Below are 56,213 nucleotides of genomic sequence, written 5' to 3'. Positions count from 1 at the left end.
CAGCAGTGGGTACAGCTCGCGGCTCAAGGCATCAATGCACTACTGAAGCAACATGGCATAGCAGCAGACGAAGTCCGCGCTATTGGCAGTCATGGCCAAACCGTGCGCCACGAGCCCACGCGCGGCTTTAGCATCCAGATTGGCAACCCTGCCTTGCTCGTCGAACTGACCGGCATCAGCGTCGTCAGTGACTTCCGCCGTAGGGATGTTGCCGCCGGAGGCCAAGGCGCGCCTCTGGTCCCAGCGTTCCACGACGCACTGTTCGCGCACGCAAACAGCACCCGTGCCATTCTCAATATTGGCGGTTTCAGCAACCTCAGCCTGCTGGAGCAGGAGCGCCCCGTACACGGCTTTGACTGCGGGCCAGGCAATGTACTGCTTGATGCCTGGATCAAACGCCATCAAGGCCTGACATACGACCAAGATGGTCAATGGGCCGCCAGCGGATCGGTGCAAATGCCGCTCCTGCAGGTTTTGCTGAGCGACGCCTACTTCCAAACCCAAGGGCCGAAAAGCACAGGCCGCGAGCTGTTCAACCTTGCCTGGCTGGACCAACATCTGCAGAAGCAGCCCGCGCTAGCAGCAGATGACGTGCAAGCTACCCTGCTGGAATTGACCGCCATCAGCATTACCGACGCACTCAAGGGCGCCCAGAAAAACACTGAGATGCTGCTGGTCTGCGGCGGCGGTGCACACAACCGCACGCTGATGCGTCGACTTGCGCAGCTGCTGCCCAACAGCCAAGTGAGCAGCACCGATGAGCATGGCGTACCCGCTGACTGGGTAGAAGCTATGGCGTTTGCCTGGCTGGCGCACTGTTGCCTGGAGGGCATACCTGCTAACCGGCCGAGCGTCACAGGCGCACAAGGGCTGCGCGTGCTCGGGGCGATCTATCCAGCCTGATAACCGCGCCAGCATCTGCTACGCGCAGAAACGAAAACGCCGTACACAAAGCACGGCGTTGACTTGAACAGCCTAGAACCTAGATCGAAAACGAAGAACCGCAGCCGCAAGTAGTAGTGGCGTTCGGATTGTTGATCACAAACCGCGAGCCTTCCAGGCCCTCCTGATAGTCGACCTCGGCACCAGCCAAGTACTGGAAACTCATCGAGTCGACCACAAGACTCACGCCTTCGCGCTCAACGATGGTGTCATCATCAGCGACGTCTTCATCGAAGGTGAAACCATACTGGAAGCCAGAACAACCGCCACCGGTTACAAACACACGCAACTTCAGGCGTGGGTTGCCTTCTTCATCGACCAGGTTCTTCACCTTATTCGCCGCGCCCTGCGTAAATTGCATAGCACTAGGGGTGAAGGTTTCGACGCTCATGCTGATTAACTCCCGGCGCTAAGCGCCAAACTGCAGTTTGATGGGCATTATCCGCTTACCCTACAAATGCGGTCAACTATTGCGCTTCATCCAGAGACGCTGGCAACTCCAATGGTCTCGCGTCGTCCTGCAACCGACAAAGACGCCCATCGATTTGCGCCCCCATGGCCATTTCCATTAAGGCGTAGTACAGATTGCCGCGCACCCGAGCGCGCACGCCAAGTTCAAGGCGACCACTGGCGTGTACATCACCCTCGACTTCACCATCAATCACTATATGGGGTGCACGTATCTCGCCTTCAACCCGGCCCTGCACGCTGACACGCACCATACCTTCGCTGGCAACCAGGTTACCGATAACCTTTCCATCAACCTGAACAGCCCCTTGAAAGCGCAAATCGCCATGCAACTCAGCCCCGACCGCAATCAGGCTGGTCTTGCCCGCGAAACGCTGCACATCAGCGCGCGCTTTGTCTTTACTCCACATACAGAACCATCACTCCTCTTTGTTCCATTCAAATGTGCGCAACAAGGGCTTCTCGCCCTGTACCTCAGCACGCACTTTAATCTCGCGCGGGACAAACCCCTCAGGCAGCTTCAGCTCAGCGAATCGGCCGGCCTCAGGGATTGCCTGAAAGTGCTTAAAGGAAAAGGCAAACGCTTGCTCAGGCAACGCATCCGGCAAGCCAGTCGTCAGCGCGGCTAACTCGAGCGTTACGGCCTGCCCACCTTGTTGACCAACGATTGAGACCTGCAACTGGCCTTCCAGCGGCGCCTCACCTTTACCCACGCGGCTAAGGAGTATCTTGTAGCGGAAATACTCAGGCCTGTCCGTGGCCTGCAACTCAAAGGTCTTAATGCGTAGACCTTCGCGACGACTGGCCGGGGCCAGCACGCCTTTGTAGGACGCCAGGTCCTGCTGTTGCTTGTAGATCTGCTCTTCCAAGAGCTTGATCGTCAAACGACTCTGTTCGTTGGCCTGCTGACTGAGCATTTCTGTGCTGCTCAGTACCGCCACACGCTGGCGTAGCTCTTCGACCTCACGGGCTAACGACTCATCCGGAGCCTGTTTGGCCGACTGCACCGCACCCGCTATGGACTGCTGCCACAAACTGCCAGCATAAAAAGCCAGCGCAATACACAGCAGCACCAGCACACTCAGCAGGCACTGCCGTCGAGCACGCCCAGGATCGCTTGGCCGAACCTCCCACCCCGTCATCAGGGCAGCAGGGCGGCGTGGGACAGGCCCAGGCGCTCATCAAGACCGAAAATAATATTCATGTTCTGCACCGCTTGGCCCGACGCCCCCTTGACCAGGTTATCAATGACCGACAGCACCACCACCAGATCACCATCCTGCGGGCGGTGCACGGCGATACGGCAGACGTTGGCGCCCCGCACGCTGCGGGTTTCCGGGTGGCTGCCGGCGGGCATCACATCCACAAAGGGCTCGTTTGCATAGCGCTTCTCGAACAGCGCTTGGAGGTCAACGGAACGGTCAACCACGGTGGCATAAAGCGTGGCGTGAATGCCGCGAATCATCGGCGTCAGGTGTGGCACGAAGGTCAAACCGACCGCCTGACCCGCCGCTCGTTGAAGGCCCTGACGAATTTCCGGCAAGTGCCGATGCCCCTTGACCCCATAGGCCTTCATGCTTTCGCCCGCCTCGCTAAACAGCGAGCCGACACTGGCACCGCGCCCGGCACCACTCACCCCAGACTTACAGTCGGCGATAATTTGCGAGGTATCGGCCAGGCCGGCCTCAAGCAACGGGATCAGCGCCAGCTGTGCAGCCGTGGGGTAGCAGCCCGGCACCGCGATTAAGCGCGCCTGTTTGATTGCCTCACGATTGACCTCAGGCAAGCCGTAGACTGCCTCTGGGAGCAGGTCTGGTGCGCCGTGTGGCTGGCCGTACCATTTCGCCCATTCATCGGCGTCCTGCAAGCGGAAGTCAGCCGACAGGTCGATCACCTTGGTTCCCGCCGCCAGCAGCTCGCCCGCCAGCGCATGAGCGACACCGTGCGGCGTGGCGAAAAACACCACATCGCAAGCCCCCAACGTGGCGGCATCCGGCACGCTAAACGCCAGGCTGTCGTAATGACCGCGCAGGTTCGGGTACATCTCGTCGACACGCATGCCGGCCTCGGAGCGCGAGGTAATCACCTCGACCTGTGCTTGCGGGTGCTGCGCCAACAAACGCAACAATTCGACTCCGGTATAACCCGTGCCGCCGACGATTCCGACCTTGATCATCATTTGCCCCTTTGCCTTACCAGCAGTGGAAAGCTGCCGATGATACGGGCGCTTCGGCCGGGGGCCAACCGCCAGTGATGACGCAGGCGCTCATGACCACTACTATCGAGGCACTTTTCAGCACGAGTTCAAACAATGCTCTATCTATGGCTCAAGACCCTGCACATCATTGCCATGGTCTGTTGGTTCGCCGGCTTGTTCTACCTACCACGCCTATTCGTTTACCACGCCATGAGCACCGACGAGGTCAGCCGCGAGCGCTTTTGCATCATGGAGCGCAAGCTCTACCGCGGGATTATGTGGCCATCGCTGATCCTCACCGTCGGCCTCGGCCTGTGGCTGATCAGCCTTAATCCCAGCTACTACTTCAGCCAGGGCTGGATGCACGCCAAGCTGAGCCTGGTTGCCCTACTGGTGGTTTACCAATTTATGTGCGGCGCCCAACTCAAGGCGTTTGCTCGCAATGAAAACCAGCGCGGCCATGTGTTCTACCGCTGGTTCAATGAAGCACCCGTGCTGGCCTTACTGGGCATCGTCATTCTGGTTGTGGTTCGCCCTTTCTAATCACTGCAACAAGAGGATTTCTGCATGTCGCTTCCGGCCCTGCTCGAACAACGCCTGCGCCTTCCCGTCGTCGCAGCGCCGATGTTTCTGGTCTCTAATCCGCAACTGGTTCTGGCCTGTTGCAACAACGGTATTGTCGGCAGCTTTCCGGCGCTGAACCAGCGCGAGAGCAGCGGTTTCAAAGACTGGCTAGAGGAAATCGAAGCAGGTCTGGACGTTAAAGCGGCACCCTATGCGGTCAACTTGATCGTGCATGGCAGTAACCCACGCCTACAGGCAGACTTGGCGATCTGCGTCGAGCAGCGCGTACCCATCGTGATCACCAGCCTCGGCGCGGTAAAAGAAGTGGTGGATGCGGTGCACAGCTACGGCGGCCTGGTGTTCCATGACGTGACCACACGCCGGCATGCCGAGAAAGCCGCCGAAGCCGGCGTCGATGGTTTGATCGCGGTGGCCGCCGGCGCCGGTGGGCATGCCGGGACCTGGAGCCCGTTCGCACTGATCGCCGAAATTCGCCAGTTCTTCGACAAAACTCTGCTGCTGGCCGGCTGCCTTAATCAGGGCCACGAAGTGCTGGCGGCCCAATTGCTTGGCGCCGACCTCGCCTACCTCGGCACACGCTTGATCGCCACCCAGGAAAACGCCGCCTCCGACGCCTATAAGCAGATGATCCTCGACGCCAAAGCCGCCGACATCATTCACACCCCGGCCGTTTCCGGAGTACCCGCGAGCTTTATGCGCCAAAGCCTGGAACTGGCCGGCTACGATCTCAAGCAGCTGCAGAGCAAAGGCGAAATCAACTATGGCGAGAAGCTCAAGCCCATGGATGAAGAAGCCAAGGCTTGGAAAACCGTGTGGTCGGCCGGCCAGGGCGTTGGCAACATCAGCGATCTGCCCAGTGTCGAGCAATTGATCAGCCGCCTCGACCGCGAATACCGCGAGGCACTCAAGCACAGCCTGCAACTGCAACAGCGCTGGCCACGATAACGCTCTTAAGTCAGCCAACTGACCCTCAAGGCGCGCGCGAATCCGCACAAGTAACCTACGCCGCCATGCGAGGCCCAGCATGGCGACATGGGGCGTAAACAAACACACATTTACGTGCAAAGTGGCTTGTTCACTGGCCTGCGCGGCAGATAGTCTGACACGCGAATCCACTCAGGCACCGACAAGGACGCCGACATGACCCAAGCCCGCTTCAAGATTGTGTTCAACGGCGAGTTGATGCCTGACATAAGCATGGAAACCGCCAAGGAGAATCTCGCACGGTTGTTCAAGAGCGACCACACCCGAATCAACTCGCTGTTTAAAGGCGGCACAGTCGAGATCAAACGTGATCTCAGCGAAAACGAGGCCGACCAGTACCTCAAAGCCCTGCAGGGTGCCGGGGCAAAGGTACGCAAAGAGCCGGACTTGGCTGCCAGCCTGAGCCTAGTGGACACCGACGACCACCGCGGGCAAGGCAGTGAACCTGCCAGCGACGCCCAGATGATTTGTCCCAAATGCGCTCATCCACAAGCCAAAGGCATCGAGTGCTCAGCCTGCGGCATCGTTATCGAGAAATTCATGGCTCGCCAGGCCCAGCTCGCGGAAAACACACCGCAAGTGACCAGCACAGTCGCCACTCCTTACGCCACACCCAAGGCAGCACTGGGCGAAACGCTGCCAGCGTTCGGCGAGCTGAATACCTTTACCACCGACGGGCGAATCGGCCGCTTACGTTACCTAGCATGGACGATGGTGCTGATGCTGGCGTGCCTGCCGTTGTTCGGTATCGCGGCCGGGTTCTTTGCTGTCTCGGAGATCCTCGGCGGTCTCTTGATGGTCGTGGTGGGGATCGCGGTAGCGGTAGTCGGTATCATGTTCGGCGTGCAGCGCCTGCATGACATCGGCTGGACTGGCTGGCTGCTGCTGGTCACCCTGGTGCCCGTGATCGGCGGAGTGTTTTCTCTGCTGATGTTTGTTATTCCCGGCAGCACCGAAGCCAACCGCTTCGGCCCACCGCCACCGCCGAACAGCACCGCCGTTAAAGTGTTGGCCGGCTTGTGGCTGGCTGCGATAGCGCTGGGTATTATTCTGGCGATTGCGCTGCCTTCGCTGGCTTTTTTGACCGGCGCCAACCTTTAACCCATCACCACCTTAGCCAGTGCATGGAGCCGCAAGGCTCCTTCACGGAGAACCTATGAGCCGTTACGCGCTTATCACTGGAGCCTCCAGTGGCATTGGCCTGGCACTTGCCGAAGCCCTGGCCCGGAGAGGGCGTAATCTGATTCTGGTAGCACGCCAGCGTGATGCCCTGGAAAGTATCGCCAGCGAGCTGACCCAGCGTTTCTCAGTGGAGGTGCTGTTTCGTACCTGCGATTTGAGCAAACCACTGCGCGTCAGCGGCTTGTTGCATGAACTGGAAGAAAACCAACTGCATATCGACCTGCTGGTGAATAACGCCGGCATTGGCACGTGTGGCGTCTATGTCGCCCAGGACTGGGCGCGCGAGCAGGCGTTGATCGAGCTGAACGTCCTCGCCCTCGCCCGCCTCTGTCACGCCATTGGCACCGTCATGGCCGGCCAAGGCAGCGGGCAAATTCTCAACGTGGCTTCGGTGGCCGGCTTTCAACCGGGCCCGGGCATGAGCAACTACTACGCAAGCAAAGCCTATGTGCTGCACTTCTCTGAAGGCCTGCGCGAGGAACTCAAGCCCTACGGCGTCAAGGTTTCCGTGCTGTGTCCGGGCCCGACCCGCAGCGCGTTTTTCCGCAACGCGAGCGTGGATGCCACAGCCTTACAGAGCGGCACGTTGATGATGAGCGCCGAAGAAGTCGCACTCATCACCGTCAGGGCGCTGGATAAAAATCGCGCGATCATCATCCCTGGCTGGCGCAACCGCTTGCTCGCCCTCAGCTCACGCCTGGGGCCACGCTGGCTGGTTAGGCGGATCAGTGCACGCTTGAATCGTCAGTTCGGCAAACCGCTCTAATCTCCTACCCCGCACTCACCGTGCGCCCATCCGCCCAGGCGCGAAGGGCTGCAAGATCCTCGGCCATGACCACTGAAAGCGGCGCGGTGGTCTGAATGCTTTGCAGCAACACCGCTTGGGCAACCGGCTGCTGCTGCGCTTGCGCGGCATACAGGGCACTCACTACTGCCTGTTCAATCTCTGCACCGGAAAACCCTTCAGAAATCGCCGCCAGCTCAGCCAAATCAAAGCTCGCCGGATCCAACTCGCGGCGCAGCAGATGAATACGGAAGATTTCGCCACGCACGGGCGCATCCGGCAGGTCGACAAAGAACAGCTCATCAAACCGCCCCTTGCGCAGCAACTCTGGCGGCAATCGCGAGATAACGTTGGCGGTGGCCACCATAAATACCGGCGCCTTGCGCTCGGCCATCCAGGTCAGGAGAGTACCAAGCACACGCTGGCTGACGCCGCCATCGTGGTCACCGCTGGCCAAACCCTTTTCAATCTCGTCGATCCACAGCACACACGGCGACATCTGTTCGGCCAGCTTCAAGGCTTCGCGCAGGTTACGTTCGGTCTCACCGAAGAACTTGTTGTATAGGCAGGCAAAGTCCAGGCGCAACAAAGGCAAGCCCCAGAGACCGGCGATCGCCTTGGCGGCCAGGCTTTTGCCGCCGCCCTGCACACCGACCAGCAGCACGCCCTTCGGCAGATCAACGCCTTTACCCTCAAGGAAGATGCTCTGCCGCTCACCCAGCCAGCGTTTGAGGTTGCCAAGCCCGCCCACCTCGGCGAAACGTGCCGTGTCGTACTCGAAACTCAACACACCATCGAGGTCAAGCAACTGGAACTTGGTCTTATTCAGCTCCGGCAAATCTTCCTGGGTAATCGCACCGTCATCACAGATCACATTACGCGCCAGCGCACGGGCCTCGGCATGGCTGAGGCCACGCAGGTTCTTCACCACCTGCTGCAAGGTGCGGTTATCGGTGCGCACGCGGGCATTGCGATTGCGGGCGCTCCAGCCAGTGGCTTCGTCGCGCACGATGGCCAGTAACTCTTCTTCAGACGGCAGCGACAGGCTGAAGCGCGAGGCGTAACGCTGCACCTCCGGCGGCAACCGGCAAGCGTGGGACACCAGCACCAGCGTCGGCTTGCTGGGCAGCTCGCTCATGGCGATTTCCTTGAGCAGTCGCACCAGCTTGGGGTTGTCGTCGAGAAACGGATGCAGGTCACACATCACATACAGCGTCGGTTGCGGATCCGCCTTGATCAGGCGCAGCGCAGCTTCCGGCTCCGTGGTGGCGCTGTCGACGGGCTCTTGAACAGAAAAACCCAGGCGCTGCAGCCCCTCGGTCACCGACCACACCTGCAAACCGAGGCCGCGGCGAACCGCCAGACTGGTCAGGGTTTCCAGAACCCGTACCTCGTCCCAGGACTCAATCAGCACCAGCTTGGTTTTGGAATCCAGCACCAGCCCCAGGTCGTGAATATCGTTTTTCACCCGCACTCCTTGTCCACTAAACTCGGGCCTCTTTTTAGCGGCCAGGAGACCGTCCATGGACTGTCTGTTCTGCAAGATCGTCGCTGGTGAAATACCGGCGCGCAAGCTTTATGAAGATGATCAGGTGATTGCCTTCCACGATATTGGCCCACAAGCGCCGGTGCATTTCCTGGTCATCCCGAAAAAACATATCCGCACCCTCAATGACCTGAACGAAGCCGATACCGCATTGGCGGGGCACATCCTCATCACGGCCCAGCGCCTAGCCAAAGAGCAAGGCTGCGATGACGGCTTCCGAGTGGTGATGAACTGCAACGAGCTGGGTGGCCAAACCGTCTATCACATTCATATGCACGTACTGGGTCAACGGCAGCTGGCATGGCCGCCGGGTTGAAGCGCCAGTACCTGGCGACGCTGATGCTGCTCGGCCTGTTGAGCAGTGCTCCGGCGCAAGCGCAAACACCAGGCCATGTATTCAGCGACCCTCTAGGCGAAAACAAGCAGGGGCCGTCACTGATTGTGCTGCCGGCCGGGCATTACGTGCTGGGCGATCACAGCGGTCGCGGTAATCATAATGAACGGCCACTGACGCCCATTGAAATCAACCGCCCGTTTGCTATGGGTCGCTACGAGGTCAGCTTTGCCGACTGGCAGCAGTACGCCGCGGCCACCGCCACGCTGATGCCGGATAACGAAGGCTGGGGCTTATCGGCACAGCGGCCGGTGATCAACGTCTCCTGGTATCAGGCCGTGGCCTACTGCCAATGGTTATCCAAGGTCACCGGGCAGCGTTATCGACTGCCCACTGAAGCCGAATGGGAATATGCCGCACGTGCGGGGACTGATAGCTATTACTGGTGGGGCGAACAGCTCGACAGCCCGGAAACGCAGCCGCGCGCGCATTGCCGTGGCTGCGCCACCTCACGCCTGATCCAGAATAAGAGCGCGTTCATCGGCCAGTTCAACGCCAATGCCTTTGGCTTGCACGACACCGCGGGTAATGTCTGGGAATGGACGGCCTCGCGGTTTGTCAGCCCTTTCGACGGTAGCGAGCGAGTCGCCGCAGGGTTACTCGACAACAGCCCGCGGACGGTGCGCGGTGGTGCGTGGAACAGTGGCCCCAGCTACCTCCACAGCAGCCAGCGCGACATGAAGCAGCCGCAGCATACGAACTATGCCCTGGGGTTTCGCGTGCTGCGCGAGCTGCCTTAAAGACACGCATCCGCCTTGTTGAGGCGACGCAACGGCTGCGACGAAACGTCAACAGACCCTCCGCATGGTTTGGAGTAAACTGACCGCCGTAGTCATCGCCGGAGGTCCCAATGGCCAGCGAACGTCAATTTTCACCTGTTGATCGCCTGTTACTGCAAGCCGATGCCGCGCTGCGCACCCTGCTGCCCTTCAGTGGTCAGCCCACTCGACCGTCACCGGCCATCGTGCAGCCAGAAGCTGAGCTGGATGACGCGCAGACCCAGCATATTGCCGGCCTGATGCGCATCAACCACACCGGTGAGGTGTGCGCCCAGGCGCTGTATCAGGGTCAGGCCCTGACCGCCAAGCTGCCACAGGTGCGCCAGGCCATGGAGCATGCCGCCGATGAAGAAATCGACCATTTAGCCTGGTGCGAACAACGCATCCGCCAACTCAGCAGCCAGCCCAGCATTCTTAACCCGCTGTTCTACGGCCTGTCTTTTGGCGTCGGCGCGGCGGCTGGACTGATCAGTGACAAAGTCAGCCTGGGTTTTGTGGCGGCCACCGAAGATCAAGTGGTCAAACACCTCGATGAGCACCTGCAGCAAATCCCCCAAGACGACCAGAAGTCCCGGGCGATTCTCGAGCAGATGCGTATTGATGAAGAACAGCATGCGTGCAACGCCCTCGATGCGGGCGGCCTGCGCTTCCCCGCGCCGGTGAAGTTCGGCATGAGCCTGCTGGCCAAGGTTATGACCAGCACCACGTACCGCGTATAACGCTAAATCAGCGGCACAAAAAAGGGCACCTCGGTGCCCTTTTCCTATCACGGCAATCGCGCGACAGCTTATTCAGCCAGTTCGATAATTTCGTAATCATGCGTGATCTCGACGCCACCACGCCCCAGCATGATCGACGCCGAGCAGTACTTCTCAGCCGAGAGTTCGACCGCACGCTTGACCTGCGCCTCTTTCAAGCCGCGGCCCTTGACCACAAAATGCAGATGGATCTTGGTAAACACCTTGGGCTCTTCCGTGGCGCGCTCAGCCTCCAGAAACGCCTCGCAGCTTTCTACCGCCTGGCGCGATTTTTTCAGGATGCTGACGACATCAAAGTTACTGCAGCCGCCCAGACCGATCAGCAGCATCTCCATCGGCCGCACACCCAGGTTACGTCCACCGCTCTCAGGCGGACCGTCCATGACCACTGCATGGCCGCTACCCGACTCACCAATAAACAGGGCTTCGCCGGCCCACTGAATCCGCGCTTTCATTGCCCAGGCTCCGCTGTTAAAAAGGAACGCAGCTTAGCACAGCACTTTTGCCAAGCTGGCATGCTCCACTTGCGCTGAAGTTCCGCGCTTAACTGTTAGCCAGGTCGCAAATCCACATCTGTTATAAGGGTGTTTGTTAAGATGGCGCCTGATTACTGGCACACTTGTGCAGATAACTATTATTAGAAACGCCAGCCAAACAACGGCTTACTCTTATAAATTCGGGATTCGGGCATGGTTGCTATTACCCTCACACCTAAAATAAAAAATCTCGACAAGCTTCTCGCGCATTGCCACCGTCGTCGCTACACCGCCAAAAGCACCATCATCTATGCAGGTGATCGCTGCGAAACGCTGTTCTTCATCGTCAAAGGGTCGGTCACTATTCTGATCGAAGACGATGATGGTCGAGAAATGATCATCGCTTACCTCAACTCCGGCGACTTCTTTGGTGAAATGGGCCTGTTCGAAAAGGACGGCACCGAAAAAGAACGCAGCGCCTGGGTGCGCGCCAAGACTGAGTGCGAAGTCGCGGAGCTGAGCTACGCCAAGTTCCGCGAACTCACCCAGCAAGACCCCGACATTCTGTATGCACTGGGCAGCCAGATGGCCGAACGCCTACGCAACACCACGCGTAAAGTAGGCGACCTGGCTTTTCTTGATGTCACTGGCCGCGTAGCACGCACCCTGTTGGACCTGTGCAAACAGCCCGACGCCATGACGCACCCTGACGGCATGCAGATCAAGATTACCCGCCAGGAAATCGGCCGTATTGTCGGCTGCTCGCGGGAGATGGTCGGGCGTGTACTCAAGGCCTTGGAAGAACAAGGGCTGGTCAACGTCAAGGGCAAGACCATGGTGGTCTTCGGCACCCGCTGAGCCTGCAAACGCCAACAAAAAAGCCGACACATGCGTCGGCTTTTTTGTGGCTTGGTGAATCAATCCACGTCAGGCGAAGTGACCACCCGCTTGCGCTCAGGGAAGAACAAGCGCTCCAGCTCAACCCCAGGATTGTCGGCGCGCATAAACGCCTCGCCCACCAGGAAGGCATAGACCTCGCTGATCTCCATCAACTCGACATCAGCGCGATTGAGAATACCGCTCTCAGTCACCACCAAGCGGTCACGCGGAATCCGTGGCAGCAGATCAAGGGTGGTCTCTAAGTTAAGTTCGAAGGTGTGCAGGTTACGGTTGTTAATGCCCACCAGTGGCGTATCCAGCGTTTTCAGCGCACGCTCCAACTCATCGCCGTCATGCACTTCCACCAGCACATCCAAATCAAAGGCTTTGGCCGTGGCGGCCAGCTCGGCCATCTGCGCATCTTCCAGGGCAGAAACGATCAGCAGCACGCAATCGGCACCGAGCGCGCGCGCCTCGACGATCTGGTACGGGTCGATCATAAAGTCTTTGCGGATCACCGGCAGTGAGCAGGCCGAGCGGGCTTCTTGCAAGTAACGATCGGCACCCTGGAAGAAATCGATATCCGTCAGCACCGACAGGCAAGTAGCACCACCAGCCTGATAACTCTGCGCAAGCTCCGTCGGCACGAAATGCTCGCGCAGCACGCCCTTGCTCGGCGACGCTTTCTTGATTTCGGCGATCACCGCCGGCTGTTTGCGCTTGGCCTGTTCGATCAGGGCCCGGGCAAAGCCACGCACCGGATCGGCGCTGCGCGCCTGCTGCTCAAGCTCGGCGAGACTGATGATGGCGCGACGGGCGGCCACTTCCTCAGCCTTGCGCGCAAGAATCTTCTCCAGAACAGTTGGAATACTCACCCGGCATTCTCCTCGTTGAATACGGCGGTAAAGGACACCAACTCCTGCAACTTCTCCCAGGCCAACCCTGTGTGCAAAGCATCGTGAGCCAGCGCTACACCTTCTTTCAGGCTAGTCGCCAGATCTGCCGCATACAACGCCGCACCGGCATTCAGCGCGATCATGTCCGCGGCCTTTTGCCCGGCGTCAGTTTTACGCTTGCTTAGCGCGTCACGGATCAGCGCTAACGAAGCCTCCGGACTTTCCACGGCCAACCCGATCAGGCTCTGGCTCTTTAGGCCGAGGTCTTCCGGCAGCACTTCATACTCGCTGATCACCCCATCCTTCAACTCGGCCACATGGGTCGCAGCCGCCAAGCTGAATTCATCCAGACCGTCGCGCGAGTGCACCACCAAAATATGCTGACTGCCCAGGCGCTTGAGCACCTCGGCCAGTGGTCGGCACAGTGCCTGACTGAATACGCCAACCACTTGATGCTTGACTCCAGCCGGGTTGGTCAACGGGCCGAGCATATTAAAGAGGGTGCGCAGACCCAGCTCTCGACGCGGCACGGCGGCGTACTTCATCGCCGAATGGTGCACTTGGGCGAACATAAAGCCGACACCCACGCTGTCGATACACCGCGCCACTTGCTCGGGCGTCAGCTGCAGGTAAATACCCGCGGCCTCAAGCAGATCGGCACTGCCGCTCTTGCCCGACACCGCACGGTTGCCATGTTTGGCGACCTTGCCGCCGGCTGCGGCGACCACAAAGCTTGAAGCCGTCGACACGTTGAAGATATTGGCGCCATCGCCGCCAGTACCCACCACATCCACCACATGGTCGAGGGTCTGCAGGTGCACATGGCTGGCCAGCTCACGCATGACCGAGACCGCACCGACGATCTCGTCGATGGTCTCGCTTTTCATACGCATGCCCATCAGGAATGCGCCAATCTGTGCATCCGTGCACTGACCGGTCATGATCTCGCGCATGACGTCCTGCATTTCTTCGGTGCTAAGGTCGAGCTGATTGACCACTCGATTGAGGGCTTCCTTGATATTCATCAGCGCAGGCCTCCTTGTTGTTTGAGGAAGTTAGCGAACAGTTCATGGCCCTGCTCGGTGAGAATCGACTCGGGGTGGAATTGCACACCCTCGATATGCAGCGTCTTGTGGCGCAGGCCCATGATTTCATCCACCGAACCGTCTTCATGCTGAGTCCAGGCCGTCACTTCCAGGCAGTCCGGAAGGGTTTCGCGCTTGACCACCAGCGAGTGGTAACGGGTGACCGTCAATGGGTTGTTCAAGCCGGCAAACACACCCAGATCACAATGAAAGACCGGGCTGGTTTTGCCGTGCATCACCTGGCGTGCGCGCACCACATCGCCGCCAAACGCCTGGCCAATACTCTGGTGGCCGAGGCACACACCGAGAATTGGCAGTTTGCCGGCAAAATGCAGGATGGCCTCGATGGACACCCCCGCCTCGGTCGGCGTGCACGGGCCGGGCGACACCACGATGCGCTCAGGCTGCAGCGCTTCGATCTCGGCAATCGACAGCTCGTCGTTGCGAATAACCTGAACATCGGCACCCAACTCGCCCAGGTATTGCACCACGTTGTAGGTAAAGGAGTCGTAGTTATCGATCATCAGCAGCATGGCAGGACTCCTCAGCGCGTGGACGGGTCAGTGACGGTTTGCTCGGCGAGCGCCACAGCACGGAACATGGCGCGACGCTTGTTCAGCGTTTCCTCCCACTCCAGCGCGGGCACTGAGTCGGCCACAATGCCGGCGCCGGCCTGTACATGCAGCTCACCGTTTTTGATCACCGCGGTACGAATGGCGATGGCGGTGTCCATATTACCGTTCCAGGCCAGGTAACCCACGGCACCGCCATAAACACCACGTTTGACCGGCTCTAGTTCATCAATGATTTCCATGGCGCGGATCTTCGGTGCGCCGGACAAGGTGCCCGCCGGCAGGATGGCGCGCAGGGCGTCCATCGCGGTCAGACCTTCCTTCAATTGACCGGTAACATTGGAAACAATGTGCATCACGTTGGAATAACGCTCGATCACCATCTTCTCGGTGAGCTTGACGCTACCGGTGCTGGCCACCCGACCAACATCATTGCGGCCCAGGTCAATCAGCATCAGGTGCTCGGCGACTTCTTTGGCATCAGAGAGCAGGTCTTCTTCCAAGGCCAGATCGGCTTCTTCATTGGCGCCACGCGGACGGGTGCCGGCAATCGGGCGCACGGTGACCAAGCCATCTTCCAGGCGCACCAGCACTTCCGGCGAACTGCCGACCACATGGAAGTCGCCGAAGTTAAAAAAGTACATATAAGGCGTCGGGTTGATACACCGCAGCGCGCGGTACAAATCAATCGGCGCCGCCTTGAAGGGAATCGACATGCGCTGCGAAATCACCACCTGCATGCAGTCGCCCGCGAGGATGTAATCCTTGATTGCCTTAACCGCGTGCTCGTAATCATCGCGTTTGAAACTGGAAACGAAGTCTGGATCAGCTGCGGCAGGCGCAGCCAAGTCGACACCCAAGCGCGGAGTGATCGGCTGACGCAACTTGTGCAGAATTTCCTGCAAGCGCGCCTGCCCCTGTTCCAACGCATCGGCATCAGATGGGTCAACCAGCACAATGGCGTGCATCTTGCCGGCAAGGTTGTCGAACACCACCACGGCATCGGACACCATCAGCAGAATATCCGGGGTGCCCAGAGCATCCGGGTTCACGCCCTTGGCCAGCTTGGGCTCGACATAACGCACGCTGTCATAGCCGAAGTAACCGACCAACCCGCCGTTAAAGCGTGGCAGGCCCGGCAGGGTCGGTACCTTGTAGCGATCTTTGAATTGCTCGACAAAGGCCAGCGGGTCTTCGCAGTGATGGCGTTCAACCTCCACACCATCGACGCTGACCGTTACATCGTGCTCATAGGCACGCAGCACGGTACGCGCCGGCAGGCCGATAATGGAGTAACGCCCCCACTTCTCACCGCCCTGCACGGACTCGAGCAAGTAGGTGTTGGCTTCGTCAGCCAGCTTCAAATAGATGGACAGTGGCGTGTCGAAATCCACCAGGGTTTCGCAGGCAACAGGAATACGGTTATAGCCGGCAGCGGCTAAACGCAGGAATTCTTCGCGGGTCATGATCAGCCTCGTGGCTTGAGGTAATTCGGTCGTGTGCAAGCGTGCCGACTGGGCGGCCAAGATCAGGTCAGAGGCGCCAGCGCCAACGGGCCAGGGCCTTGATGATTTTCATATCGGCGCTTGCCGACCAACGCGTGCAGGTAACCACCACGAAACTCTCTTAATTCAGGCGGGATAGGAGTGCGGTCACACTAGCGCAGGGCTAGAGCCGAATCAACCCGCAAGGCCCGGCAAAAGCGCTGACTCGGCCGAGCACAACAAGCCTGCCAAGTTATCCAGCACCTGCGCGGGGTTCTCCTCAGCAATCGGCCGACCATGGTTGTAGCCATAACTCAGCGCCACACACCGCACCCCCGCCGCGCGAGCCGCCAGCACATCGTTGCGTGAGTCGCCAACAAACAACGCCTGGTCGGCGTCAACCCGCGCCAGCTGCATTACATGCAACAATGCTGCGGGGTCAGGCTTCTGCTGAGGCAGGGTATCGCCACCGATGATCCAGCGGAAATAGCCACCCAAGCCCTTCTCATCCAGCAAGGGCGCGATAAACTGCTCAGGCTTGTTCGTCACTATCGCCAGCTCGACCTGCTGCTCGCGCAACCAGTCCAGGGTTTGCCGCACGCCAGGGTAGACTTGAGTCAGCGTATGGCTTTCGGCGTAGTACTGCATAAACAGCTGCAGCGCCTGCTCAGCGTCCGCGTCATCGATCTCGGCGTGTTCAAGGCTACCCGCCAGGGCGCGGCGCACTAAAACCCGCGCGCCATTACCCACCCAATTACGCACCTGCTCTAAACCCGCCGCTGGCTGCCCCAACACGAGCAAGGTCTTATCAACCGCTGCGGCCAGGTCCGGCACCGAATCGACCAGGGTGCCGTCCAGGTCAAACATCACCAGGCGCGGCAACTCACCTTGAAACAGCTCGCGCAGCAGACTCATCCGCGCGCCAGCGCCAGTTCAGCGCGCATGGCGTCGATCACCGCTTTGTAGTCGGGCTGATTGAAGATGGCTGAACCTGCTACGAAGGTGTCGGCACCGGCGGCAGCGATTTCACGGATATTCTGCACATTGACCCCACCGTCGATTTCCAGGCGAATGTCGCGCCCGGACGCATCAATAAGCGCGCGCGCCTCTTTGAGCTTTTCCAGGGTATGAGGGATAAACTTCTGCCCACCGAAACCGGGGTTAACGCTCATCAACAGGACCATGTCGACTTTGTCCATCACGTGCTTGAGCACATCCAGCGGCGTGGCGGGGTTGAACACTAAGCCTGCCTTGCAGCCACCCTCGCGGATCAGCTGCAGGGAGCGGTCGATATGCTCGGACGCCTCCGGGTGGAACGTGATGTAGCTCGCGCCTGCCTCAATAAAGTCACCAATGATGCGATCCACGGGTTTGACCATCAGGTGTGCATCAATCGGTGCGGTGATGCCGTACTTGCGCAGCGCAGCGCAGACCATCGGGCCAATCGTCAGGTTCGGCACATAGTGGTTGTCCATCACATCGAAGTGCACGATGTCAGCCCCGGCGGCGAGTACCTTGTCCACTTCCTCACCCAGGCGAGCGAAGTCAGCGGAAAGGATCGACGGAGCAATGGCGAAGGGTTGCATAACGCACCTCGGGGGTATTCACGGATGGCGCGCATTGTACCAGCCCCATCGCCGGCCTGGCGCACTCAGCGACACCTGACAAAGCAGAACTGAAAAGGCTAGGCTGGGCGCATACGACACATTCTGGAGAGCCCCATGTTTCCGCGCGCCGCCGCATCTGCTCTGAGCCTGCTGCTATTAACCGGCCCGCTGCATGCCGAAGAGCAGGCCGCCGCAAACACAGCCTCAACTGACACCGCGGCCGAAGCAACCGAACCCGTGCGCCCCCCCCTGGCCGAGCGCAGCGAAATGGAAGCGACTGCACTTGCACAGCAGTTGGAACCGCAGGAACAACAGCATCTGCAGGCAGGCGATGAACGCTTTCTCGCGCTTTGGTTACCCGCAAACACCGCAGAATCCAGCGGCGTGGTCATCATCTTGCCGGGCGACGCTGAAACGGCCGACTGGCCGCAAAGTGTTGGCCCCTTACGCCACAAGCTGCCCGATGCTGGCTGGCACAGCCTTAGCCTGACCTTGCCCGACCCAAACGGCGATACACCGCCGCTGCGCAGCCCAGCACCGCAAACGCAAACGCAAACGCAAACGCAAGCCGCGAATGAAACCCCGGTCGAAGCCGATCCGGCAACGGCGGCAAGCGAGGAAGCCAACACACCCGCAGATGCCCCCCGCACAGACACCCGCGACAACTCGCTCGACAGCGCCGAAACCGCGGCGAGCAAAGCGAAAAACATCGAAGAACAGCAGCAAGCCCATGCCGACCGAGTGCTGGCGCGCATCGAATCGGCCATCGGCTTTGCCGAACAGCAGCAAGCCAAGACCATCGTCCTGCTTGGGCACGGCAGCGGCGCTTACTGGGCCGCGCGTTACCTGGCCGAACGCAAGCCAGGCAATATTCACAACCTGTTAATGGTCGCCGCAGCGTTGCCGGCCGGCTACACACCGCCACTGGATGAGTTGATCCCGCAACTTCCGCTGGCCACCGGCGACTTTTATTACAAGGACCTGCCCGCCGATCGCACTGCCGCGCTCAAACGCTCGCAAGCCAGCAAGCGGCAAAAGCAGAGCGGCTATACACAGGTCGCAATGAAAGCCCTACCAGGCAATCGCGAAGCCGAGCAGGAACAACTCTACCGGCGTATCCGCGGCTGGCTAACGCTCAAGCTGCAGGCCAAATAGCCCTAACGGAAGCCATGACGCTGACGAATCAGGTCATAGGCCTGATGCAACTCACGGGTTCGCTCGGTCGCCTCACGGACACGTTCTGGCGAGGCGTTACTGCCCGCCAGCTTGTCGGGGTGATGGCGACTAAGTAAGCGCCGGTACGCCTGTTTTATGCGCGCAGGCTCGGAGTCGGCACTGACATTTAACAGACTCAGTGCACGCTGATAGGCACCACTGGCGGTCGAAGCCAGATGCACCTGCTGAGGCGCATAGGCGTCACTGAACTGCGCCTGGGTAGCCGACGATACGTGCAACCACTTTCCCCACAGCATGATCAGTTCACGCTCAGCCTGACCGACCTGACCATCCACCCACGCCATACGCCAGCAAGCACGCAGCAGCATCTCTGCATGTTCATGCTGGCGGCGTAACGGGCCGCGCAGACTGTCACGTCCGGTCTTGCCCCGGGCGAATGCCGCAACCGCCTGACGCTGACTGTCGCTGCTCAGCCCGAGACGCTGCATTTCTGCCCGCGCCTGCTGAATATGGGCTGGCAGCACACGCCCACCACTTTTGGCCAAACGCCCCAACAAAACAAACAGCAGCCACTCATCACCCGTTTGCGCACGCCCCCCCAAACGCTCACGCAAGGCAGACCAGGATTGCAGGCGCAAACGTCGATCCAGCACCTGCCCCAACAAACCGCCCAGCAGGGCACCCGGAATACTCGCGACTGCCAACCCGACAACCGCTCCCAGCAGGGTCGCAGGCCAGAGCATCTTAGTGGCGCGCCTCAAGTAGACGCTCAACTTCCGCCAGCCGCTCATGGGTGCCGACATCCACCCAGCAGCCAGTAAATTGCTCACCGCTGACTTGCCCTGCCGCCATCGCCGCACGCAGCAAAGGCGCAAGCTTGAAGGCGCCAGGCTGACAGCTGGCAAACAACGCCGGCGACAAGACCGCTATGCCGCTGTAGGTCAAACTTTTCTGGGCGACCTGCGCATCGCTGACCCGTCCAGCTCGCAGGCAAAAATCACCGCCCGCGTGATGGTCAGGGTTCGCCACCAGCACCAGATGGGCCAAACCCACCAAGGGACGGCGCAGCTCGGCAAAGGGGTAGTCGGTAAAAATATCGCCATTGATCAGTGCAAAAGGCTGATCACCCAGCAATGGCAGGGCCTTGAAAATCCCGCCACCGGTTTCCAGCGGTTCGGCTTCTGCGGAATAGGCGATGCTGACGCCGAAGCGCGAACCATCACCCAGATAATCCTCAATCTGCTGACCGAGCCAGGCGTGATTGATCACCACCTCGGTAAAACCGGCCGCCGCCAGAGCGCGCAGGTGATACTCAATCAGCGGCACACCTGCCGCGCGTACCAATGGCTTGGGCGTGTGCAGGGTCAATGGGCGCAACCGCTCGCCCTTGCCTGCAGCAAGAATCATCGCCTTCATGCCGGCGCCCGCTGCAGGCTGACCAACAACTCACCCAGCTCAGCCAACTCCGGCCGGCGCGCCAATACCGCTTCTATATAAGAGAAGAAGCGCGGCACGTCCCCCAGGTACTTGGGCTTACCATCGCGGTGGCAAATGCGCGCGAAGATGCCAATCACCTTGAGATGACGCTGCACCCCCATCAAATCGCTGGCGCGCAAAAAGTCTTCCAGCAACGGCTGCACCGGCACACCCGCTTCACGCGCCTGCAGCCAATATTGCTCCAGCCAGCTTTGTACGCGCGCCTCGGGCCAGCTGAGGAACGCATCCTTGAACAAACAGGTAATGTCATACGTTACCGGGCCGTAGACCGCATCCTGAAAATCCAGCACGCCGGGGTTCGGCTCACCGAGCATCAAGTTGCGCGGCATATAGTCGCGATGCACCAGCACCTTGGGCTGCGCCAAGGCGCTGTCGATTAACAGCTGACTCACACGCTGCCAAGCCGCCTGCTGCGCTGGGGTGAACTCAACCTCAAGATGCCGCTGTACATACCACTCGGGGAATAGCTGCAGCTCGCGACGCAGCAGCGCGTCGTCGTAGCTGGGCAATGGCGTGGTCATCGGCAGCTGCTGAAACGCCAGCAGTGCATGCATCGCATCGACAAACAACGCATCCGCATTGTCTTCATTAATGACATCCAGGTAGGTCTGCCGACCTAAATCGTTGAGCAGGAGAAAGCCACGCTCAAGGTCTGCCGCAAGAATCTGCGGCACATTGAGGTGGGCCTCAGCCAGTAACTGCGCGACCTTGACGAAAGGCCGGCAATCCTCCAACGGCGGCGGCGCGTCCATCACGATCAGTGTCCGTGCCCCACCTTGCCAACGGAAATAACGGCGAAAACTGGCATCACTGCTCGCAGGCGTCAGCGTGGCAGCGGGTACGGCGCCCCAGCCCTGCTTAGCAAAAAGCGCTGGCAGCAGCGGCTCCAGCCAGTTTCCGAGGAGTTTTAGGCGTACATCTTCATCAGGCATTACAAGGTCTCCGACGGCGCTAGCCGTTGCGCGGGTCATGCTTTATTATCCAGCATCTTTTCAAGCCCATCGAGAGGCGTGCGGCCTCAGGGCCATTGGCGCGCAGGAAGCCCGGATAAAATAAGATGGCAGTAAAATACCCCGCGTTTCGTAAAAAATTCCCACTCTTGGTTACTAGCAGCCTCCTGGCGCTTCAACCCGTGGCCATTCCATTTGCCGTTGCTGCCGAACAGTACGATTGCCAGGTTTCCGCCAGCGGCGGCTGGGCATGCGCCCCGAAAGCCAGCAATGCTGCACTGCCAGCCCGACCAGTACAACGTGATTCGCTCGCCAGTAGCAAGGCCGCCGACGGCACAGCCGAACCCGCCCAGGCTAAAGCGGCGCAAGCGACATTGGTTACCGAAAGCCGCGGCAAGGTTCTGGCATCACGCAGCGCCGACTACAGCCACCTCGATTGGGTGCCGCGTGAAAACCTCAGCGCCGCCCAGCTGGCTGAAACCGGCCCTTACTGCGCAGGCGCGTATGTCGAGCCGATTCGGCCGGGCATGAATGACCAAACGCCGATGAATGAAGCGCCGATGTTCCTCTCGGCCAAAGCCTCGCGCTATGAGCAGGAAGAACAGGTCGCCACCCTCGCGGGCGATGTGGTGCTGCGCCAGGCCGGCATGCAGGTAGAAGCAGATGAAGCCAACCTGCGCCAGGCAGAGAACCGCGGCGAACTGATCGGCAACGTGCGCCTGCGTGATCAGGGCATGCTGGTGGTCGGTGATCGCGCCGAGCTGCAGCTGGACAACGGCGAAGCCAAAGTCGACAACGCCGAATATGTCCTGCACAAGAGCCATATCCGCGGTAATGCGCTCTACGCCAAGCGTGAAGAAAGCGCGATTATCCGCCTCAAAGACGGCACCTATACCAGCTGCGAACCCGGTAGCAACGCCTGGCACTTAAAGGGTAATAACATCACCCTAAACCCGGCCACCGGCTTCGGCACCGCGACTAATGTGACCCTGCGGGTGAAGAATATTCCGGTGTTCTACACACCGTATATTTACTTCCCAATTGATGACCGTCGTCAGTCCGGCTTCCTGCCGCCGAGCATCGGCAGCTCAAGCGGTAATGGCCTGACACTGCAAACACCGTATTACTTCAACCTGGCGCCGAACTACGACGCCACGCTGTACCCGACCTATATGGCTGATCGCGGCTTGTTGATGGAAGGCGAATTCCGCTACCTGACCAAGAACAGCGAAGGTCAAGTCGGCGGCGCCTTCCTGCAAGACAGCAATGACGACCGCAAACTGCAGTCCGACGCGGAAGACCAACGCTGGATGTACAGCTGGCAGCACAAGCAGGGGCTCAATGATCGCCTGCTGGCCGAAGTCGATTACACCGACATCAGCGACCCGTACTACTTCCAGGACCTGAGTACAGACCTGGGCATTGGCATCGACACCTACGTCAACCAACGCGGCACCCTGACTTATCGCGGTGAAGGCTATACCGCACGGCTGAACGCGCACGCTTACGAGCTGGCCAACATCACCGACATCACCCCCTATAATCGCCTGCCGCAACTGACTCTGGATGGCGTACTGCCATTTAAACCTGCCGGGGTTAACTTCAGTTACGGCACGGAATACGTACGCTTTGACCGCAGCCTGCGCAAAGGCAACTTTATTGATGAAGACGGTGGCCCGCTCAACGCCAACGGCACAGTCGGCACACCTTGGTATGACACCCGACTGAAAGGTCTGGCGCGCGCCAACGGCGAGCGCTTACATGTTGAACCGGGCATTAGCCTGCCGTTGAACTGGAGCTGGGGCTATATCAAGCCACAGTTCAAATACCTGCAGACCCAATACAATTTGAGTCTGGACTCTCAGGGCAAAGCTGATATTGCCAACGCTCAGGCAGGTAGCTTCCTTGCAGAGCAAAACTACAAGAGCAACCAGAACCGTGGCGTCGGCATGTTCAGCCTGGACAGCGGCCTGTACTTCGACCGCAACACTCAGCTGTTCGGCACCCAGTTCCGCCAAACACTGGAGCCGCGCGCCTTCTACCTCTACGTACCGGAAGAAGATCAAACTGATATCCCGGTTTTCGACACGGGTGAAAGTACCTTTAGCTATTCCTCGCTATGGCGTGAAAACCGCTTCTCTGGCAAGGACCGCATCGGCGATGAGAACAAGCTGTCGCTGGGCATCACCAGCCGCTTGATTGAGAGCAACGGTTTTGAACGCCAGCGTTTCAGCATTGGCCAGGCCTTCTACTTTGAAGACCGCCAGGTACAGCTGCCAGGCATTGACTACCGTACTCGCGCTGACGCGACAGCCTCAGTATCGCCTTATGCGCTCGAGTACCTCTATCGCTTTAACCGCGACTGGCGCTTCTCGTCGGATTTCAACTGGGATCCAGACAGCCACAGCACCCGCTCCGGCAGCGCGATGTTCCACTACCAGCCAGAAGACAACCCGAACAAGGTGGTTAACGCCGGTTATCGCTACCGTAATGACACTGTGCGCTTTGACGAAGCCAGTGGTAACTGGGTAGTCGGCGGCGGAGACTACGGCACAGTTGGCTCACCCGAATACATCAAGGACTACTACAAGATCAGCCAGCACGATTTCTCGGTTATCTGGCCGATCGTGCCGCAGTGGAACGTGATCTCCCGTTGGCAGTATGACTACGGCCGCGACCGCACCCTGGAAGCCTTTGCCGGCTTCGAGTACGACAGCTGCTGCTGGAAACTGCGACTGATCAACCGCTACTGGATCGACTACGACGAAGTCAGCCTGAACCCGTCGCTAAACGACCAGGCTGACCGCGGCATCTTCCTGCAGATCGTTCTCAAAGGTCTGGGCGGTGTAGTCGGCAATAAAGTGGAGTCTTTCCTCGACCAAGGCATTCAAGGTTATCGTGAACGTGAAGATCAAGCTTTCTGATTGCATGCGCCCGCTGCTGTTGGGCGCGCTGTTTCTGGGTACTGCGGCACAGGCTGAAGTACAACCACTCAACCGCGTTGTAGCGATTGTCGATAACGATGTCGTCATGCAAAGCCAACTCGATGCACGCCTGCGTGAAGTGCAGCAGACCATCGCCCAACGCGGTGCCTCGGTGCCGCCCGCAAGCGTACTCAGCCAACAGGTGCTGGAGCGCCTGATCATCGAGAACATCCAGCTGCAGATTGGTGAGCGTTCAGGCATTCGCATTACTGACGAAGAACTGAACCAGGCCATCGGCACCATTGCCCAGCGCAACGGCATGAGCATCGAGCAATTCCGCGCAGCCTTGGCGAAAGACGGCCTGTCCTACACCGATGCGCGTGACCAAGTGCGCCGCGAGATGATCATCAGCCGCGTGCGCCAACGCCGCGTGGCAGAGCGCATCCAAGTGACCGATCAGGAAGTGCAGAACTTCCTCGCGTCCGATCTGGGCAAGATGCAGCTGTCGGAAGAGTTCCGTCTGGCCAACATCCTGATCCCGGTGACAGAAGGCGCCTCCCCTGAGGAGATACAGGCCGCTGAGCGTAAAGCCCGCGACCTGTATCAACAGCTGCAACAGGGTGCCGACTTCGCCCAGCTAGCTATTGCCAACTCGGCCAGTGAAACCGCGCTTGAAGGCGGCGAAATGGGCTGGCGCAAGGCAGGTCAACTGCCTCCACCGTTTGACACCATGCTGAGCGCCTTGCCGGTTGGCCAAGCGACTGAGCCGATGCGCACACCCGGCGGCTTTATCATGATCAAGCTGCTGGAAAAACGTGGCGGCGACAGCCAGGTGCGTGACGAAGTCAATGTGCGTCATATCCTGATCAAGCCCAGCGAGATCCGCAGTGAAGCCGAGACCAAACGCTTGGTCGAGCGCCTGCATCAGCGCATCCTGGCCGGCGAAGACTTTGCCGAACTGGCGAAGAACTTCTCTGAAGACCCAGGCTCAGCGCTAAACGGCGGCACATTGAGCTGGATCGACCCGAGCGTCTTGGTGCCCGAGTTCCGCGAGGTGATGAACAACACGCCCGCTGGCGAATTGTCCAAGCCCTTCAAGAGCCCCTACGGCTGGCACGTACTCGAAGTCATGGGCCGCCGCGCCACTGACAGCAGCGCCGAGTTCCGCGAGCAGCAAGCCCTGACCGTGCTGCGTAACCGCAAGTACGATGAAGAGCTGCAAGCCTGGTTGCGCCAGATCCGTGATGAAGCCTACGTCGAGATCAAACTCTGACCGGCTAGGCCCACGCCACGCTGACGGACGCTACAGATCAAGCCCGGCTTATGCACACGCATCGCCGGGCTTTTTCATGCTGATCGATTACCGCAGCGCTACCCTAAACTGACGCACCAACCGAGTTGGCGCATAACTGAGAGTTCTCCGATGACTGCCGCCCGACTTTTTGCCCTCACCCCCGGTGAACCTGCCGGCATTGGTCCCGACCTGTGCCTGCTACTCGCCAGAGAAGCGCAGCCGCATGCGCTAATTGCCATCGCCAGCCTGAACTTGCTGGCCGAACGCGCCCGGCTGCTGGGGCTGAACATTCAACTGATCAGCGTCGGCCCTGAATCGTGGCCGAGCCAGGCTGCCCCCGCCGGTAGCCTGTATGTCTGGAACACCCCGCTGGCCGCCCCAGTCGAGCCGGGCCAGCTGGACACAAGCAATGCGCACTATGTGCTGGAAACGCTTACCCGCGCCGGACAAGGCTGCCTCGATGGACACTTTGCCGGGATGATTACCGCCCCCGTGCATAAAGGCGTGATCAACGAAGCCGGGATTACCTTCTCCGGGCATACCGAATTTCTTGCCGAACTGACCCACACCGAGCAAGTGGTGATGATGCTCGCGACCCACGGCCTACGCGTAGCACTGGTGACCACCCACCTGCCGCTCAAGGATGTGGCGGACGCCATCACCGCAGAGCGCATAAGCAGGGTCACGCGCATTCTCGACCATGACCTGCGCACGAAATTCGCCATCGCTAAGCCGCGCATCCTGGTGTGCGGCCTCAATCCGCATGCCGGCGAAGGCGGCCATCTGGGCCGTGAAGAGATCGAAATCATCGAGCCCGCGCTGCAACAATTGCGCAGCGAAGGCATCAACCTGATCGGCCCGCTGCCGGCGGACACCCTGTTCACCCCCAAACATCTAGAGCATTGCGACGCGGTGCTGGCCATGTACCACGACCAGGGCTTGCCGGTACTCAAATACAAAGGCTTTGGCGCAGCGGTGAACATCACCCTGGGGCTGCCGATCATCCGCACCTCGGTCGACCACGGTACCGCGCTGGATTTGGCCGGCAGCGGCAACATCGACAGTGGTAGCCTGCAGGTCGCCCTGCAAACCGCTTACGCAATGGCCGAGAGCCAGGTGGCAAGCTGCTGAGCACGACGCCAAGCGCAGGCGTGCGCCGCCAATGCTGTTAAACTGCCGGGCTTTCTACCCGCGTTACATTCGCTTCAAGCCCCTGGGTTGAAGCCTGGAGCTGCTGCATGTCCGAATACCAACACCGCGCGCGCAAGCGTTTTGGCCAGAACTTCCTGCATGACGCCGGGGTTATTCACCGCATCCTGCGCGCCATCCATGCCCGCGAAGGCGAGCACATGCTGGAGATCGGCCCGGGCCAAGGCGCGCTAACAGAAGGCCTGCTGAACAGCGGGGCGCAGCTCGACGTGATTGAGCTCGACCGCGACCTGGTGCCGATCCTGCAACACCAGTTCGGCAGCAACCCGCGTTTTCGCCTGAACCAGGGCGACGCCCTCAAATTTGATTTCAACCAATTGCAGGCCGCGCCACACAGCCTGCGCGTGGTCGGCAACCTGCCGTACAACATCTCCACCCCGCTAATTTTCCACCTATTGAACAACGCTGCGTTGATTCGCGACATGCACTTTATGCTGCAAAAGGAAGTGGTCGAGCGTCTGGCGGCAACGCCAGGTGGTGGCGACTGGGGCCGCCTGTCGATCATGGTGCAGTACCACTGCCGCGTGGAGCATCTGTTTAACGTCGGCCCTGGCGCGTTCAACCCGCCGCCCAAAGTCGACTCGGCGATCGTCCGCTTGGTGCCGCACGAAGTGCTGCCACACCCTGCCAAGGATCATCGTCTGCTCGAGCGCGTGGTACGTGAGGCCTTTAACCAGCGCCGCAAAACCCTGCGCAACACCCTTAAAGCCTTGCTGACCGCCGATGACATCGAAGCCGCAGGGGTGGATGGCAGCTTGCGCCCGGAGCAACTGGACCTGGCTGCATTTGTCCGCTTGGCGGACAAGCTGGCCGAACAACCTGCCGCGACTGACAGCGACTAAACTGGCTTTCTGCCTACCGAGCTAATGACCCATGAGCGATTCGCGCTACCACATCGACGTCAGCGTCGTGACCCGCTACCTGCCAGAGCAATCGCAGCCGGAGCAGAGTCGCTTTGCCTTCGCCTACACCGTAACAGTGAGCAACACCGGCGAAATCCCGGCCAAACTGCTCTCGCGGCACTGGGTGATTACCGATGGCGATGGCCGTGTGCAGGAGGTGCGTGGCGCCGGTGTTGTTGGCCAGCAACCACTGATCGAGCCGGGCGCCAGCCACACTTATAGCAGCGGCACGGTGATGACCACCCGCGTCGGCATAATGCAGGGCAGCTATCAAATGCTCGCCGAAGACGGCAAACGCTTTGACGCCACAATTGCGCCCTTCCGCCTGGCGGTGCCGGGCTCGCTGCACTAATGGCCACCTACGCTGTCGGCGACCTGCAAGGTTGCCTGAAACCGCTACAGTGCCTGCTTGAGCGTGTGGCCTTTGACCCTGCACAAGACAAGCTGTGGCTGGTCGGCGACCTGGTCAACCGCGGCCCAGAATCCCTGGCGACGCTGCGTTTTCTCTACAACATCCGTGACGTGCTGACCTGCGTACTGGGTAATCACGACCTGCACCTGCTGGCGGTTGCGCACAATATTGAGCGGCTGAAAAAAGGTGACACCCTGCGCGAGATTATTGATGCGCCGGATGCCGCCGACTTGCTCGACTGGCTGCGTCGGCAAAAACTGCTGCATTACGACGAGGCCCGCGACACCGCGCTGGTGCATGCCGGCATCCCGCCACAATGGACCATGAGCAAAGCCCTAAAACGTGCCGCCGAGGTCGAGGAAGTCCTTCGTGATGATGCACGCCTGCCGCTGTTTCTAGACGGCATGTACGGCAATGAACCGGCCAAGTGGGAAAGCGACCTGCACGGCGTGCCCCGCCTACGGGTGATCACCAATTACTTTACGCGCATGCGCTTCTGCAAAGCCGATGGCACCCTCGACCTGAAGAGCAAGGAAGGCGTCGGCAGCGCCCCACCTGGTTACGCGCCCTGGTTCAGCTACAAACAACGCAAAACCCGTGGCCAACGGATCATCTTCGGCCACTGGGCAGCGCTCGAAGGGCAATCCACGGAACCCGACGTGATTGCCCTGGACACCGGCTGCGTCTGGGGCGCCAGCATGACCCTGATGAATATCGATAGCGGCGAGAAATACAGCTGCGACTGTAAGGAGCAAGCATGAGCGAATTCAAACGCATCCCACCCGAGCAGGCTCAAGCCTTACGCCAACAAGGCGCGGTGGTGGTCGACATCCGTGACCCACAGAGCTTCGCCGCCGGCCACATCAGTGGCGCACAACACCTCGATAACCACTCACTGCACGCCTTTATCACCCAGGCCGATCTCGATGCGCCGCTGATCGTCGCCTGCTATCACGGCAACTCCAGCCAGAGTGCCGCAGCCTACTTGGTCGGCCAGGGCTTCAGTGATGTGTACAGCCTCGATGGCGGTTTCGAGCTGTGGCGAGCCACCTTCCCCGACCAGACCGCACAATCAACCGAAGAATAATTTTTAAAGCGCCAGGCCGCACCAGCAGCGGCCTGCCGACCACTCCCGACCAACGGTAATATCCTGTTATCGTTGCGCGCCCCTTGCCCCTGCCGATTCCGAACTATCCTTTAGCTCAGGCCATCCAAAACAAGGTAGAGCCGGCCAAACGGCATCGGGCCATCGGTATGACTTTTAGGTGATCTGGGGGGATTTATCCCGGCTGCATCCGCACCGGGGGCGACCCAGCATCTGACCGACCCCGCACCGGCTCTGCGCATCGAGCGAGGTGAAGTCATGAGCATTTTCAGCCACTTCCAACAACGTTTCGAAGCGACTCGCCAGGAGGAACTCTCCCTCCAGGAGTACCTCGAACTGTGCAAGCAAGATCGCAGCGCCTATGCCTCAGCAGCCGAGCGTCTGCTGCTGGCCATTGGCGAACCTGAACTGCTCGACACCTCAACCGACCCGCGGCTGTCGCGCATCTTCTCTAACAAGGTGATTCGCCGCTATCCGGCCTTTGCCGACTTCCATGGCATGGAAGAATGCATCGACCAGATCGTCTCCTACTTCCGCCATGCCGCTCAGGGCCTGGAAGAGAAGAAACAGATTCTCTATTTGCTTGGCCCGGTGGGCGGCGGTAAATCGTCCCTGGCAGAAAAGCTCAAGCACCTGATCGAAAAAGTGCCGTTCTACGCAATCAAGGGCTCGCCCGTATTCGAGTCGCCACTTGGCCTGTTCAGTGACGCCGAAGATGGCGGGATTCTCGAGGAGGATTACGGCATTCCGCGGCGCTACCTGGGCAGCATCATGTCGCCCTGGGCAACTAAACGCCTGCAGGAGTTCGGCGGCGATATCAGCCAGTTCCGCGTGGTCAAACTCTACCCCTCGATCCTCAACCAGATCGCCGTAGCCAAGACCGAGCCAGGCGACGAGAACAACCAGGACATCTCCGCCCTGGTCGGCAAGGTGGATATCCGCAAGCTGGAAGAGTTTCCGCAGAACGATGCCGACGCCTACAGCTACTCAGGCGCACTGTGCCGGGCCAACCAGGGCCTGATGGAGTTCGTCGAGATGTTCAAGGCGCCGATCAAGGTGCTGCACCCGCTGCTTACTGCGACTCAGGAAGGCAACTACAACAGTACCGAAGGCCTCGGCGCGATTCCTTACAGCGGCATTCTGCTGGCGCACTCCAACGAATCGGAATGGCACAGCTTCCGCAACAACAAGAACAACGAGGCGTTCATCGACCGCATCTACATCGTCAAAGTGCCGTACTGCCTGCGCGTGACTGACGAGATCAAAATCTACGACAAGCTGCTGTTCAACAGCTCCCTGGCCAATGCCCACTGCGCACCAGATACGCTGAAGATGCTCGCGCAGTTCACCGTACTCAGCCGCCTGAAAGAGCCAGAAAACTCCAACGTCTACTCGAAGATGCGCGTGTATGACGGTGAAAACCTCAAAGACACCGACCCAAAGGCCAAGTCGATTCAGGAGTACCGCGACACCGCTGGTGTAGATGAAGGCATGAATGGCCTATCGACCCGCTTCGCCTTCAAGATCCTGTCCAAGGTATTTAACTTCGACCCGCACGAAATCGCCGCCAACCCAGTGCACCTGCTCTACGTGCTGGAGCAGCAGATCGAGCAGGAACAGTTCCCGACTGAAACCCGCGAGCGCTATCTGCGTTTTATCAAGGAGTACCTGGCGCCGCGTTATATCGAGTTCATCGGCAAGGAAATCCAGACCGCCTACCTGGAGTCTTACAGCGAGTACGGCCAGAACATCTTCGACCGCTACGTGCTGTACGCCGACTTCTGGATTCAGGACCAGGAATACCGCGACCCGGAAACCGGCGAAATCCTCAACCGCGTGGCACTCAACGAAGAACTGGAGAAGATCGAAAAACCTGCAGGCATCAGCAACCCCAAGGACTTCCGCAACGAGATCGTCAACTTCGTATTGCGCGCCCGCGCCAACAACAATGGCAAGAATCCGACCTGGCTCAGCTACGAGAAATTGCGCGTGGTGATCGAGAAGAAGATGTTCTCCAACACCGAGGACCTGCTGCCGGTCATCAGCTTCAACGCCAAGGCGAGCAAGGAGGACCAACAGAAACACAACGACTTCGTCACTCGCATGGTCGAGCGCGGCTACACCGACAAGCAGGTGCGCCTGCTGTCTGAGTGGTATCTACGGGTTCGTAAATCGCAATAAAACGGCCTGACGCTTCAGCTGCCGGCGCTGCAGAGCACGCAACTATATGGTTCTGCAACGACGGCACTTGATACCTGCAGTGCACGGAGGGCAGTGATGAGCCATGTGATCGACCGACGCCTGAACGGCAAGAACAAGAGCACGGTGAACCGCCAGCGCTTCCTGCGGCGTTACCGTGACCATATCAAGAAGGCCGTGGAAGAGGCGGTCAGCCGCCGCTCCATTACCGACATGGAGCACGGCGAACAAATCAGCATCCCCGGCCGCGACATCGACGAGCCGGTACTGCATCACGGCCGCGGCGGCCGCCAGACTACCGTGCACCCCGGCAACCGCGAATTCACCACCGGCGAGAAGATTGCTCGCCCGCAAGGCGGTGGCAGCGGCCAGGGCGCCGGCAAGGCGAGCAACTCCGGCGAAGGCATGGATGAGTTCGTCTTCCAGATCACCCAGGAAGAATTCCTCGACTTTATGTTCGAGGACCTCGAGCTGCCCAACCTGATCAAACGCCATCTGACCGGCAGCGACACTTTCAAAAGCGTACGCGCCGGCATCAGCAACGAAGGCAACCCATCACGCATCAATATCGTCCGCACCCTACGCTCGGCCCACGCCCGACGTATTGCCCTGTCCGGCAGCAGCCGCAACAAACTCAAAGCCGCCCAGGCCGAACTTGAACGTCTTAAGTTGGAGCAGCCGGACAACTTGGGCGACATCCAGGCGCTTGAAGAGGACATCAGCAAACTGCGCGCCCGGATCAAGCGTGTGCCGTTTCTCGACACTTTTGACCTCAAGTACAACCTGCTGGTCAAACAGCCAAACCCCAGTTCCAAGGCGGTGATGTTCTGTTTGATGGACGTCTCCGGCTCGATGACCCAATCGACCAAAGACATCGCCAAGCGCTTCTTTATCCTGCTGTACCTGTTCCTTAAGCGGAACTACGAAAAAATCGACGTGGTGTTTATCCGCCACCACACCAGCGCCAAGGAAGTCGACGAGGAGGAGTTTTTCTATTCGCGGGAAACCGGCGGCACCATCGTCTCCAGTGCACTCAAGCTCATGCACGAGGTCATGACCGAGCGCTACCCGATCAACGAATGGAATATCTACGCCGCCCAGGCGTCGGATGGCGATAACTGGAATGACGACTCCCCCGTATGCCGGGACCTGCTGATCAATCAGATCATGCCGCTTGTGCAGTACTTCACCTATGTAGAGATCACCCCGCGCGAGCACCAAGCGCTGTGGTTCGAGTACGAGCAGGTCAGCGAGGCATTTGCCGACACCTTTGCTCAACAGCAGCTGGTTTCTGCAGGTGATATCTACCCGGTATTCCGCGACCTGTTTCAGCGGAGGCTTGCCACATGACCCATACCCAAGATAAACGGCGCCAACCGATCTCCACAGGTTCAGAGTGGACCTTCGACCTCATTCGCCAATATGACCGCGAAATCGGCCGACTGGCCGAGCGTTACGCACTGGACACCTACCCCAATCAAATCGAGGTGATTACCGCCGAGCAGATGATGGACGCCTACGCCTCGGTCGGCATGCCGCTGGGCTATCACCACTGGTCCTATGGCAAACATTTCCTCAGCACCGAGAAAGGCTACAAGCGCGGGCAGATGGGCCTGGCTTACGAGATCGTGATCAACTCCGACCCCTGCATCGCCTATCTGATGGAAGAGAACACCATCTGCATGCAGGCCCTGGTTATCGCCCATGCCTGCTACGGCCATAACAGCTTCTTCAAGGGCAACTACCTGTTCCGCACCTGGACTGATGCCAGCTCGATCATCGATTACCTGGTGTTCGCCAAGCAGTACATCATGCAGTGCGAAGAACGCCACGGCATCGATGCGGTGGAGGATCTGCTCGACTCCTGCCACGCCCTGATGAACTACGGTGTGGATCGATACAAGCGCCCCTACCCGATTTCCGCCGAAGAAGAACGGCGGCGCATGAAAGACCGCGAAGAGCACCTGCAAAAGCAGATCAACGACCTCTGGCGCACCATCCCGAAAAGCGCCAGCAAAGGCGGCGAAAAGGACGACAAACGCTTCCCTGCCGAGCCGCAGGAAAACATCCTCTACTTCCTGGAGAAGCACGCGCCGCTGCTGGAACCCTGGCAGCGCGAGATCATCCGCATCGTGCGCAAGATCGCCCAGTACTTTTATCCACAGCGCCAGACCCAGGTGATGAACGAAGGCTGGGCGACGTTCTGGCACTACACCCTGATGAACGACCTGTACGACGAAGGCCTGGTGACCGAAGGCTTTATGATGGAGTTTTTGCAGTCGCACACCAGCGTGGTCTACCAGCCGCCGTTCGACAGCCCCTACTACAGCGGCATCAACCCCTACGCCCTGGGCTTTGCCATGTATCGCGACATCCGTCGCATCTGCGAGGAACCCACCGAAGAAGATCGCCGCTGGTTCCCGGAGATTGCAGGTAGTGACTGGCTAAGCACCCTGAAATTCGCCATGACCAGCTTCAAGGATGAGAGCTTCATCCTGCAGTACCTGTCGCCTAAGGTAATCCGCGATCTCAAGCTGTTCAGCATTCTCGACGATGATCAGAAAGACGAACTTTACGTCCCGGCGATCCATGACGAACCCGGCTACCAGCAGATTCGTGAAACCCTGGCCGCGCAGTACAACCTGGGTAACCGCGAGCCCAACGTACAGATCTGGAGCATCGACCGCCGCGGCGACCGCTCATTGACCCTGCGCCACCAACAGCACGACCGCAAACCACTGGGCAACTCCACCGAGGAAGTGCTGAAACACCTGCACCGCCTGTGGGGTTTCAATATTCATCTGGAGATGTTCCAAGGCGATCAACTGATCGGCACCCAGCACGTACCGCCGCAGCATGAAACGGCACAAGGCAGCGACTACCCGCGCCTCGACCTGATGATTCCGCCCATTTGAGCATTAGCGCCGCTTTATCCGGCGCCCCCACCTAAGCGCCGCAGCCGGCCGGTACACTGAGCGTACGCCCAGTGCCCGGCCAAGGCGCCAACCAGACAGCCGCACCATCCAGCCGTTATGCTTTGCACAACGGAGGATTAGTCATGCAGATTTTTAAAGTGGGCGGTGCAGTGCGTGATCGCCTGCTCAACAGAGACATCAGTGAAATCGATTGGGTGGTGGTCGGTGCCAGCGCCGAACAAATGCTCGAATTGGGCTACCGCCCGGTAGGCGCAGACTTTCCGGTATTTCTACACCCGCAGACCGGCGAGGAGTACGCCCTGGCCCGCACCGAGCGCAAAAGCGGGCGTGGTTACGGCGGTTTCACCTTCTTCGCCAGCCCGGACGTGACACTGGAAGAAGACCTAATCCGCCGCGACCTCACGGTAAACGCCATGGCCGAAGATGACCAAGGCAAGCTGATCGACCCCTATGGCGGCCAGCGCGACCTCGACGCTAGGCTGCTGCGCCATGTCTCCCCGGCCTTCGCCGAAGACCCCTTGCGCGTGCTGCGTGTGGCCCGCTTTGCTGCCCGCTACGCCCCACTGGGCTTTACGGTCGCGGCAGAAACCCTGGCGCTGATGCGTGAACTGAGCGAGTCCGGCGAGCTAAGCGCACTGACGCCCGAGCGCAGCTGGAAGGAAATATCCCGCGCCCTGATGGAGCCGCGCCCAGATGTGTTTATCCACGTACTGCGCGACTGCGGCGCCTTGCAGGTCCTGCTGCCCGAAGTCGACACCCTGTTCGGCATCCCGCAGCCCGCAGCCCATCATCCGGAAATCGACACCGGGAAGCATGTGCTGAGCGTGCTGCGCCAATGCGCCGAACACCAGCAGCCGCTTACCGTACGCTGGGCGTGCTTGCTGCACGATGTTGGCAAGGGCCTGACGCCCGAAACTGAATGGCCGCGGCATATCGCCCATGAGGTCAAAGGCTTGAAGCTGATCCGCGCGATCAACCAACGCTGCAAAGCCCCCAAGGATTGCCAGGAACTGGCCCTGCAGGTCGGTGAATTCCACACCCACGGTCATCGCGCCCTGGAGCTGAAGGCGTCGACGTTGCTGAAGCTGCTGCAAGGCTTCGATGTATTCCGCCGCCCGCAACGCTTTGAAGAGTTTATCGCGGCCTGCGAAATGGACGCCCGCGGGCGCCTCGGCCTGGAGCAACGCCCCTACCCGCAGGCCGACTACCTGCGCGCTGCTATGCAGGCAGCCCGAGCGGTAGCTGTGCAACCTCTGTTGGCGCAAGGGTTCAAGGGGGCTGAGTTGGGTGAGGCGTTAAATCGCGAGCGGCTGAATGCACTGACTGCATTCAAAGCCGACTACACCGCGTCGCCATCGCAGCACTAGGCGGCGGGGTAAGCCTCAAGCAACGGCGCCGGGGTTAACGGCTGGCCACGCCAGCTGAATGCCACCGGCCACAGCTGCTGCTCAATCTGCGCGCCCTGCCAAAGCTCGGCAAAGCTGCGCTGCTGCCCGGGGTGCAACACATCCGGCACCAGCAACGACAGGGGCCAGAGCACAAAGGCATTCCTCAAGATTTCCGCACGCGGCAGAATCAGGCCGTCGTAATTGCCGACTAAGTCGCCATACAGCAAGACATCGATATCCAGCGGCAAGCCTTTGCGCTCAGGCGCATAGCGACCGTTGTCGGCCTCGATAAACTTCAGCCGCCGATCTAGGTCCGCCAGCGACAGCTCGCTATAACCGGCCACCACAAGATTGAAGAACGGTCCGCTCTTGATGCCGACCGCCTGGCTTTCGAATACTGGCGAGCAACGCATCTCGCGCAACAGCTCCGCCAAGGCCTCGAGGCCGGCATGCAAGTGCATTTCGCGCTCGATATTGCTGCCCAGCCCCAATAAAACCCGAGTTAGCGACATCCGCGCTCGATCTCCACGCCGACACCACCGCTGGCCGCGGGTACCGCACCGGGCTTGGTCAGCTTGAGGCGCACCCACGGGATGTGGAATTCGCTCATCAGCACCTGCACCAGGCGCTCGGCAAAGGTTTCCACCAGGATGAATTGCGACTCACTGGCAAACGCCTGGATACGCTGTGACACACAGGCGTAATCCAACGCTTTTTCCAATTCATCACCGGCCGCAGCGGGACGGTTATCCCAGCCCAGGTACAGGTCCAAGCGCAAACACTGACGAATGGTCCGCTCCCAGTCGTAGGCGCCAATCACTGTGTCGACTTCCAGACCCTCGATAAAAACTGTGTCCAAGCACGCTCTCCGCGGCACGACAAGGCTGTCGCACCTAGTTAGAATCAGGGCTCCCTTGCCCGGAATGGATACCATGTTTTGGCTGCTGGCGACCCTCGCCTACCTGCTCGGCTCGTTGTCCTTCGCCATTCTGCTCAGCCGCCTGGCCGGCGGGCCGGACCCGCGCGCCAGTGGTTCGGGCAACCCCGGTGCGACCAATATGTTCAGGCTAGCCGGCAAACGCCTGGCTGTCCTGACGCTGCTCGGCGACCTGCTCAAAGGCCTGCTACCGGTTGTGATCGCCAGCCTGCTCGGCTTCAACCTGCAGCAGCAAGCCTGGATCGGCTTGGCCGCCGTTATCGGCCACCTGTACCCGTTGTACTTCAACTTCCATGGTGGCAAAGGCGTCGCCACAGCCGCAGGCATGCTACTGGGCCTTTACCCACCGGCAGCCTTGCTGGCGATTACCGCCTGGTTGCTTACCTTTATTCTCACCCGCACCAGCTCACTGGCTGCACTGATTGCCACGCCGCTGACCTTGCCACTTTTAGCCTGGCAACAACCGGCAGCCCTGCTCCCCGTCTGTGTACTGACGGGATTGATCGTCTGGCGACATCGCGGCAATTTACGCGATCTGTTCGCCGGCCGTGAGCGGCATTTCTAAATCGGCCAACCGAGCCCAGCCAGCATTTACAGCGCCGGCAGCTGCTCCATCGGCCAGCGCGCCTGCACCTTGATGCTCAAATCTTCGTGCTGCCCCGCCAGCAAACGCTGGCAGCCGGCATAGGCAATCATTGCGCCGTTATCGGTGCAGAATGCCGGGCGGGCGTAGAACACCTCGCCCTTCAACTCGCCGAGCATTTTCTCCAGCGACTCGCGCAACGCACGGTTGGCACTCACACCGCCGGCGATCACCAGATTATTCAACCCGGTTTGCTTGAGGGCGCGCTTGCACTTGATCGTGAGGGTGTCGACCACCGCCTGCTGAAATGCCAAGGCGATGTCGCAGCGGGTCTGCTCGGAGTTATCACCCGCCGCCTGGCATTGCTGCCACGTATTCAGGGTGAAGGTTTTCAGGCCACTAAAACTGAATTCCAGCCCCGGGCGATCGGTCATCGGCCGCGGAAATTTGAAGCGCCCAGGCGTACCGCTCAGCGCTAAGCGAGCAATCTCCGGGCCACCTGGGTATTGCAGCCCCATCAGCTTGGCCGTTTTGTCGAACGCCTCACCGGCCGCATCGTCCAGGGACTCGCCCAGCAACTGGTATTGGCCGATACCATCGACGCGCACCAGCTGGGTATGACCACCGGACACCAATAAAGCGACGAACGGAAACGCCGGCGGTTGCTCTTCCAGCATCGGCGCCAGCAAATGGCCTTCCATATGGTGCACACCGAGCGCCGGAATATCCCAGGCGAACGCTAACGCCTGCGCACAAGAGGCCCCTACCAGGAGCGCGCCGACCAGGCCGGGACCCGCCGTGTAAGCAATCGCGTCAATATCAGACGCAACCTTGCCGGCCTCATCGAGCACTTGGCGAATCAACGGCAGCATGCGTTTGACGTGATCACGCGACGCCAGCTCCGGCACCACACCGCCATACACGCGGTGCAGGTCAATCTGGCTGAACAACGCGTCGGCCAGCAGCCCCCGCTTGCTGTCATAGAGCGCGACACCGGTTTCGTCGCAAGAGGTTTCCAATCCCAGAACCAGCATGGGCAGTGCCTTTGTAGTAGAGTGTGCAACTTCGAAGGCGCGCATGATAAGGGCGGCTACCGCACGCCGGCCAGCGCTTTTCGATTAGAGGCTTTGCATTCCTCGCGATGAGGCGGTAACATCCGCAACCCTTAAAAACTACGTTCTCCAGCGTCATCTGCCAGGAGTAACGTTACCACCGGTAATAAAGAAGGTACGCCCTGGATGCCAGCCGTCAAAGTTAAAGAGAATGAACCCTTCGACGTAGCTCTGCGTCGTTTCAAGCGCTCCTGTGAAAAAGCCGGTGTTCTGGCTGAAGTTCGCAGCCGTGAATTCTATGAAAAGCCAACTGCAGAGCGTAAGCGCAAAGCAGCTGCTGCTGTTAAGCGTCACGCCAAGAAAGTGCAGCGCGAGCAGCGCCGCAGCGTTCGCCTGTACTAATCAGTACAAGCAGCGCCTGATACCCGGCTTCGGCCGGGTTTCGCTTTTAGACTCCGCGTAACCTTCGGGCGACGACGGAGTCTTTTAGTTTTTGCCCCTACCTGTTCTGCCTCGGCGCATAACAGTATTCTGAGCGCCTATGGCCGGCCTGATCCCACAGTCCTTTATCGATGATCTGCTCAACCGCACCGACATCGTCGACGTGGTGGCCTCGCGCGTCCAACTGAAAAAAGCCGGCAAGAACTACACCGCCTGCTGCCCGTTCCACAAAGAAAAGACCCCCTCGTTCAGCGTCAGCCCGGATAAACAGTTCTACTACTGCTTTGGCTGCGGCGCCGGTGGCAACGCCTTGGGCTTTGTCATGGACCACGACCAGCTGGACTTTCCCCAGGCCATCGAGGACCTGGCCAAGCGCGCCGGCATGGAAGTGCCACGCGAGGAAGGCGGACGCAATAACAAGCCACGCCAGCCCACCGACTCACCGCTTTACCCGCTACTGACGGCTGCCGCCGAGTTCTATAAACAGGCCCTGAAAAACCACCCGCAGCGCAAAGCGGCAATCGACTACCTGAAAGGCCGCGGCCTCTCCGGCGAAATCGCCCGCGACTTCGGCATGGGCTTCGCCCCGCCCGGCTGGGACAACCTACTCAAGCACTTAGCCAGCGATAGCCTGCAACAAAAGGCGATGATCGACGCCGGCCTGCTGATCGAGAACGCCGAAAGCGGCAAGCGCTACGACCGTTTTCGCGACCGCATCATGTTCCCCATTCGCGACAGCCGTGGCCGAGTGATCGCCTTCGGCGGCCGCGTATTGGGCGACGAAAAACCGAAGTACCTGAACTCCCCGGAAACCCCAGTGTTCCACAAGGGCCAGGAACTCTACGGCCTGTTTGAAGCGCGCAAGCACAACCGCGATCTTGACGAGATCATGGTGGTTGAAGGCTACATGGACGTCATCGCCCTGGCCCAGCAAGGCTTACGCAACGCCGTCGCCACCCTCGGCACCGCCACCAGCGAAGAACACCTCAAGCGCCTGTTCCGCGTCGTACCGAGCGTACTGTTCTGCTTCGACGGCGACGCAGCCGGGCGCAATGCCGCTTGGCGCGCTCTGGAGGCTACCCTGTCGAGCCTGCAAGATGGCCGCCGCGCACGCTTCCTGTTCCTGCCTGACGGCGAAGACCCCGACACGCTAGTGCGCAGCGAAGGCACCGACGCCTTTCGCGCCCGCATCAATCAGCACGCCCAACCACTGGCCGACTACTTCTTCCAGCAACTCAGCGAAGAAGCTGACCCGCGCTCACTGGAAGGCAAAGCGCACCTGATGACGCTGGCCGCACCGCTGATCGATAAGATTCCCGGCAACAACCTGCGCATCCTCATGCGCCAGCGCCTGAGCGAGATCACCGGCCTCTCTGCGGACGCCACACCGCCGCCCACTCCGACCGCACGCAGCAACCAACCCAGCCACAGCAGCGCACCGCCCAGCGACTATCCGGATTACACCGACATCCCCGATAGCGCCTATTACGATGTCGAGCCGAGCCGCAACGAATACGAAAACCCCAGCCCGACGCCACAACTCGAGCGCAACAACGGCAAGGGCAGCAAGGGCAACTGGAAGAAAGATGGCGGCAAGTGGAGCAAAAAGGGCCAAGGCGAGTTTGCTCCGCGCGCACCCCGCACCGCAGTCAGCGTCGAGTCGCCACACCTGAGCGCCCTGCGCACCCTGCTGCATCACCCGCAGCTGGCGCAAAAAGTCGAAGATGTCAGCCACTTCGCTGCCGAAGACGACACCTACGCACAATTGCTGGTCGCCTTGCTGGGCGCACTACAGAAGAGCCCGAACTTGCGCTCACTGCAGCTGATCGCGCGCTGGCACGGCACCGAACAGGGCCGCCTGTTACGCGCCCTGGCAGAAAAGGAATGGCTAATTTCAGCCGACAACCTTGAACAACAGTTTTTCGACACTATAACTAGTTTGGTAGCCCGCCAACGCGAGCGCAGCTTGGAACATTTGCTGCGCAAAGCCCGTCAAAGTGAGTTGAGCGCAGAAGAGAAAGACCAGCTGCGCAACTTGCTGAGCCGTAATGCATCACCAGTAATCCCAAGCCCAACTGGCGCTTAGGGGAACTACTCGGGTATAATCCGCGGCTTGTTTTTTGCCCGCCAAGACCTTCAGTGGATAGGGTGTTATGTCCGGAAAAGCGCAACAACAGTCTCGTATCAAAGAGTTGATCACACTGGGTCGTGAGCAGGGTTACCTGACTTACGCAGAGGTCAACGACCACCTGCCGGAAGATATTTCTGATCCGGAGCAGGTGGAAGACATCATCCGCATGATTAACGACATGGGGATCAACGTATTCGAGGTTGCGCCAGATAAGGATTCTCTTATGCTGGCCGACGCCGACACCGACGAGGCTGCCGCTGAAGAAGCCGCTGCAGCGTTGGCGGCGGTTGAGACGGATATCGGCCGCACGACGGACCCGGTACGCATGTATATGCGTGAAATGGGCACCGTAGAATTGCTGACCCGCGAAGGCGAGATCGAAATCGCCAAACGCATCGAGGAAGGCATCCGTGAAGTGATGGGCGCTATCGCCCATTTCCCCGGTACTGTCGACAGCATTCTTGCCGAGTACACCCGTGTCACCACCGACGGTGGCCGTTTGGTTGAAGTCTTCAACGGCTATATCGACCCGGACGATGGTATCGCCCCGGCCGAAGCAGCCGCACCTGTCCCCACCACAGACGGCGACGCTGACAAAGACAGCGACGACGACAGTGATGACAGTGACAGTGACGAAGAGGAAGAAGAAGGCGACGGTGGTCCGGACCCTGAAGAGGCTCTGCGCCGCTTCACCGCGATTGGCGAAGCCCTTGAAGCCGCTAAGAAAGTACTGAAGAAGCATGGCCGCAACAGCAAGCAAGGCATTGCCGCGCTGAAAGAAATGGCCGAGCTGTTCATGCCAATCAAGCTGATACCCAAGCAGTACGAAGCGCTGGTTGTACGCGTTCGTAGCTCTCTTGAGCGCCTGCGCGCCCAAGAACGCGCGATCATGCAGCTCTGCGTTCGTGATGCACGGATGCCGCGTGCGGACTTCCTCAAGCTCTTCCCAGGCAACGAAGTTGACCAGGAATGGGCCGCTGGCCTAGCCAAAGGCAAAGCCAAGTACGCAGAAGCCATCGGCAACCTGCAAGGCGACATCCAGCGCTGCCAGCAAAAGCTTTCTGCCTTGGAAGCCGAGTGCGAGCTGACCCTGGCTGAAATCAAGGACATCAACCGTCGCATGTCGATCGGTGAGGCCAAGGCCCGCCGCGCGAAGAAAGAGATGGTTGAAGCCAACCTGCGCCTGGTGATCTCGATTGCCAAGAAGTACACCAATCGTGGCCTGCAGTTCCTCGACTTGATCCAGGAAGGCAACATCGGCTTGATGAAAGCGGTAGACAAGTTCGAATACCGTCGCGGCTACAAATTCTCGACTTATGCTACCTGGTGGATCCGTCAGGCGATCACTCGCTCGATCGCCGACCAGGCCCGCACCATCCGTATTCCGGTGCACATGATCGAGACGATCAACAAGCTCAACCGTATTTCCCGACAGATGTTGCAGGAAATGGGTCGCGAACCGACCCCGGAAGAGCTGGGCGAACGCATGGAAATGCCTGAGGACAAGATCCGCAAGGTATTGAAGATTGCTAAAGAGCCGATCTCCATGGAGACCCCGATCGGTGACGACGAAGACTCGCATCTGGGCGACTTCATCGAAGACTCGACCATGCAGTCGCCAATCGATGTTGCCACCGTAGAGAGCCTTAAAGAAGCGACTCGCGACGTACTCTCCGGCCTCACCGCACGTGAAGCCAAAGTACTGCGCATGCGCTTCGGCATCGACATGAATACCGACCACACCCTCGAGGAAGTTGGTAAACAGTTCGATGTAACGCGTGAGCGGATTCGTCAGATCGAAGCCAAGGCGCTGCGTAAGCTGCGCCACCCGACGAGAAGCGAACACCTGCGCTCCTTCCTCGACGAGTAACACCAAAACCCCCGGCCCTGCCGGGGGTTTTGCATTCTGGGCAACTACTCCAAACACCTAAGCACAACACCCCTCCTCGCCGTCCAGCACACGAGCTAACGCAAGCTCGCGCTTTCGGCCGACCTCCTTGGCGACTGGCGTTAATAGCAGCCAAACAGACATGGCGATCTCGCAACCACACCAATGGGACTGCATCACAAGCCTGCCAAACGCTAAGGCCTCAGTCAGGGGTAGAGGAAACTCGACCAGAGTGGGCGCTGAGGAGGTATGTGCGGGAACGGCATTCAGCTTCAGTGACGAGCAATAGAGTGACCCAAAAACCTTTTAGCGCAGAAAAGAAAAAGGCCAGCTCGAAGGCTGGCCTAACTCTTTGTTTTCTATGGTGGGCCCACACGGACTCGAACCGTGGACCAAAGGATTATGAGTTACCTAGAAACGCTGCAAGCCCAGTGAAATCGTGCGTAGCTTAGCGCAGGTACAGTTAGTTGAAAGTAGCGTGATTACTGGTGTTGAGCGTAATTTGGCGAAACGGATACAAGCTGGGCACTGTACTGCTGGTGTACTGTTTTTTGTACCGCGAAACGGCCAAAGCTTAGCCGCTTCATGCGTTTGGCTAACAGCTCTCGGCTCACGGAAGCATCAGAGAGAATAAACCTTTCTCCTATTACCACTTTTCTCGCGAAGTCGCATGTATGCCATCACCCCTTGCGAGCAGACGGCATACACTTTTTACTTCTTGGAAAGGCGCAAATTAAAGAGTATTTCTTACGTTATCGACCATTTGTATTGACCGCTTTTTTGACATTTTCAAATGAGTTACTTGCTTCGTTAACGGCCTCTATGAAGTCCCAGTAGTTTGGCCTGTTTGAAAGAGCTGTCCATTGTGTGGTGAGGTAGTTTTTGAAAGTTGATGCTCTTTTGTACCGAGCATCTATTGCTAATGAATTGACGTCTTCTTTCAGCTGGTCATTAATCTCTTGATCAAGAATCGGGGTGTCGAAAACCATGGCGTCAAGATATGTAAAAGTCCCGATCCAGCGTTTAAGATGATATGCGCCGATTGTGGTTATTCGGAATGATTCCGGCATATCTCCGATTAATGCACCATTTGCGTCTTCTTCGAATGTTATACGTTGCGATGTTTCTATTAATTTTTTGTTTGTGCATCTTCTGAGCGCGTTGGATATTTGCTCTGCAGTATATCCGTGGTTCTGTAGTTCTTCGGTCAGTGTCGAAGATGAGCAGAACCCGTCATTGTCCCTATGTCTTCCTTGTGTGTTTAGGAAGGCTATGAGTATAGGGACTATAAAATGTTCACCAGTATCAGCGCTAGATACATCGAATATATTCATTGCGATGGATGTGTCTGGGTTGTAGTGGGAGTAGTCTCCCAAAAGTGCTGATTTAGTGAATTCGTGGAGTGGGATTCTATATCGTCCTTCTTCTCCCATGATTCTTATGATCTTCTCTGCGTCAATATTTGGACTGCCAATAAATCCGGTCACGAACTCAATCGCGCTTCGGATGTTTCCTCCCGTGATGTTAGATAGAAATTCATAAAGCTCAGAGTTTTCAGATAGTGAAGAGACTAACGCCTTGAGGAACATGGCTAGGTTCCCGGCGTTAATTTTTACATAATTCATAGTTTCTATCGGAATGTTCCCTTCGGCCATTCCTAGGGCAAAAATCAATCTCTTTTGAATGACTGTGTCTATTCTTGGTGGTGATATGGTAAAGACTTTATGTGGATAGGCGGAAAGTGCTCCGGATCTCTTTGATTTGAAGAAGGTTTGCGGTCTGACTGATATGAATACTGTCGCGCTCCAGTCTTTGGCTAACTCTTGGGATATGATGAAAGCGCCTTGTTGGATGTCATAATCACGTTGGTCTGCATTATCTAAAGAGATAATTATTTGGCGTTGAGTGGATTTTGAATAGGCATTTATTGATCGCTTTAAGTGCTGGTCTTTTTGTTTTGTCTCGATTTCAAGCATCTCAAATAGTTTTGTTTCATACAGGGCGGGGTCGCTCTCTCGCTTGGCACCCCAGAGCCCTGTTGAAAAGCGATGTATTTCTGAAGCGTAGATGCCTTTTATGAATTTATATGAATTAACATCTATTTCATAAACTTTTAATAGTTGGCTTTCTATTTCGTTTAGTACGTACGTTTTTAAGTCGTCAGTCAGTGCTGCTTTTGAACCAAGGTCAATGTATATATAGATTGCGTTCTTGAACTCTTCTTGGGCGCTATTGTACATCAAGTTTTTGACAAACGAAGTTTTCCCAACACCTACATCGCCGAGCAGCACTATCGGTCTTCTAGTGATGGCTTCCGAGAGGATGTCAGGTGAGAGATTTACTCCTCTCTTTTCTTTTATTGGTGATATGTGTGGGGTTGGTTCGTCTATTTTAAATAAAGATGCATATCTGGCTTCGAGTATATTTTTGCTTAGCAGTGCATATTTCGATAGTGCTCCGCTCTCGCAGTAGCATTCAGAAAAAAATCTTTTCTCGATTTCACTGGACTCAATAATGTCTTGTAAGAAAAGCTCGGAGAGTTGGCGTAGTGTGGATTGTAGTTCGCTTGTATATCGGATGGTCGGATAGTTTGTTAGTTTTGATGAAAGTTTGTTTGGTACTGTGCTTTTTCCTAATGTGAGGTATCTGTATATGTTTTTTTCTTTAACGCCCGCTGGCGAAAGAATTTGCCAAGCAATGTGAAAGTTTTCTTTCAGGTGGGCGAGACTCGTAAAGACAACGGCTTTCCCATCGAAAATGGAAATGCCATCTTGCCGAGATGCCAAGAAAATTATGTACTGGTGACCATTGCTAACTATTGCAAGAGGTACTCCGCGCTGGCTGCAGTATTGATGTGCTTGCTTTATAGCGTCAGATGCTTCGTTGCTTATGCGAATTAATGACTTTAGGTCAGTAACAAGATTCTTGGGGAGCCCCGCTGGTATTTCGAATGTTCTACCCTCTCGTTTGGCTTCGAGAATGGCAATTCTTGGTTTCCCAAGTTCATAGTCGCTAAATGTACCATCTTCTGATTTTTCTACTTGCGATGCCTGTCTATCCCAGTTTAAGCAGTCGAATAAAATTTTGTCTATAATATGGAATCTAGTTTGGGCTTCATTCATGTCACTGTCTGTTGTCAAAGAAGAAATCAGCTCGTCTAGAGCTTCTTCTCCCTCACTAAGTGAGATCATTTTTTCGTCCTTAAACGTGTAATTTATTTCCCCGAGAAATTCGATTCCGGGTTCTGGATAAGTTCTGGAAAAGGTGAGGGGCTATTACTCGCAAAGTTACTCCTCATCGAAGTAGTCGCTATCCAGCTTTGGCAGTTTGAGTAAACGCGACGTAACACCAACCTCGTGATCCATCATCAGGTTGACCAGCCGAGTGCCATCAACCAGCACCATGCCTTCTACGGAACGTGAGAAGTCGATTGCCTGTGCTGTAAAGCCTGATGTGGTAATAAAAACGCCGCGCTTGGCTTTCTGTCCGGCGAGTGCGCCATAGAAGGCCTGTAACTCTGGGCGGCCAACAGTGCCTTGCCAGCGTTTGGCCTGGACGTAGACTTTTTCCAGGCCGAGTTTGTCGAGTGAGATCACGCCGTCGATACCGCCATCACCGCTGCCGCCAACACGCTGCAGATCGTTGCGGCTAGCGCCGTAGCCAAGGCTGTGCAGCACATCCAATACGATGACTTCAAAGCGGTTTGGACTGACTTGCAGGAGGTTATCCAGCAGGTCTGCAGCCGTTGCTTCGCGCAGTTCACTCAAAGCCTGCTCCAAACGATCATCAGGGCTGACAGTGGCTGAGCTGGCGGCAGGCGCAGGATGTTCTTGCCCGTCGAGTGGGACAGCATCAGTCGGGGTCTTGAGTTTTACATTCATAAAGCCGATGGCGAGCTGTTCGACTTTATCTGCAGTCAGCGGGTAGGGATGCTGCGCGGCATAGGCAATGCCAGCGTCAGTCAGTTTCCAGTAGCCACGCTTGGCGCTGCTGGACAACCCGGCGCGCTTAAGGCGGTCATGTGCCCAGCCTGCGCGGTTTTTGTAGGTGGCCTGGCCGCTGGCAATCAGCTCTTGGCGCTGTGCTTCCGAGAGGTTCAGCGAGTCGGCAGAGGCCTCGTGGGCGTCACGTGCTGTCGCACCTTCGGGCGTTGCGGCCAGGTAGCGCAGGATCGGCTCAATAAACTGGTCGTAGGTTGGGACGGACATTGCGACTCCAGGCGCAGGATTGATGTTTGGGCCGCGTGCTAAAGGCTTTGCATGGTTTTGCATTTGGGGAAGGTTGTACAGCTCCAGAATTGTTGGCCGACATTGGCCCCTGTTTTACGGGTGCGAATAACTAGGGCGCTGCCGCATTTCGGGCATTGCCGCTCGGCTGTCGGATCACTTCTGCGTTTAAGGTTTTGCACGTGCTCACGGTGGGTGGCGAGAGTCGGCGCGCGGCGGCCGGTTTGCAGGGCATGTAGCATGGCGTCGACTTCAGCCTCGCCAAATACCTGCTGCTGGAATGACTTGATATAGCGGATAAAGCCAATGCCTTGGGTCACGTTGGCCGGCACTTCGGTTTTAAAGGTGCTGCCGCCGACAAAGGTGATGACCGAGTGCAGGCGCTCGGGATTAACGCCAAGGGTCGCTTCAAGCGCTTTGAGGTGTTTGTAGTTCTGCCGCAGCGGGTTCTGGAATTTAAACGTGCGCTTGTAGAGCTTTTGCGTCCACTGCTCCTGCTTCTCGCTGCCGAAGATCCAGCCACTCATGTTCTTCGTTTCCAGCACAAAGATGCCGTAGGGCGAGAGGAATACGTGGTCGATCTGCGTGGTGCCGTCGGGCGTGTTCAGCGTTACGTTATGCAGGCGGCGGTAGGTTTGCTTATCCAGCTGCAAGTGAGCGAACAGGCGCACCAGAAGCTCGCCTATATAGCCCTTGGCCCAAGGCGACTTGAGCAGGCCGATCAGCAATACGCCCGGGATAAACCAAGCCAGCATGCCCCAGACCTGGGCGATGACAGGGGTGAAGTCCATTTCTCAACCTGCAGTAATCCTGAGTTAACCGGATAGTACCGAAACTAAGCGTAATTGGACGAACGTATTCAACGGCGACATTCGGCTTATTGCGTGAGCCGAATAGTCAGGCTATTCGGCTCACAAACCCCTTAGCGCTTCCGCGGCTGAGTATCCGCTACGGCGTTGATTTTCTGCCAGGTCAGGTATACGTTACATTCAACCAATTAAGTAACGTATTCATGACATGGACTATTCCCTAATCACGCAGCGCCTCGGCGATCAGCTTCGGCAGCGCCGCTGCAATCGCGGGTTGACTCAGGCCGCGCTGGCTTCACTGGCTGGCATCACTCGGCAAAAGGTTATCGCTATTGAGAAGGGCGACCTCTCGGTGGGGATGATGGCCTATGCACGCGTACTGGCGGCCCTCGACGCTGAGCTCACTGTGGTGTCGGCAGCCATGCCCACGCTGGATGAAATCCATGGAGTATTCGATTGATGCCGGCCGTGCTGCAGGTTGCAACACCACAAGGCGAGAGCGGGAAGATCCTCACCAGCGCCGGGGACTACCTGTTTCGCTACCACGAGGATGCCAAGGCGCAGGCAGCGATCAGCTTGCTGATGCCGGTGCGCCTGGATGAATACCGCCATCGGGAACTGCATCCCATTTTCCAGATGAACCTGCCGGAAGGCTACGTCCTGGAGCAGTTGCGTAATCGTTTGGCCAAGGTGACGAGCGTTGACCCAATGCTGCTGCTGGCACTGTCTGGCAGTAGTTCGCCTATCGGGCGGGTAGCGGTCAGTTCGCCTGAGGTCGATGCGCTGCTGGCACGTCAGCAGTTCCCTGGCGAAAAGCTGGAAGAAATCCTGGCCTGGGATGGTGCCGAGGATATTTTTGCTGGCCTGGTGGATCGTTACATCCTGCGCGCCGGTATATCGGGCGTGCAGCCCAAGGTACTGGTGCCAGAGCATCAGGATTCCGCGCCACAGCGCTTCACCTCGAAAACCTCTGACTTGATCATCAAGAGCGGCCGGAATGAGTTTCCGGGGCTGGCGATCAATGAGTACCTTTGCATGTCCGTGGCCAAGGAAGCGGGCATTGCGGTGCCGGAATTCTATCTGTCCGCCAACGCCAAGCTGTTCGTGATGCGTCGCTTCGACCGCGATGAGCAGCTGAACCCGATCGGCTTTGAGGACATGGCGGCACTGATGGGGCTGGCAGCGGAGCAAAAATACAGCAAGAGCTATTCGGCTATCGCCAAAGCTATCCGACTGTACTGCCCGTCCGAGCAGGTGCAGGGTTCACTGGCGCAGCTATTCGCCATGGTTACCTTGAGCTGCATCGTCGGCAACGGCGACGCTCATCTGAAGAACTTCGGGCTGCTGTATTCCGACCCTGCCCAGCGCGATGCACGGCTCGCACCTGCCTACGATATCGTCAACACCACGGCCTACATTCCAGAGGACGTATTGGCGTTGGATCTTGTAGGCAATAAGTCGCTCTTTGCCTCGCGCCAAGGGCTGCTGGACTTCGCTAAGGTCTGCGATGTGGCGCATCCAGAAGAAGTGATCCGCGAGCAGTTGAGCGCGCTGGAACGGGTACTGGCTCGTTCGACCGAGTTATGCGAGCGGGCACCGCATGTGGTCGCGGCAATCAGGCACAGTGCGAGCCCGTTTATAAGAACTTTCGGCTAGCGATTCGGCGTTTGCGGGAGCTGCTCATTTGCCAGCGTCGGCCGCGCTTTGGCGATCTAGCTCGCGCTCAATGCTCAGCCACTCATCCTTGAGTCGATAACGAAGGTAGGTCATGAAGGCCTGATCGCGCAGGCGGCGAAAGGTCGAGCCGCGGCGGGCTTCCTGAGTGCTCTCGATAGCCTCGGTGAGCCAGGCGTTGTCGAATGCTGTCCAGATCGGTGGGATGGGGGCCTGCAGGTTGGAATAGCAAACGGGAGCCACTTCCTCGAAGAACGCGACCTCTATCGTGGCGAGGTCAAATCCTGCCAACTGCCGAGCGATGGAGCTGTAGTCGACTTCGTTGTCGACGAAGGCATCCGATAGCGCTGCCCACAAGCGAGTGCGCTTCTCGCGCGTCAAAATACTTGCCACTTGGAAAACTCCTCAAGTTCGTCATCCAGGGCGTCTGCTGCAACCCCACCTGCGATCCCGCCTACTGCTCCACCCGCTAGCACCAGGGCGATGGCGCAGAACGGGGCGCCGGGTCCACAGATGAGCGAGAAGCCAAGGCCCGCGAGAATACCGCCTGCTGCACCGCCACCGATGATCATGCCTTGCTATGGGTATGTGATGACGAATCTGCGCATTGACCGCCGCGTTACTCAACAACGAATTTTGTATGGGCACTCGTAGTCGGTTGCTTGGGGTCGGCTGACTAAGAGGTCTGCGGGCGTGGGTTCAGCCAAACCTGAATGTACTGCGCCCGATTACCCAGGGCTGGAAACGAAGATCAACTCAGAAACGATAATCCCAGCCGATTGCCGGGCCCTGCAGAGTGGCATCGAAGATAAAGTCTGATGAGGTGTAATCAACCTCTACCCTGCGGTAGGCCAGTAAGAGAGCGCTTTGATCAGTTAATTTGTAGCCAAGTGCGCCCATTAAGTCAGAGCTGAATCTAGAGCCCACATCAAAACCACCAACCATGGCCCACCCGGTGAAATAGGTCCGTTCGCCAAGGTGATAGGTGCCTTTTAGGCCAATAACTGGATCCACCCAGCTTTCTTTGTCACTGCCATCTACCGAAAACAGAGTGCCCAGGCTGACATTTATATCGGTGTTCAAGCCCCAATAGCGGGCGCCACCCACAAGATCGATGTAACCCCATTCGTCTTCTAAGGCACGGTACTGACCTGCCAGCATGAAGGTGTGAATCGCCCCTAGGAACGCTTTGATCCCAAGTGCTTAACCTTTTCTCAGTCTGGAAAGGTTGCCCGATTTCAATCGGAGCCTGTGCGCTCTAAATCAACGGACTCTAAACCACTCGCCGGGACTTCTCACATGGCAAAATTGGGTAAACGTAATTGGCGAATGGCAGCCGGCACGGTCCCCATTCCCTTGGATTCGAGGGCCAGCAATGCTTGCAGAACTTCAGGAAATTGACTTCCCAGAGGTATACGCCAGGTTCGTTGACCTCTTCCCTGACAAACCGTGGTTGAAGGCCACTTCTCAGCTTCAAATGCAACTCAGGGCTAACCCCCTATCCGCCGAGAGGATTGAGTCCGCCTTCATGATTGCTTATGGGCTCAGTCATTTTGAACGCGGCGGCATGTCCATCTTGGGTAGTGAGGTTTGGCCATCAGTTCAGTTGGCTATGGGGTTTGCAGCCCAGGTCTGCGGTCTGGTCAGCAAAGCCCTAGACGAGAGGGGCAGGAAAGCCTATCTGGGACGCGTGTCCGGAGCCTTTGCAAACCCAATCGATATGCGAGCACTGCGGTTCGAACACCTCACGGCCATGACCCTGCATAAGCGAGGGGCCCAGATCGAGTGGCCAGACGAGAGTTCCGGCGATGAGACGTTCGATATCCTGGCATCCACAGAAGGTTTTTTATCGTTTGAGGTCGAGTGCAAATCATGCTCCGCGGACAAGGGGCGCCCAATCACCGAATCGGAGGCTAGCGAGTTCCTCTATCGGATGATGCGTGAGCTCACCTCTGTTCTCGGCCCGAAAGAGCTAATGGCCTTGAAGGTTCGGGTCCCCAAAAGGCTTCCTACCTCCCATAAGGCCTTAGACACGCTGGTCGCAGAAGTAATGGCTGCTATTCGTGACGGGCAGGGCTCGACTGAGTCCGGCGCACTCTTGGCGTTTAGCCGGATGATGACTCCTGATGATGTGGCTGATCCTCAAGCCTTAACTCATCTGGTTAGTGGTCTCGCAGCTCGTGAATGGGGTGACCTCGAAGGTCCGCGAGCTTACTTTATTGGGGGCAGCACTCCCTCTGGGTTCTGTATTGAGGTTTGCAGTGGTCGGAAGCTCCAGATACTCGATGCCATGTCGAAGACTGCAAAGCATGCGGTGCGGACACAAATGACTGGAACACGACCAGGGTGTCTGGTGCTGAGACTGGAAGGGCTGAATCGAGATGAGCTCACGCAGCTCGCGCAAGAAGTACCCAATCCCTTGGCGTGGTTTGCCACCCACGTCCTCAAGGATGAGAGACACGAGCATCTCGCGTGTTTGGCGTTCATAAGTGATGAGGAGGCCACTCGATTGTCTGAAAGCACGGTGACTGCCCAAAGCAGCTCATACTTTTTTGACAGTCCTGTAGGTCGGTATCCCAACCTCGGCATAGGAAGGACTTTTCTAAGCGGCACATCCTAGCGCTCTCATTGGGGGACCTGCTCGTAAGCTCGGCACGACGACGATGCAGCTCCACCTGCTGATCATCCTCATGGGGTTTTGTCGTCTCTGGGAGTCCGGGGCTATTCACTTTGCCCATATCCTGCCGTAGTCAGATCCTGCTCAAATAAAGAGTTCTGAAGTGAAAAGGCGCACCTCGAATGGCTCGGCTGAGCTCAAAACAGTGATTTCCAGTACCCGAACAGTCAACGGCTCACCGCCGACAAAACTTACGGTAGTGGCTCACGCTTAATTGCTCTCCCTCGCGGCACTACTCATACAGCCTATTTAATTCGATATTTACTCCGGCTGTACTTTACGCGATGGAGCCAGTTTGAAGCCCTCTGGCACAGGCTTAAATTTTGCGCTGTCGCAGCGCGGCCGTGGGAGGGCTCTGCTTTGGAATGCGCGCAGCGATTATAGGCGTCGGCGGCGATGAGGAAGCCGGCAGTGCCGGCGGCCGGGTCATGGATGTTTTCGCCGGGTTGCGACCGGATGCAGTTGATGATGCTGTCGATCAGCGGGCGTGGGGTGGCCATGGCATTGGCCTACTCAGTGCCCAGCATTGACTGGGCAAGACTGTAGGGGATATTGGTCTACTGGGGTGGGGTAGGTTTAGATTTTCGTGTTAGAAAAATGGCACGGTGACTTCGCGATCCTAAGCATAGTTATGCCAAGTAATGCGTATTCATGAAAAACAACGCGATGAAAAGCAAAACAAGAAGTTTTATTGAGTAGGTATGCCTGTTTATGACTGGCTTATCTATTTTCGTAGATTCTTTGCTGCTGATTCGGGTCAAGGGGTTTGGTGCGGCCCGCAGTCTTGCGAGGACTCGCCCCCCTTTACGCGAGGCGGCGGTATATATCCTTAATGCACTCCGGGGGCCAATTCATTGGCCCCCGGAGCTGCCCAACGGCGAGTGCATATAGTTGAGTGGATCGTGAAAATAGGCATGGTCTGCCGATTATTTTCGACCGGTTTTTTTCGGTCGAAAATAAGTCCGTTTCGAAGTTTATCGGCGCAGCCGACGCGAGTAGAGTGGACGCAGGACACGTAGCGAGCGCTTCGAAACGGGGGCAAGCAAGGGGGGTTAAATGCGCAAATCTGCTAATACAGATAAAGGTGCTCTCAGGCAGATAGCACGGGCCATCGTGGATCGGCCTCTGAAAGATTCAACACTTGCCGAGTACAAGCGAGTGGCTGATCGAATAGGCGACCTCAGCTGGTATGAGTATGCGATTAACCATCACCTCACTAAGCGCTCAGCGGTTGTAGCGCGCTATGCGTGGCGACGAGCAACAGCACAACGACTGCTGAACGTATTGAGCGCCATTGATCGTGAGGACGACCCCGATGAGAAGCGTAAGCTGCGTGATAAAATGGAACTTCACGGCAGAAACCTACAAACGTCACAGCCCAGCTATGAACCATTTACTGCAAATAAAACCAAGAAACAGTCTAAGCGCGCCAGTTTGAAAGGGCTGCCCTCTGATTGGCGTGCTCAGCTTTTCCTCAGCCTAAAGCCATCAGATCAGCTGAAGGCAGCTGTTTTGATTCTGAGTGGGTGCAGGCCGGCAGAGCTCAAGATGGGCGTATGTGTTCAGCGTGATGGAGAAGCATTTAATTTTAAGATTCAAGGTGCAAAGGTTTCCGAATTGACAGGCGCGGGGCAGCCAGAGCGTATGTTACGCATCAAAGCGGAGCCAATTCTGGGCAAAGTAATAAACGATCATCTTCTAGAAATGATTTCCGCGCACGGCGACGAAATAACTATCCAGGACGCTGATCCGAATCGTGCTTTTGAAAAGCGACTGAGTCGTGCAGGCCAAAAGGCCGGGTTGTCGAAAGTTAGCCCTTACTCATTACGTCATCAGTTCAGTGCTGACCTGAAGGGGGAGGCCGAACCTGATCAGGTCAGTCTTGCCCTCGGGCATGTTTCAGTAAAAAGCCGCAAACATTACGGCCACGCTAATCAGCGTCGATCGACAACCGGGGGCGTGCTCCTATCTGTTGAGGCCAGTCGAGAACTTCGCGGAGTGGCGAGTAAATATGACCACGCGACTTACACTCCCTCGAGCGATTTTTTAACCCCTTAATAACAGGCCTGCTCATGCAGCCCTGCCGGGGGCTCCCCGAGGGTCATTCTGTCCCACGGGGCTAATTAAAGCCGGAGCATGGAAGCCAGTGTGGAACTGAATGACCATGAATAGTGACAGGCTCAAGCGCAGAGCCTTTCGTGCTGGCAAGGTTACTTCGATTTAGCCGGCGGGTAATTACCGCGACCACCACCAGACTTGTTTCCCCTTTGGCTTGGCAGGTTCGGCACCACCGGGCGTGGTGCTGGATGAGGGTTAGGTCGACTTAGGTTCTGTGGTTGTTTGCTCATGGTTTTCTCTCTAGAAATTAATAGACTGAAACCCGTTTCGAAATCTCCAGCGCTGGCAGTACCCGTTATGCCAAAGGCTACTACGCAGATGACTGGACGTATTTTTTGGAGCGTTGGGAAAAAGAACATTCTGAGTTGCTTGAGCGCCTGGCAGATCAGAGAAGCCTTAAGCGATCATGGGGTTCGTTTTTTGACCTGCCGAAAGCCGATCCCGACTACCTGCCTGCTGATCGAGGCACACGCGCCGACACTGAAGTTCGGCTGGTCATTGCTGATTTTTTCCTGAAAACCGCCCGTGGTACGCCCACCGCTCAACAGGTATTCGACGCGCTTATTCCCCCGGCTCGTTGGGAAATACCCGCACAATAAAATGCTTACAGATTTGCTGATTGAGCAGGAGTATTTGAGCGTGGAAACTGGAATGAACCCGTTATTGATCATCGACCTCGAAGCGACCTGCGAAAAAGAACCTCAACCTAGCTATCGCTATGAAATCATCGAAATCGGCGCCTGCTGGGTGTCGCCAAGCTGTGAGGTTCTGGATACGTTCAAAACCCTGGTACGCGCCGACCAAAAACTCAGTGAGTTCTGCGTTGAGTTCCTCGACATCACCCAGGCCGAAGTTGACGGGGGGGTGAGCTTCCCAGACGCCGCCGCCGCGCTGGCAGAATTTGCCAACCGTTACCCTGGAAAAACGTGGGCCAGCTGGGGTTTTGGCGACCTGAAAATAATCGAGCGCGACTGCGCTTATCACGGAGTCGAAAACCCGCTAGAGGACTGGGCGCACCGCAATCTGAAGCTCGAATACCATGACGCAAAACCGAAGCCGAAGAAGAAGGTTCAACATGTGGGGATGAAGCGGGCGATGGTTGAGCTGGGTATCCAGCAGGATGGCGCACACCATCGCGCGCTTCCTGATGCCCTCAATATTGCCAAGGTCTTCGTCGAGCGGGTACGCCGCGAAAGCTGGAAAACCGACTTTGATGCGCGCAAAAATGCAAAATTCGCAGCGAACATGGTGCTGATGGAGATCGATAAGCTGGATATCGACTATCCCCGTCCGCCCCCCGAGGGGGACGAATGACCGCAAAGAAGGTTGTTGTTTTCCTAGATTTCGACGGGGCACTTCACCCCGTTTTAACGCGCGCCGACTTACCTGCAGTCGAGTCACAACCGTTCTGCTACTTGCCACGGTTCGCCCAGGTAATGCGCGATTTCCCAGATGCCGAAATCTTCATTAGCAGAACGTGGCGACTTGACCGGAATCTTGAGCGGTACGTGACCACTTCCCGCCAGATACCCGCATTGCATTTGTAATGGGTGAGCGAGTGTTTTTAGTCGAAACGCCCCGCCGTCAATCGCTATGTCTACTGATTATGCCGCTTTATGTGCACTTCCAGCAGACATAAACCCTCAAAAGCGCCGCGAGCTGTTGCCGCTGACCGAAAACTGACCCAGTAGAGGCTGTTCTGCCGACTGAAAACTGACCCAGGTGTTCAACTGCTTCTGCTCAATTTTTGAGCAGGAGAACACAGGGTGATCAGTATGGAAATGATGGGCAAAATTCGCCGGATGTATTTCCGCGACAAGCTGTCGCTGCATGAGATAGCCAAGCGCACCGGGTTGGCGCGCAACACGATTCGCAAGTGGGTCAGAGCACCTGAGGCCAAGCCGCCGGTCTACCAACGCCGCGCGATCTTCAACAAACTCAGCCCTTTTCACGCCACGCTGGAGCAGGCGCTAAAAGCCGATTCGCTGCGGCCCAAGCAACAGCGGCGCAGTGCCAAGGCGCTGTTGGCGCAAATCAAAGCCGAAGGTTATGACGGTGGCTACAGCC

55 protein-coding genes and 3 pseudogenes (1 of these 58 running past the window's edge) are annotated in these 56,213 nt (G+C 57.9%); 33 read left to right on the top strand and 25 right to left on the bottom strand.

Annotated features, from left to right (window positions below; translation table 11 throughout):
* Positions 1–903 carry the 3' portion of an anhydro-N-acetylmuramic acid kinase gene (locus tag SOP97_RS07430; protein WP_322948801.1) on the top strand. It extends 189 nt beyond the left edge of the window, so 903 of the gene's 1,092 nt are visible here — the last part of the coding sequence; its start codon lies beyond the left edge, outside the window; it ends in the stop codon at positions 901–903.
* Positions 904–982: 79 nt separating this feature from the next.
* On the opposite strand, the gene erpA is transcribed toward SOP97_RS07430, so the two are convergent.
* The 4 genes from erpA to argC form a co-directional block, all read right to left on the bottom strand.
* On the bottom strand, positions 983–1,333 hold the full coding sequence (gene erpA, locus SOP97_RS07425) for an iron-sulfur cluster insertion protein ErpA (protein WP_274089022.1): 351 nt from the start codon (positions 1,331–1,333) through the stop codon (positions 983–985).
* A 76-nt stretch (positions 1,334–1,409) separates the two neighbouring features.
* On the bottom strand, positions 1,410–1,820 hold the full coding sequence (locus SOP97_RS07420) for a bactofilin family protein (RefSeq protein ID WP_274089023.1): 411 nt from the start codon (positions 1,818–1,820) through the stop codon (positions 1,410–1,412).
* Between the two features lie 9 nt (positions 1,821–1,829).
* On the bottom strand, positions 1,830–2,483 hold the full coding sequence (locus SOP97_RS07415) for a DUF6776 family protein (protein ID WP_322948800.1): 654 nt from the start codon (positions 2,481–2,483) through the stop codon (positions 1,830–1,832).
* A 68-nt stretch (positions 2,484–2,551) separates the two neighbouring features.
* A complete protein-coding gene (gene argC, locus SOP97_RS07410; RefSeq protein ID WP_274089025.1) occupies positions 2,552–3,586 on the bottom strand; it encodes an N-acetyl-gamma-glutamyl-phosphate reductase in 1,035 nt (344 codons plus the stop codon).
* Positions 3,587–3,721: 135 nt separating this feature from the next.
* On the opposite strand from argC, the gene hemJ reads away from it, so the two are divergent.
* From hemJ to SOP97_RS07390, 4 genes are all read left to right on the top strand, one after another.
* Positions 3,722–4,150 (top strand): protoporphyrinogen oxidase HemJ, encoded by a 429-nt coding sequence (hemJ, locus tag SOP97_RS07405; protein ID WP_322948799.1) that lies wholly within the window; start codon positions 3,722–3,724, stop codon positions 4,148–4,150.
* Between the two features lie 24 nt (positions 4,151–4,174).
* Positions 4,175–5,137, top strand: coding sequence for an NAD(P)H-dependent flavin oxidoreductase (locus SOP97_RS07400; RefSeq protein ID WP_274089027.1), 963 nt, complete (start codon positions 4,175–4,177; stop codon positions 5,135–5,137).
* Positions 5,138–5,332: 195 nt separating this feature from the next.
* Complete coding sequence (locus SOP97_RS07395; protein ID WP_274089028.1) at positions 5,333–6,277, top strand: DUF805 domain-containing protein; 945 nt, start codon at positions 5,333–5,335, stop codon at positions 6,275–6,277.
* 55 nt (positions 6,278–6,332) lie between these two features.
* A complete protein-coding gene (locus tag SOP97_RS07390; RefSeq protein ID WP_274089029.1) occupies positions 6,333–7,124 on the top strand; it encodes an SDR family NAD(P)-dependent oxidoreductase in 792 nt (263 codons plus the stop codon).
* A 4-nt stretch (positions 7,125–7,128) separates the two neighbouring features.
* On the opposite strand, the gene SOP97_RS07385 is transcribed toward SOP97_RS07390, so the two are convergent.
* The gene (locus tag SOP97_RS07385) at positions 7,129–8,610 is read right to left on the bottom strand and encodes an AAA family ATPase (RefSeq protein WP_274089030.1); all 1,482 of its coding nucleotides are present in this window, start codon (positions 8,608–8,610) and stop codon (positions 7,129–7,131) included.
* Positions 8,611–8,665: 55 nt separating this feature from the next.
* Between SOP97_RS07385 and SOP97_RS07380 the strand changes: the two genes are divergently transcribed.
* The 3 genes from SOP97_RS07380 to coq7 all read left to right on the top strand — a co-directional run bounded on the left by SOP97_RS07380 (position 8,666) and on the right by coq7 (position 10,580).
* A complete protein-coding gene (locus SOP97_RS07380) occupies positions 8,666–9,004 on the top strand; it encodes a histidine triad nucleotide-binding protein (protein WP_274089031.1) in 339 nt (112 codons plus the stop codon).
* Positions 8,989–9,822: a formylglycine-generating enzyme family protein gene (locus SOP97_RS07375; RefSeq protein ID WP_322948798.1), complete on the top strand. Its 834-nt coding sequence runs from the start codon at positions 8,989–8,991 to the stop codon at positions 9,820–9,822. Before SOP97_RS07380 ends, SOP97_RS07375 begins: the two co-directional genes overlap by 16 nt.
* A 110-nt stretch (positions 9,823–9,932) precedes the next feature.
* The gene (gene coq7 / locus SOP97_RS07370) at positions 9,933–10,580 is read left to right on the top strand and encodes a 2-polyprenyl-3-methyl-6-methoxy-1,4-benzoquinone monooxygenase (protein ID WP_322948797.1); all 648 of its coding nucleotides are present in this window, start codon (positions 9,933–9,935) and stop codon (positions 10,578–10,580) included.
* A 68-nt stretch (positions 10,581–10,648) separates the two neighbouring features.
* On the opposite strand, the gene SOP97_RS07365 is transcribed toward coq7, so the two are convergent.
* The gene (locus tag SOP97_RS07365) at positions 10,649–11,074 is read right to left on the bottom strand and encodes an OsmC family protein (RefSeq protein ID WP_090243951.1); all 426 of its coding nucleotides are present in this window, start codon (positions 11,072–11,074) and stop codon (positions 10,649–10,651) included.
* A 234-nt stretch (positions 11,075–11,308) separates the two neighbouring features.
* Here SOP97_RS07365 and crp point away from each other — a divergent pair, with 234 nt between their 5' ends.
* Positions 11,309–11,953, top strand: a complete 645-nt coding sequence (gene crp / locus SOP97_RS07360) for a cAMP-activated global transcriptional regulator CRP (protein ID WP_136664372.1) — start codon at positions 11,309–11,311, stop codon at positions 11,951–11,953.
* A 59-nt stretch (positions 11,954–12,012) separates the two neighbouring features.
* On the opposite strand, the gene trpC is transcribed toward crp, so the two are convergent.
* From trpC to rpe, 6 genes are all read right to left on the bottom strand, one after another.
* Complete coding sequence (gene trpC, locus SOP97_RS07355) at positions 12,013–12,849, bottom strand: indole-3-glycerol phosphate synthase TrpC (RefSeq protein WP_322948796.1); 837 nt, start codon at positions 12,847–12,849, stop codon at positions 12,013–12,015.
* Entirely contained in the window at positions 12,846–13,895 is a 1,050-nt protein-coding gene (gene trpD, locus SOP97_RS07350; RefSeq protein ID WP_274089035.1) for an anthranilate phosphoribosyltransferase, read from the bottom strand. Before trpD ends, trpC begins: the two co-directional genes overlap by 4 nt.
* Positions 13,895–14,488 carry an aminodeoxychorismate/anthranilate synthase component II gene (locus tag SOP97_RS07345; RefSeq protein ID WP_322948795.1) on the bottom strand — a complete coding sequence of 198 codons (594 nt, stop codon included), beginning with the start codon at positions 14,486–14,488 and terminating at the stop codon, positions 13,895–13,897. Before SOP97_RS07345 ends, trpD begins: the two co-directional genes overlap by 1 nt.
* Positions 14,489–14,499: 11 nt before the next feature.
* On the bottom strand, positions 14,500–15,993 hold the full coding sequence (gene trpE / locus SOP97_RS07340) for an anthranilate synthase component I (protein WP_322948794.1): 1,494 nt from the start codon (positions 15,991–15,993) through the stop codon (positions 14,500–14,502).
* Between the two features lie 213 nt (positions 15,994–16,206).
* On the bottom strand, positions 16,207–16,926 hold the full coding sequence (locus SOP97_RS07335) for a phosphoglycolate phosphatase (protein ID WP_322948793.1): 720 nt from the start codon (positions 16,924–16,926) through the stop codon (positions 16,207–16,209).
* Positions 16,923–17,597 (bottom strand): ribulose-phosphate 3-epimerase, encoded by a 675-nt coding sequence (gene rpe, locus SOP97_RS07330; RefSeq protein WP_274089039.1) that lies wholly within the window; start codon positions 17,595–17,597, stop codon positions 16,923–16,925. The genes SOP97_RS07335 and rpe overlap by 4 nt, the downstream gene beginning before the upstream one ends.
* Positions 17,598–17,732: 135 nt before the next feature.
* Here rpe and SOP97_RS07325 point away from each other — a divergent pair, with 135 nt between their 5' ends.
* Positions 17,733–18,773 carry an alpha/beta hydrolase family protein gene (locus SOP97_RS07325; protein WP_322948792.1) on the top strand — a complete coding sequence of 347 codons (1,041 nt, stop codon included), beginning with the start codon at positions 17,733–17,735 and terminating at the stop codon, positions 18,771–18,773.
* 2 nt (positions 18,774–18,775) lie between these two features.
* Here SOP97_RS07325 and SOP97_RS07320 read toward each other — a convergent pair whose 3' ends face one another.
* The 3 genes from SOP97_RS07320 to SOP97_RS07310 are packed head-to-tail and all read right to left on the bottom strand — an operon-like array spanning position 18,776 to position 21,223.
* Positions 18,776–19,537, bottom strand: coding sequence for a DnaJ domain-containing protein (locus SOP97_RS07320; RefSeq protein WP_322948791.1), 762 nt, complete (start codon positions 19,535–19,537; stop codon positions 18,776–18,778).
* A gap of 1 nt (position 19,538) precedes the next feature.
* Positions 19,539–20,210 (bottom strand): N-acetylmuramate alpha-1-phosphate uridylyltransferase MurU, encoded by a 672-nt coding sequence (gene murU / locus SOP97_RS07315; protein ID WP_322948790.1) that lies wholly within the window; start codon positions 20,208–20,210, stop codon positions 19,539–19,541.
* The gene (locus tag SOP97_RS07310; protein ID WP_322948789.1) at positions 20,207–21,223 is read right to left on the bottom strand and encodes an aminoglycoside phosphotransferase family protein; all 1,017 of its coding nucleotides are present in this window, start codon (positions 21,221–21,223) and stop codon (positions 20,207–20,209) included. The genes murU and SOP97_RS07310 overlap by 4 nt, the downstream gene beginning before the upstream one ends.
* A 125-nt stretch (positions 21,224–21,348) precedes the next feature.
* Between SOP97_RS07310 and SOP97_RS07305 the strand changes: the two genes are divergently transcribed.
* The 11 genes from SOP97_RS07305 (at position 21,349) to SOP97_RS07255 (ending at position 35,589) form a co-directional block, all read left to right on the top strand.
* The gene (locus SOP97_RS07305) at positions 21,349–24,165 is read left to right on the top strand and encodes an LPS-assembly protein LptD (RefSeq protein WP_322948788.1); all 2,817 of its coding nucleotides are present in this window, start codon (positions 21,349–21,351) and stop codon (positions 24,163–24,165) included.
* Positions 24,146–25,438, top strand: coding sequence for a peptidylprolyl isomerase (locus SOP97_RS07300; protein ID WP_322948787.1), 1,293 nt, complete (start codon positions 24,146–24,148; stop codon positions 25,436–25,438). The genes SOP97_RS07305 and SOP97_RS07300 overlap by 20 nt, the downstream gene beginning before the upstream one ends.
* Positions 25,439–25,588: 150 nt before the next feature.
* Positions 25,589–26,590, top strand: coding sequence for a 4-hydroxythreonine-4-phosphate dehydrogenase PdxA (pdxA, locus tag SOP97_RS07295; protein WP_322948786.1), 1,002 nt, complete (start codon positions 25,589–25,591; stop codon positions 26,588–26,590).
* Positions 26,591–26,697: 107 nt separating this feature from the next.
* Positions 26,698–27,510 (top strand): 16S rRNA (adenine(1518)-N(6)/adenine(1519)-N(6))-dimethyltransferase RsmA, encoded by an 813-nt coding sequence (gene rsmA / locus SOP97_RS07290; protein ID WP_274089047.1) that lies wholly within the window; start codon positions 26,698–26,700, stop codon positions 27,508–27,510.
* 31 nt (positions 27,511–27,541) lie between these two features.
* On the top strand, positions 27,542–27,922 hold the full coding sequence (apaG, locus tag SOP97_RS07285) for a Co2+/Mg2+ efflux protein ApaG (RefSeq protein WP_322948785.1): 381 nt from the start codon (positions 27,542–27,544) through the stop codon (positions 27,920–27,922).
* A complete protein-coding gene (locus SOP97_RS07280; protein ID WP_322948784.1) occupies positions 27,922–28,743 on the top strand; it encodes a symmetrical bis(5'-nucleosyl)-tetraphosphatase in 822 nt (273 codons plus the stop codon). Before apaG ends, SOP97_RS07280 begins: the two co-directional genes overlap by 1 nt.
* Positions 28,740–29,069 (top strand): thiosulfate sulfurtransferase GlpE, encoded by a 330-nt coding sequence (gene glpE, locus SOP97_RS07275; RefSeq protein ID WP_322948783.1) that lies wholly within the window; start codon positions 28,740–28,742, stop codon positions 29,067–29,069. The genes SOP97_RS07280 and glpE overlap by 4 nt, the downstream gene beginning before the upstream one ends.
* A 276-nt stretch (positions 29,070–29,345) precedes the next feature.
* Positions 29,346–31,268: a PrkA family serine protein kinase gene (locus SOP97_RS07270; protein ID WP_322948782.1), complete on the top strand. Its 1,923-nt coding sequence runs from the start codon at positions 29,346–29,348 to the stop codon at positions 31,266–31,268.
* A gap of 96 nt (positions 31,269–31,364) precedes the next feature.
* Positions 31,365–32,636: a YeaH/YhbH family protein gene (locus tag SOP97_RS07265; RefSeq protein WP_322948781.1), complete on the top strand. Its 1,272-nt coding sequence runs from the start codon at positions 31,365–31,367 to the stop codon at positions 32,634–32,636.
* Entirely contained in the window at positions 32,633–34,201 is a 1,569-nt protein-coding gene (locus SOP97_RS07260) for a SpoVR family protein (protein WP_322948780.1), read from the top strand. Before SOP97_RS07265 ends, SOP97_RS07260 begins: the two co-directional genes overlap by 4 nt.
* Before the next feature lie 143 nt (positions 34,202–34,344).
* A complete protein-coding gene (locus SOP97_RS07255) occupies positions 34,345–35,589 on the top strand; it encodes a multifunctional CCA addition/repair protein (protein WP_322948779.1) in 1,245 nt (414 codons plus the stop codon).
* Here the strand turns inward: SOP97_RS07255 and folK are convergent.
* On the bottom strand, positions 35,586–36,122 hold the full coding sequence (gene folK, locus SOP97_RS07250) for a 2-amino-4-hydroxy-6-hydroxymethyldihydropteridine diphosphokinase (protein WP_322948778.1): 537 nt from the start codon (positions 36,120–36,122) through the stop codon (positions 35,586–35,588). The genes SOP97_RS07255 and folK overlap by 4 nt on opposite strands.
* Positions 36,113–36,469 (bottom strand): dihydroneopterin aldolase, encoded by a 357-nt coding sequence (gene folB / locus SOP97_RS07245; protein WP_274089056.1) that lies wholly within the window; start codon positions 36,467–36,469, stop codon positions 36,113–36,115. The genes folK and folB overlap by 10 nt, the downstream gene beginning before the upstream one ends.
* A gap of 73 nt (positions 36,470–36,542) precedes the next feature.
* Here folB and plsY point away from each other — a divergent pair, with 73 nt between their 5' ends.
* On the top strand, positions 36,543–37,112 hold the full coding sequence (gene plsY, locus SOP97_RS07240; RefSeq protein ID WP_274089057.1) for a glycerol-3-phosphate 1-O-acyltransferase PlsY: 570 nt from the start codon (positions 36,543–36,545) through the stop codon (positions 37,110–37,112).
* A 26-nt stretch (positions 37,113–37,138) separates the two neighbouring features.
* On the opposite strand, the gene tsaD is transcribed toward plsY, so the two are convergent.
* Positions 37,139–38,164: a tRNA (adenosine(37)-N6)-threonylcarbamoyltransferase complex transferase subunit TsaD gene (gene tsaD / locus SOP97_RS07235; RefSeq protein WP_274089058.1), complete on the bottom strand. Its 1,026-nt coding sequence runs from the start codon at positions 38,162–38,164 to the stop codon at positions 37,139–37,141.
* 204 nt (positions 38,165–38,368) lie between these two features.
* On the opposite strand from tsaD, the gene rpsU reads away from it, so the two are divergent.
* The 3 genes from rpsU (at position 38,369) to rpoD (ending at position 42,624) form a co-directional block, all read left to right on the top strand.
* On the top strand, positions 38,369–38,584 hold the full coding sequence (rpsU, locus tag SOP97_RS07230; protein WP_003290642.1) for a 30S ribosomal protein S21: 216 nt from the start codon (positions 38,369–38,371) through the stop codon (positions 38,582–38,584).
* A gap of 139 nt (positions 38,585–38,723) precedes the next feature.
* Entirely contained in the window at positions 38,724–40,709 is a 1,986-nt protein-coding gene (gene dnaG, locus SOP97_RS07225) for a DNA primase (RefSeq protein ID WP_322948777.1), read from the top strand.
* A gap of 67 nt (positions 40,710–40,776) precedes the next feature.
* Positions 40,777–42,624, top strand: coding sequence for an RNA polymerase sigma factor RpoD (gene rpoD / locus SOP97_RS07220; protein WP_274089060.1), 1,848 nt, complete (start codon positions 40,777–40,779; stop codon positions 42,622–42,624).
* A gap of 770 nt (positions 42,625–43,394) precedes the next feature.
* On the opposite strand, the gene SOP97_RS07215 is transcribed toward rpoD, so the two are convergent.
* The 3 genes from SOP97_RS07215 to SOP97_RS07205 all read right to left on the bottom strand — a co-directional run bounded on the left by SOP97_RS07215 (position 43,395) and on the right by SOP97_RS07205 (position 47,659).
* Positions 43,395–45,833: a hypothetical protein gene (locus SOP97_RS07215; RefSeq protein WP_322948776.1), complete on the bottom strand. Its 2,439-nt coding sequence runs from the start codon at positions 45,831–45,833 to the stop codon at positions 43,395–43,397.
* Between the two features lie 96 nt (positions 45,834–45,929).
* On the bottom strand, positions 45,930–46,850 hold the full coding sequence (locus SOP97_RS07210; RefSeq protein ID WP_322948775.1) for a restriction endonuclease: 921 nt from the start codon (positions 46,848–46,850) through the stop codon (positions 45,930–45,932).
* A gap of 38 nt (positions 46,851–46,888) precedes the next feature.
* Entirely contained in the window at positions 46,889–47,659 is a 771-nt protein-coding gene (locus SOP97_RS07205; RefSeq protein WP_322948774.1) for a nuclease-related domain-containing protein, read from the bottom strand.
* A gap of 226 nt (positions 47,660–47,885) precedes the next feature.
* On the opposite strand from SOP97_RS07205, the gene SOP97_RS07200 reads away from it, so the two are divergent.
* Both SOP97_RS07200 and SOP97_RS07195 read left to right on the top strand, forming a co-directional pair.
* Positions 47,886–48,137 (top strand): helix-turn-helix domain-containing protein, encoded by a 252-nt coding sequence (locus SOP97_RS07200; protein WP_322948773.1) that lies wholly within the window; start codon positions 47,886–47,888, stop codon positions 48,135–48,137.
* Entirely contained in the window at positions 48,137–49,333 is a 1,197-nt protein-coding gene (locus tag SOP97_RS07195; RefSeq protein ID WP_322948772.1) for a type II toxin-antitoxin system HipA family toxin, read from the top strand. The genes SOP97_RS07200 and SOP97_RS07195 overlap by 1 nt, the downstream gene beginning before the upstream one ends.
* Before the next feature lie 24 nt (positions 49,334–49,357).
* Here the strand turns inward: SOP97_RS07195 and SOP97_RS07190 are convergent, their stop codons facing one another.
* From SOP97_RS07190 to SOP97_RS07180, 3 genes and pseudogenes are all read right to left on the bottom strand, one after another.
* A complete protein-coding gene (locus SOP97_RS07190) occupies positions 49,358–49,732 on the bottom strand; it encodes a DUF7079 family protein (protein ID WP_459349892.1) in 375 nt (124 codons plus the stop codon).
* Positions 49,729–49,929: pseudogene (locus tag SOP97_RS07185) on the bottom strand (hypothetical protein); the annotation flags it as partial. The gene SOP97_RS07190 and the pseudogene SOP97_RS07185, both read right to left, overlap by 4 nt.
* A gap of 178 nt (positions 49,930–50,107) precedes the next feature.
* The gene (locus SOP97_RS07180) at positions 50,108–50,512 is read right to left on the bottom strand and encodes a hypothetical protein (protein WP_322948770.1); all 405 of its coding nucleotides are present in this window, start codon (positions 50,510–50,512) and stop codon (positions 50,108–50,110) included.
* 214 nt (positions 50,513–50,726) lie between these two features.
* On the opposite strand from SOP97_RS07180, the gene SOP97_RS07175 reads away from it, so the two are divergent.
* The gene (locus tag SOP97_RS07175; RefSeq protein WP_322948769.1) at positions 50,727–51,971 is read left to right on the top strand and encodes a hypothetical protein; all 1,245 of its coding nucleotides are present in this window, start codon (positions 50,727–50,729) and stop codon (positions 51,969–51,971) included.
* A gap of 302 nt (positions 51,972–52,273) precedes the next feature.
* On the opposite strand, the pseudogene SOP97_RS07170 reads toward SOP97_RS07175, so the two are convergent.
* A pseudogene (locus SOP97_RS07170) lies at positions 52,274–52,522 on the bottom strand (N-6 DNA methylase); the annotation flags it as partial.
* A 562-nt stretch (positions 52,523–53,084) separates the two neighbouring features.
* Between SOP97_RS07170 and SOP97_RS07165 the strand changes: the two are divergent.
* The 5 genes and pseudogenes from SOP97_RS07165 to SOP97_RS07150 form a co-directional block, all read left to right on the top strand.
* Entirely contained in the window at positions 53,085–54,086 is a 1,002-nt protein-coding gene (locus tag SOP97_RS07165) for a tyrosine-type recombinase/integrase (RefSeq protein WP_322948768.1), read from the top strand.
* Between the two features lie 395 nt (positions 54,087–54,481).
* Positions 54,482–54,745 (top strand): hypothetical protein, encoded by a 264-nt coding sequence (locus SOP97_RS07160; RefSeq protein WP_322948767.1) that lies wholly within the window; start codon positions 54,482–54,484, stop codon positions 54,743–54,745.
* Positions 54,746–54,797: 52 nt separating this feature from the next.
* Entirely contained in the window at positions 54,798–55,460 is a 663-nt protein-coding gene (locus SOP97_RS07155) for a 3'-5' exonuclease (protein ID WP_322948766.1), read from the top strand.
* A complete protein-coding gene (locus tag SOP97_RS20360) occupies positions 55,457–55,693 on the top strand; it encodes an HAD domain-containing protein (protein WP_411912040.1) in 237 nt (78 codons plus the stop codon). The genes SOP97_RS07155 and SOP97_RS20360 overlap by 4 nt, the downstream gene beginning before the upstream one ends.
* 237 nt (positions 55,694–55,930) lie before the next feature.
* A pseudogene (locus tag SOP97_RS07150) lies at positions 55,931–56,213 on the top strand (IS21 family transposase); the annotation flags it as partial.

It is taken from the genome of Pseudomonas spirodelae (genome assembly GCF_034653255.1).
GTDB lineage: Bacteria > Pseudomonadota > Gammaproteobacteria > Pseudomonadales > Pseudomonadaceae > Aquipseudomonas > Aquipseudomonas spirodelae.
The sequence above is the reverse complement of the archived record's forward strand: the minus strand, read 5'-3'. Positions and strand labels throughout refer to the sequence as shown.

Coding starts and splice junctions, on each gene's coding strand:
- erpA (WP_274089022.1), bottom strand. CDS start 1,333: ATGAGCGTCGAAACCTTCACCCCTAGTGCTATGCAATTTACGCAGGGC.
- SOP97_RS07420 (WP_274089023.1), bottom strand. CDS start 1,820: ATGTGGAGTAAAGACAAAGCGCGCGCTGATGTGCAGCGTTTCGCGGGC.
- argC (WP_274089025.1), bottom strand. CDS start 3,586: ATGATCAAGGTCGGAATCGTCGGCGGCACGGGTTATACCGGAGTCGAA.
- hemJ (WP_322948799.1), top strand. CDS start 3,722: ATGCTCTATCTATGGCTCAAGACCCTGCACATCATTGCCATGGTCTGT.
- SOP97_RS07400 (WP_274089027.1), top strand. CDS start 4,175: ATGTCGCTTCCGGCCCTGCTCGAACAACGCCTGCGCCTTCCCGTCGTC.
- SOP97_RS07395 (WP_274089028.1), top strand. CDS start 5,333: ATGACCCAAGCCCGCTTCAAGATTGTGTTCAACGGCGAGTTGATGCCT.
- SOP97_RS07390 (WP_274089029.1), top strand. CDS start 6,333: ATGAGCCGTTACGCGCTTATCACTGGAGCCTCCAGTGGCATTGGCCTG.
- SOP97_RS07380 (WP_274089031.1), top strand. CDS start 8,666: ATGGACTGTCTGTTCTGCAAGATCGTCGCTGGTGAAATACCGGCGCGC.
- SOP97_RS07375 (WP_322948798.1), top strand. CDS start 8,989: ATGGCCGCCGGGTTGAAGCGCCAGTACCTGGCGACGCTGATGCTGCTC.
- coq7 (WP_322948797.1), top strand. CDS start 9,933: ATGGCCAGCGAACGTCAATTTTCACCTGTTGATCGCCTGTTACTGCAA.
- SOP97_RS07365 (WP_090243951.1), bottom strand. CDS start 11,074: ATGAAAGCGCGGATTCAGTGGGCCGGCGAAGCCCTGTTTATTGGTGAG.
- crp (WP_136664372.1), top strand. CDS start 11,309: ATGGTTGCTATTACCCTCACACCTAAAATAAAAAATCTCGACAAGCTT.
- trpD (WP_274089035.1), bottom strand. CDS start 13,895: ATGAATATCAAGGAAGCCCTCAATCGAGTGGTCAATCAGCTCGACCTT.
- SOP97_RS07345 (WP_322948795.1), bottom strand. CDS start 14,488: ATGCTGCTGATGATCGATAACTACGACTCCTTTACCTACAACGTGGTG.
- trpE (WP_322948794.1), bottom strand. CDS start 15,993: ATGACCCGCGAAGAATTCCTGCGTTTAGCCGCTGCCGGCTATAACCGT.
- SOP97_RS07335 (WP_322948793.1), bottom strand. CDS start 16,926: ATGAGTCTGCTGCGCGAGCTGTTTCAAGGTGAGTTGCCGCGCCTGGTG.
- rpe (WP_274089039.1), bottom strand. CDS start 17,597: ATGCAACCCTTCGCCATTGCTCCGTCGATCCTTTCCGCTGACTTCGCT.
- SOP97_RS07325 (WP_322948792.1), top strand. CDS start 17,733: ATGTTTCCGCGCGCCGCCGCATCTGCTCTGAGCCTGCTGCTATTAACC.
- SOP97_RS07320 (WP_322948791.1), bottom strand. CDS start 19,537: ATGCTCTGGCCTGCGACCCTGCTGGGAGCGGTTGTCGGGTTGGCAGTC.
- murU (WP_322948790.1), bottom strand. CDS start 20,210: ATGAAGGCGATGATTCTTGCTGCAGGCAAGGGCGAGCGGTTGCGCCCA.
- SOP97_RS07310 (WP_322948789.1), bottom strand. CDS start 21,223: ATGCCTGATGAAGATGTACGCCTAAAACTCCTCGGAAACTGGCTGGAG.
- SOP97_RS07305 (WP_322948788.1), top strand. CDS start 21,349: ATGGCAGTAAAATACCCCGCGTTTCGTAAAAAATTCCCACTCTTGGTT.
- pdxA (WP_322948786.1), top strand. CDS start 25,589: ATGACTGCCGCCCGACTTTTTGCCCTCACCCCCGGTGAACCTGCCGGC.
- rsmA (WP_274089047.1), top strand. CDS start 26,698: ATGTCCGAATACCAACACCGCGCGCGCAAGCGTTTTGGCCAGAACTTC.
- apaG (WP_322948785.1), top strand. CDS start 27,542: ATGAGCGATTCGCGCTACCACATCGACGTCAGCGTCGTGACCCGCTAC.
- SOP97_RS07280 (WP_322948784.1), top strand. CDS start 27,922: ATGGCCACCTACGCTGTCGGCGACCTGCAAGGTTGCCTGAAACCGCTA.
- glpE (WP_322948783.1), top strand. CDS start 28,740: ATGAGCGAATTCAAACGCATCCCACCCGAGCAGGCTCAAGCCTTACGC.
- SOP97_RS07270 (WP_322948782.1), top strand. CDS start 29,346: ATGAGCATTTTCAGCCACTTCCAACAACGTTTCGAAGCGACTCGCCAG.
- SOP97_RS07265 (WP_322948781.1), top strand. CDS start 31,365: ATGAGCCATGTGATCGACCGACGCCTGAACGGCAAGAACAAGAGCACG.
- SOP97_RS07260 (WP_322948780.1), top strand. CDS start 32,633: ATGACCCATACCCAAGATAAACGGCGCCAACCGATCTCCACAGGTTCA.
- SOP97_RS07255 (WP_322948779.1), top strand. CDS start 34,345: ATGCAGATTTTTAAAGTGGGCGGTGCAGTGCGTGATCGCCTGCTCAAC.
- folK (WP_322948778.1), bottom strand. CDS start 36,122: ATGTCGCTAACTCGGGTTTTATTGGGGCTGGGCAGCAATATCGAGCGC.
- plsY (WP_274089057.1), top strand. CDS start 36,543: ATGTTTTGGCTGCTGGCGACCCTCGCCTACCTGCTCGGCTCGTTGTCC.
- tsaD (WP_274089058.1), bottom strand. CDS start 38,164: ATGCTGGTTCTGGGATTGGAAACCTCTTGCGACGAAACCGGTGTCGCG.
- rpsU (WP_003290642.1), top strand. CDS start 38,369: ATGCCAGCCGTCAAAGTTAAAGAGAATGAACCCTTCGACGTAGCTCTG.
- dnaG (WP_322948777.1), top strand. CDS start 38,724: ATGGCCGGCCTGATCCCACAGTCCTTTATCGATGATCTGCTCAACCGC.
- rpoD (WP_274089060.1), top strand. CDS start 40,777: ATGTCCGGAAAAGCGCAACAACAGTCTCGTATCAAAGAGTTGATCACA.
- SOP97_RS07215 (WP_322948776.1), bottom strand. CDS start 45,833: ATGATCTCACTTAGTGAGGGAGAAGAAGCTCTAGACGAGCTGATTTCT.
- SOP97_RS07210 (WP_322948775.1), bottom strand. CDS start 46,850: ATGTCCGTCCCAACCTACGACCAGTTTATTGAGCCGATCCTGCGCTAC.
- SOP97_RS07205 (WP_322948774.1), bottom strand. CDS start 47,659: ATGGACTTCACCCCTGTCATCGCCCAGGTCTGGGGCATGCTGGCTTGG.
- SOP97_RS07200 (WP_322948773.1), top strand. CDS start 47,886: ATGGACTATTCCCTAATCACGCAGCGCCTCGGCGATCAGCTTCGGCAG.
- SOP97_RS07195 (WP_322948772.1), top strand. CDS start 48,137: ATGCCGGCCGTGCTGCAGGTTGCAACACCACAAGGCGAGAGCGGGAAG.
- SOP97_RS07180 (WP_322948770.1), bottom strand. CDS start 50,512: ATGCTGGCAGGTCAGTACCGTGCCTTAGAAGACGAATGGGGTTACATC.
- SOP97_RS07175 (WP_322948769.1), top strand. CDS start 50,727: ATGCTTGCAGAACTTCAGGAAATTGACTTCCCAGAGGTATACGCCAGG.
- SOP97_RS07165 (WP_322948768.1), top strand. CDS start 53,085: ATGCGCAAATCTGCTAATACAGATAAAGGTGCTCTCAGGCAGATAGCA.
- SOP97_RS07155 (WP_322948766.1), top strand. CDS start 54,798: ATGAACCCGTTATTGATCATCGACCTCGAAGCGACCTGCGAAAAAGAA.
- SOP97_RS20360 (WP_411912040.1), top strand. CDS start 55,457: ATGACCGCAAAGAAGGTTGTTGTTTTCCTAGATTTCGACGGGGCACTT.